General features: G+C 64.5%; 50 protein-coding genes (1 of these 50 running past the window's edge). 24 read left to right on the forward strand and 26 right to left on the reverse strand.

What is annotated here, in order from left to right; all coding sequences use genetic code 11:
• A partial coding sequence (locus LJE61_RS14120; protein WP_296918737.1) for an SPOR domain-containing protein occupies nucleotides 1-265 on the forward strand: 265 nt, incomplete at its 5' end.
• 73 nt (nucleotides 266-338) lie between these two features.
• Here the strand turns inward: LJE61_RS14120 and LJE61_RS14125 are convergent.
• Nucleotides 339-794 carry a SufE family protein gene (locus LJE61_RS14125; protein ID WP_296909884.1) on the reverse strand — a complete coding sequence of 152 codons (456 nt, stop codon included), beginning with the start codon at nucleotides 792-794 and terminating at the stop codon, nucleotides 339-341.
• A gap of 162 nt (nucleotides 795-956) precedes the next feature.
• On the opposite strand from LJE61_RS14125, the gene LJE61_RS14130 reads away from it, so the two are divergent.
• The 8 genes from LJE61_RS14130 (at nucleotide 957) to LJE61_RS14165 (ending at nucleotide 13,212) form a co-directional block, all read left to right on the forward strand.
• Entirely contained in the window at nucleotides 957-3,101 is a 2,145-nt protein-coding gene (locus LJE61_RS14130) for an HAD-IIB family hydrolase (RefSeq protein WP_296918739.1), read from the forward strand.
• Entirely contained in the window at nucleotides 3,098-3,949 is an 852-nt protein-coding gene (locus tag LJE61_RS14135; protein ID WP_296909888.1) for an HAD-IIB family hydrolase, read from the forward strand. Before LJE61_RS14130 ends, LJE61_RS14135 begins: the two co-directional genes overlap by 4 nt.
• Nucleotides 3,950-4,108: 159 nt before the next feature.
• Entirely contained in the window at nucleotides 4,109-5,041 is a 933-nt protein-coding gene (locus LJE61_RS14140) for a carbohydrate kinase family protein (RefSeq protein WP_296909890.1), read from the forward strand.
• 72 nt (nucleotides 5,042-5,113) lie between these two features.
• Complete coding sequence (locus LJE61_RS14145) at nucleotides 5,114-7,126, forward strand: amylosucrase (protein WP_296909891.1); 2,013 nt, start codon at nucleotides 5,114-5,116, stop codon at nucleotides 7,124-7,126.
• 145 nt (nucleotides 7,127-7,271) lie between these two features.
• On the forward strand, nucleotides 7,272-9,005 hold the full coding sequence (gene ilvB / locus LJE61_RS14150) for a biosynthetic-type acetolactate synthase large subunit (protein ID WP_296909892.1): 1,734 nt from the start codon (nucleotides 7,272-7,274) through the stop codon (nucleotides 9,003-9,005).
• 57 nt (nucleotides 9,006-9,062) lie between these two features.
• The gene (locus LJE61_RS14155; protein ID WP_296909894.1) at nucleotides 9,063-10,115 is read left to right on the forward strand and encodes a WD40 repeat domain-containing protein; all 1,053 of its coding nucleotides are present in this window, start codon (nucleotides 9,063-9,065) and stop codon (nucleotides 10,113-10,115) included.
• Nucleotides 10,116-10,477: 362 nt separating this feature from the next.
• Nucleotides 10,478-12,658, forward strand: coding sequence for a malate synthase G (locus LJE61_RS14160; RefSeq protein ID WP_296909896.1), 2,181 nt, complete (start codon nucleotides 10,478-10,480; stop codon nucleotides 12,656-12,658).
• Between the two features lie 212 nt (nucleotides 12,659-12,870).
• On the forward strand, nucleotides 12,871-13,212 hold the full coding sequence (locus tag LJE61_RS14165; RefSeq protein ID WP_296909898.1) for a TusE/DsrC/DsvC family sulfur relay protein: 342 nt from the start codon (nucleotides 12,871-12,873) through the stop codon (nucleotides 13,210-13,212).
• Nucleotides 13,213-13,363: 151 nt separating this feature from the next.
• Here the strand turns inward: LJE61_RS14165 and malQ are convergent, their stop codons facing one another.
• Entirely contained in the window at nucleotides 13,364-14,872 is a 1,509-nt protein-coding gene (gene malQ / locus LJE61_RS14170; protein WP_296909900.1) for a 4-alpha-glucanotransferase, read from the reverse strand.
• Between the two features lie 384 nt (nucleotides 14,873-15,256).
• Complete coding sequence (locus tag LJE61_RS14175; RefSeq protein ID WP_296909902.1) at nucleotides 15,257-15,856, reverse strand: fasciclin domain-containing protein; 600 nt, start codon at nucleotides 15,854-15,856, stop codon at nucleotides 15,257-15,259.
• Nucleotides 15,857-16,382: 526 nt separating this feature from the next.
• On the opposite strand from LJE61_RS14175, the gene LJE61_RS14180 reads away from it, so the two are divergent.
• A complete protein-coding gene (locus LJE61_RS14180) occupies nucleotides 16,383-16,532 on the forward strand; it encodes a hypothetical protein (RefSeq protein ID WP_296909903.1) in 150 nt (49 codons plus the stop codon).
• On the opposite strand, the gene LJE61_RS14185 is transcribed toward LJE61_RS14180, so the two are convergent.
• Nucleotides 16,517-17,416, reverse strand: a complete 900-nt coding sequence (locus tag LJE61_RS14185) for a glycosyltransferase (RefSeq protein ID WP_296909904.1) — start codon at nucleotides 17,414-17,416, stop codon at nucleotides 16,517-16,519. The genes LJE61_RS14180 and LJE61_RS14185 overlap by 16 nt on opposite strands.
• Nucleotides 17,413-18,840 carry a GH1 family beta-glucosidase gene (locus LJE61_RS14190; protein ID WP_296909905.1) on the reverse strand — a complete coding sequence of 476 codons (1,428 nt, stop codon included), beginning with the start codon at nucleotides 18,838-18,840 and terminating at the stop codon, nucleotides 17,413-17,415. Before LJE61_RS14190 ends, LJE61_RS14185 begins: the two co-directional genes overlap by 4 nt.
• 309 nt (nucleotides 18,841-19,149) lie before the next feature.
• Between LJE61_RS14190 and LJE61_RS14195 the strand changes: the two genes are divergently transcribed.
• On the forward strand, nucleotides 19,150-19,695 hold the full coding sequence (locus LJE61_RS14195; RefSeq protein WP_296909907.1) for a DUF1134 domain-containing protein: 546 nt from the start codon (nucleotides 19,150-19,152) through the stop codon (nucleotides 19,693-19,695).
• A 23-nt stretch (nucleotides 19,696-19,718) separates the two neighbouring features.
• Nucleotides 19,719-20,672, forward strand: a complete 954-nt coding sequence (locus LJE61_RS14200; RefSeq protein WP_296909909.1) for a metallophosphoesterase — start codon at nucleotides 19,719-19,721, stop codon at nucleotides 20,670-20,672.
• A gap of 48 nt (nucleotides 20,673-20,720) precedes the next feature.
• Here the strand turns inward: LJE61_RS14200 and LJE61_RS14205 are convergent, their stop codons facing one another.
• The 3 genes from LJE61_RS14205 to LJE61_RS14215 form a co-directional block, all read right to left on the reverse strand.
• A complete protein-coding gene (locus LJE61_RS14205; RefSeq protein ID WP_296909911.1) occupies nucleotides 20,721-21,236 on the reverse strand; it encodes a CDP-archaeol synthase in 516 nt (171 codons plus the stop codon).
• A gap of 57 nt (nucleotides 21,237-21,293) precedes the next feature.
• On the reverse strand, nucleotides 21,294-21,764 hold the full coding sequence (locus tag LJE61_RS14210) for an aminoacyl-tRNA deacylase (protein WP_296909913.1): 471 nt from the start codon (nucleotides 21,762-21,764) through the stop codon (nucleotides 21,294-21,296).
• 99 nt (nucleotides 21,765-21,863) lie between these two features.
• Entirely contained in the window at nucleotides 21,864-22,661 is a 798-nt protein-coding gene (locus LJE61_RS14215) for an inositol monophosphatase family protein (protein ID WP_296909914.1), read from the reverse strand.
• A 75-nt stretch (nucleotides 22,662-22,736) separates the two neighbouring features.
• Between LJE61_RS14215 and LJE61_RS14220 the strand changes: the two genes are divergently transcribed.
• From LJE61_RS14220 to iscR, 3 genes are all read left to right on the forward strand, one after another.
• Entirely contained in the window at nucleotides 22,737-23,504 is a 768-nt protein-coding gene (locus tag LJE61_RS14220; protein ID WP_296909915.1) for an RNA methyltransferase, read from the forward strand.
• Nucleotides 23,505-23,553: 49 nt separating this feature from the next.
• Nucleotides 23,554-24,366, forward strand: coding sequence for a serine O-acetyltransferase (gene cysE, locus LJE61_RS14225; protein ID WP_296909917.1), 813 nt, complete (start codon nucleotides 23,554-23,556; stop codon nucleotides 24,364-24,366).
• 62 nt (nucleotides 24,367-24,428) lie between these two features.
• Nucleotides 24,429-24,911 (forward strand): Fe-S cluster assembly transcriptional regulator IscR, encoded by a 483-nt coding sequence (iscR, locus tag LJE61_RS14230; RefSeq protein ID WP_296909919.1) that lies wholly within the window; start codon nucleotides 24,429-24,431, stop codon nucleotides 24,909-24,911.
• Nucleotides 24,912-25,109: 198 nt separating this feature from the next.
• On the opposite strand, the gene LJE61_RS14235 is transcribed toward iscR, so the two are convergent.
• Entirely contained in the window at nucleotides 25,110-25,538 is a 429-nt protein-coding gene (locus tag LJE61_RS14235) for a rhodanese-like domain-containing protein (RefSeq protein WP_296909920.1), read from the reverse strand.
• Nucleotides 25,539-25,719: 181 nt separating this feature from the next.
• On the opposite strand from LJE61_RS14235, the gene LJE61_RS14240 reads away from it, so the two are divergent.
• Entirely contained in the window at nucleotides 25,720-26,751 is a 1,032-nt protein-coding gene (locus LJE61_RS14240; RefSeq protein ID WP_519972627.1) for a lysophospholipid acyltransferase family protein, read from the forward strand.
• Nucleotides 26,752-27,121: 370 nt separating this feature from the next.
• On the opposite strand, the gene soxZ is transcribed toward LJE61_RS14240, so the two are convergent.
• The 5 genes from soxZ to LJE61_RS14265 form a co-directional block, all read right to left on the reverse strand.
• On the reverse strand, nucleotides 27,122-27,433 hold the full coding sequence (gene soxZ / locus LJE61_RS14245; protein WP_296909921.1) for a thiosulfate oxidation carrier complex protein SoxZ: 312 nt from the start codon (nucleotides 27,431-27,433) through the stop codon (nucleotides 27,122-27,124).
• A 57-nt stretch (nucleotides 27,434-27,490) separates the two neighbouring features.
• Nucleotides 27,491-27,964: a thiosulfate oxidation carrier protein SoxY gene (gene soxY / locus LJE61_RS14250; RefSeq protein ID WP_296909922.1), complete on the reverse strand. Its 474-nt coding sequence runs from the start codon at nucleotides 27,962-27,964 to the stop codon at nucleotides 27,491-27,493.
• A gap of 379 nt (nucleotides 27,965-28,343) precedes the next feature.
• Complete coding sequence (locus tag LJE61_RS14255; RefSeq protein WP_296909924.1) at nucleotides 28,344-29,852, reverse strand: M48 family metalloprotease; 1,509 nt, start codon at nucleotides 29,850-29,852, stop codon at nucleotides 28,344-28,346.
• A 42-nt stretch (nucleotides 29,853-29,894) separates the two neighbouring features.
• Nucleotides 29,895-31,193, reverse strand: a complete 1,299-nt coding sequence (locus tag LJE61_RS14260; protein ID WP_296909925.1) for a vWA domain-containing protein — start codon at nucleotides 31,191-31,193, stop codon at nucleotides 29,895-29,897.
• Entirely contained in the window at nucleotides 31,186-32,229 is a 1,044-nt protein-coding gene (locus LJE61_RS14265; protein WP_296909926.1) for an AAA family ATPase, read from the reverse strand. The genes LJE61_RS14260 and LJE61_RS14265 overlap by 8 nt, the downstream gene beginning before the upstream one ends.
• A 355-nt stretch (nucleotides 32,230-32,584) precedes the next feature.
• Between LJE61_RS14265 and LJE61_RS14270 the strand changes: the two genes are divergently transcribed.
• A complete protein-coding gene (locus LJE61_RS14270) occupies nucleotides 32,585-32,782 on the forward strand; it encodes an Alvin_2107 family globule sulfur oxidation protein (protein ID WP_296909928.1) in 198 nt (65 codons plus the stop codon).
• Nucleotides 32,783-32,983: 201 nt separating this feature from the next.
• Here the strand turns inward: LJE61_RS14270 and LJE61_RS14275 are convergent, their stop codons facing one another.
• Nucleotides 32,984-35,473 (reverse strand): ABC transporter permease, encoded by a 2,490-nt coding sequence (locus LJE61_RS14275; protein ID WP_296918741.1) that lies wholly within the window; start codon nucleotides 35,471-35,473, stop codon nucleotides 32,984-32,986.
• Nucleotides 35,470-36,159: an ABC transporter ATP-binding protein gene (locus LJE61_RS14280; protein ID WP_296909931.1), complete on the reverse strand. Its 690-nt coding sequence runs from the start codon at nucleotides 36,157-36,159 to the stop codon at nucleotides 35,470-35,472. The genes LJE61_RS14275 and LJE61_RS14280 overlap by 4 nt, the downstream gene beginning before the upstream one ends.
• Here LJE61_RS14280 and LJE61_RS14285 point away from each other — a divergent pair.
• Complete coding sequence (locus tag LJE61_RS14285; RefSeq protein ID WP_296909933.1) at nucleotides 36,158-36,808, forward strand: arylesterase; 651 nt, start codon at nucleotides 36,158-36,160, stop codon at nucleotides 36,806-36,808. The genes LJE61_RS14280 and LJE61_RS14285 overlap by 2 nt on opposite strands.
• 228 nt (nucleotides 36,809-37,036) lie before the next feature.
• Nucleotides 37,037-38,164, forward strand: a complete 1,128-nt coding sequence (locus tag LJE61_RS14290) for an NAD(P)/FAD-dependent oxidoreductase (RefSeq protein WP_296909935.1) — start codon at nucleotides 37,037-37,039, stop codon at nucleotides 38,162-38,164.
• Between the two features lie 143 nt (nucleotides 38,165-38,307).
• On the opposite strand, the gene secF is transcribed toward LJE61_RS14290, so the two are convergent.
• From secF to LJE61_RS14325, 7 genes are all read right to left on the reverse strand, one after another.
• Nucleotides 38,308-39,258: a protein translocase subunit SecF gene (gene secF / locus LJE61_RS14295; protein WP_296909937.1), complete on the reverse strand. Its 951-nt coding sequence runs from the start codon at nucleotides 39,256-39,258 to the stop codon at nucleotides 38,308-38,310.
• Between the two features lie 74 nt (nucleotides 39,259-39,332).
• Complete coding sequence (secD, locus tag LJE61_RS14300; protein WP_296909939.1) at nucleotides 39,333-41,189, reverse strand: protein translocase subunit SecD; 1,857 nt, start codon at nucleotides 41,187-41,189, stop codon at nucleotides 39,333-39,335.
• A gap of 135 nt (nucleotides 41,190-41,324) precedes the next feature.
• A complete protein-coding gene (yajC, locus tag LJE61_RS14305; RefSeq protein WP_296909940.1) occupies nucleotides 41,325-41,657 on the reverse strand; it encodes a preprotein translocase subunit YajC in 333 nt (110 codons plus the stop codon).
• 282 nt (nucleotides 41,658-41,939) lie between these two features.
• Complete coding sequence (gene tgt / locus LJE61_RS14310; RefSeq protein WP_296909941.1) at nucleotides 41,940-43,052, reverse strand: tRNA guanosine(34) transglycosylase Tgt; 1,113 nt, start codon at nucleotides 43,050-43,052, stop codon at nucleotides 41,940-41,942.
• Entirely contained in the window at nucleotides 43,042-43,773 is a 732-nt protein-coding gene (locus tag LJE61_RS14315) for an HAD family hydrolase (protein WP_296909943.1), read from the reverse strand. Before LJE61_RS14315 ends, tgt begins: the two co-directional genes overlap by 11 nt.
• Nucleotides 43,774-43,793: 20 nt before the next feature.
• Nucleotides 43,794-44,354 carry a peptide-methionine (S)-S-oxide reductase MsrA gene (gene msrA / locus LJE61_RS14320; RefSeq protein ID WP_296909945.1) on the reverse strand — a complete coding sequence of 187 codons (561 nt, stop codon included), beginning with the start codon at nucleotides 44,352-44,354 and terminating at the stop codon, nucleotides 43,794-43,796.
• 477 nt (nucleotides 44,355-44,831) lie between these two features.
• Nucleotides 44,832-45,038, reverse strand: a complete 207-nt coding sequence (locus LJE61_RS14325) for a DUF2934 domain-containing protein (protein WP_296909947.1) — start codon at nucleotides 45,036-45,038, stop codon at nucleotides 44,832-44,834.
• Nucleotides 45,039-45,303: 265 nt separating this feature from the next.
• Between LJE61_RS14325 and LJE61_RS14330 the strand changes: the two genes are divergently transcribed.
• Complete coding sequence (locus LJE61_RS14330) at nucleotides 45,304-45,855, forward strand: DUF2760 domain-containing protein (protein ID WP_296909948.1); 552 nt, start codon at nucleotides 45,304-45,306, stop codon at nucleotides 45,853-45,855.
• Nucleotides 45,852-47,699, forward strand: coding sequence for an Hsp70 family protein (locus LJE61_RS14335; protein WP_296909950.1), 1,848 nt, complete (start codon nucleotides 45,852-45,854; stop codon nucleotides 47,697-47,699). The genes LJE61_RS14330 and LJE61_RS14335 overlap by 4 nt, the downstream gene beginning before the upstream one ends.
• Nucleotides 47,700-47,740: 41 nt before the next feature.
• Here LJE61_RS14335 and mdoH read toward each other — a convergent pair whose 3' ends face one another.
• Genes mdoH through LJE61_RS14350 form a run of 3 tightly spaced genes read right to left on the reverse strand, consistent with a single transcriptional unit; the run spans nucleotide 47,741 to nucleotide 51,959 of the window.
• Entirely contained in the window at nucleotides 47,741-49,831 is a 2,091-nt protein-coding gene (mdoH, locus tag LJE61_RS14340) for a glucans biosynthesis glucosyltransferase MdoH (RefSeq protein WP_296909952.1), read from the reverse strand.
• On the reverse strand, nucleotides 49,828-50,409 hold the full coding sequence (locus tag LJE61_RS14345) for a hypothetical protein (protein ID WP_296909953.1): 582 nt from the start codon (nucleotides 50,407-50,409) through the stop codon (nucleotides 49,828-49,830). Before LJE61_RS14345 ends, mdoH begins: the two co-directional genes overlap by 4 nt.
• Nucleotides 50,394-51,959 carry an OpgD/OpgG family glucan biosynthesis protein gene (locus LJE61_RS14350; RefSeq protein ID WP_296909955.1) on the reverse strand — a complete coding sequence of 522 codons (1,566 nt, stop codon included), beginning with the start codon at nucleotides 51,957-51,959 and terminating at the stop codon, nucleotides 50,394-50,396. The genes LJE61_RS14345 and LJE61_RS14350 overlap by 16 nt, the downstream gene beginning before the upstream one ends.
• Before the next feature lie 914 nt (nucleotides 51,960-52,873).
• Between LJE61_RS14350 and LJE61_RS14355 the strand changes: the two genes are divergently transcribed.
• The 3 genes from LJE61_RS14355 to LJE61_RS14365 all read left to right on the forward strand — a co-directional run.
• Nucleotides 52,874-54,607, forward strand: coding sequence for an ABC transporter ATP-binding protein/permease (locus LJE61_RS14355; RefSeq protein WP_296918743.1), 1,734 nt, complete (start codon nucleotides 52,874-52,876; stop codon nucleotides 54,605-54,607).
• Nucleotides 54,608-55,061: 454 nt separating this feature from the next.
• Nucleotides 55,062-56,861, forward strand: coding sequence for a glycogen synthase (locus LJE61_RS14360; RefSeq protein ID WP_519973041.1), 1,800 nt, complete (start codon nucleotides 55,062-55,064; stop codon nucleotides 56,859-56,861).
• A 172-nt stretch (nucleotides 56,862-57,033) separates the two neighbouring features.
• Nucleotides 57,034-57,671: the start of an alpha-amylase family glycosyl hydrolase gene (locus LJE61_RS14365; RefSeq protein ID WP_296909960.1), read on the forward strand. 703 nt of this gene lie beyond the right edge of the window; 638 of the gene's 1,341 nt are visible here — the first part of the coding sequence; it begins with the start codon at nucleotides 57,034-57,036; its stop codon lies beyond the right edge, outside the window.

The raw sequence follows: 57,671 nt of genomic DNA on the forward strand, positions 1-57,671 counted from the left end.
TTACGCGCTGCAGCTCATCGGCTCCCACTCACGGGACGCCATGCTGGACTTCGCGCGCCGCGAGCCATTGCCGTCCGAAGTCTACTATCGCGAGGAGAGCTACCAGGGCCGCCCCTGGTTCGTCCTGATCCATAGCCTGCACGCCCGCCGCGATGACGCCGTGGCGGCGATCTCCAAGCTCCCGAGCGAGCTGGCGACCCTTGATCTGTGGATTCGGGACTTGCCTCCCGAGACGGAGCTCGGTGTCTTGAGCCGCGGGCGCTAGACATGTCCGGAGCGGCGAGAGCAGGCTTCCAATGCCGCCCAGTCCTTGGCGCCTTTGGGACACGAGCAGCGTCTCAGCCTGGTTCGGCCGTCCCCTCGCCACCGGCAGAACCTTCGGTTTGCAGATGAGCGGCGGCAAGCGCGCGCACCCGTGCAATCAGGGCATGCATCCCGGCACGGCGGCTGGGGCTCAATGCCGATTCGATCCCGAGGGGCGCGAAAAAGGCCTTGGCGTCCGTGGCGAGGATCTCGGCCGGCGTCTTGTCCCGAAAGGGTATGAGCAGCAGGGCGACCAGACCGCGCACCAGCGGCGTCTCGGCATCCGCCTCCAGCTCGAGACGCGGTGGCTGGTCATCGGTGAGATGGGCGGCAAGCCAGGCGCGGGTGTTACACCCCTTGACCCGATTGGCCTCGGTCTTTTGCCCGGCAGCCATCGCGGGCAGCGCGCATCCCAGGTCGCCGATGAGCTGATAACGGTCCTCCCAGTCGGGCAGCAACGCAAAGGCCTCGAGGATCTCGTCCTGGGTCATGATCGGGTTGGTCTCCGCTGACTCGGTCTAAAACAGATGGGAAGGTTCGAAGGCTGCCCTGAGCGTACCACGCGGTTGACGAGCGAATCGCGGCGTCGACCTTGACTTTCAAGCCCGCGGGTCCGGATTCGAAAGACTGGCCGCCTGCAACGAGTCAGACGTATGTACATCCTACTTCTCAGCATTCACGGCTTGATTCGCGGACACGACCTCGAGCTCGGCCGCGACGCGGACACGGGCGGCCAGACCAAGTATGTCGTCGATCTCGCGCGGGCGCTCGGCGAGCGGGATGACGTCTCCCAGGTCGACCTCGTCACACGCCGGGTGATCGATCCGGCGGTGAGCCCGGACTATGGCGAGCCGGTCGAGGGATTGAGCGGCAAGGTGCGCATCGTCAGGATCGATGCGGGACCGGAGGGCTATATCCCGAAGGAGCAACTCTGGGATCACCTCGACGGGTTCGTCGACAGCCTGGCCGCCTACCTGCATGATCAGGGTCGGTGGCCGAACCTCGTCCATAGCCACTACGCCGACGCCGGCTATGTCGGCGTCAGGCTCTCGAATCTGGCGGGCGTGCCTCTGGTCCACACCGGCCACTCACTCGGGCGGGACAAACGTCAGCGACTCATCGCGGCGGGGCTGGACGGCGAGCAGATCGACGCACGCTATAACATGGTGCGCCGGATCGACGCCGAGGAAACGGTGCTCGGCACCGCGGAGCTGGTGATCACCAGCACCCACAACGAGATCGACCAGCAGTACGCCCTCTACGACTACTATCGGCCGGAACGCATGGTCGTCATCCCGCCGGGGACCGACCTGGTCCAGTTTCACCCGCCCGCCGCTGACGAACCGCCCGTCCCCTTCCTCGAGGAAGTGGATCGCTTCCTGGACGACCCGGACAAGTCCCTCATCCTGGCGCTCTCACGCGCCGATCATCGCAAGAACATCGTCGCACTGGTCGAGGCATACGGGGAATCTCCGGAGCTCCAGTCTCTGGCCAATCTCCTGATCGTTGCCGGCAACCGGGACGACATCCGGGATCTCGACGAGGGTGCGCGCACCGTCCTGACGGATGTGCTGCTCACCATCGACGCCTACGACCTCTACGGGCGGGTCGCGGCGCCCAAGCATCATCGCGCCGACGACGTGCCCGACATCTATCGTCTGGCCGCCCAACGGGACGGAGTCTTCATCAACCCGGCCCTCACCGAGCCGTTTGGGCTGACACTCCTGGAGGCGGCCGCGAGTGGTCTTCCCCTGGTGGCGACGGAGAACGGCGGCCCGGTCGACATCATCGGCAACTGCCGCAACGGGCTGCTGGTCGACCCATTGGATCGGACGGCGATGGCCGCCGCACTGATTCGCATCCTGAGCGATCCCGATTACCGCTCGGAGCTGGTCCGCAACGGTCTGGCCGGGGTCCGCGACCGTTACTCCTGGCAAGCCCATGCCGAGACCTATCGTAAGCGGGTTGCGCCACTCACCAAGCGCACCGAGCCGATACCGGATACCCCGCCCGTGCGGCGGCGCCTGATCTATCGCGATCGGGCCCTCTTCACCGATCTGGATCAGAGTCTGCTCGGCGACGCCGAGGGAGTCCGGCTGTTCACCGAGATGGTGCGGGCCAACAAGCGCTGCTCAAACTTCGGTATTGCGACGGGCCGAAGGCTGGATTCGCTCCTGACCGAGCTCAAACGGCACGGCATCCCGGTGCCCGATGTCATGATCACGAGCCTCGGGACCGAGATCCATTACAGCGCCGCCTTGGTGGTCGACGACTTCTGGAGCGAGCACGTCGACCACCTCTGGAAACCGCATGCCGTGCGTCGCGCCCTCGAGGATGTGCCCGGGCTGGTCCCGCAGGGCAAATCCGAGCAGAGCCGATTCAAGATCGCCTATCATTACGATCCGGGGGTGGCGCCGCCAGTCGATGAGATCACCACCCTGCTGCGCACCCGTGAGCTGACCGTGAACGTCATCCACGCCTTCGGCCAGTTCCTCGACATCGTCCCGATCCGGGCCAGCAAGGGCCAGGCACTGCGCTATGTCGCGCACCGCTTCGGTATCCCGCTCGAGCACATCCTGGTGGCCGGCGGCTCGGGGGCAGACGAAGACATGATGCGGGGCAATACCCTGGCCGTCGTCGTCGCCAACCGCCACGGCGAGGAGCTTTCTCAGCTGGTGGAGATGGACAACATCTACTTCGCGCGCGAGGCCCATGCACTGGGGATCCTGGAGGCCGTCAAACATTACGACTTCTTCGGCGCCTGCGCCGTCCCCAATTCCGAACCCGATTCCGCATGAGCCGACCGCTGTTACTCTGTACCGATCTCGACCGGACCCTGATCCCGAACGGAGCAGAGCCGGAATCGCCTGACGCGCGCCCGCGCTTTCGGCGTTTCGTCGCCACGCCGGGCGTCACCCTCGTCTACGTGACGGGTCGCCACCAGGCTCTGGTGCAACAGGCCATCGCGCAGTATGACCTGCCCGAACCCCATGTCGTCATCGGGGACGTCGGGACCAGCATCTTCATGGTCACGCCTGAGGGGTGGAGCCGGCTCCCGGACTGGTCGGATGAGATCGGCCGCGACTGGGACGACGTCGGCCCGGGTCAGCTTGCCGGGCTGTTCGCAGACATCAGCGCGCTGCGTCTGCAGGAAGCCGAGAAACAGGCACCGTTCAAACTCAGCTATTACGCTCCCATCGGCACGGACGCAGGCGCGTTGAAGGCAGAGATGACGAGCCGCCTGACCGATCGCGGGGTGCGGGCCAGCCTGATCTGGAGTGTCGACGAGGCTGCGGGCGTCGGGCTGCTGGATGTGCTGCCGAGCGGCGCGACCAAGTATCACGCCGTGGACTTTCTCATGCGGCGTCTGGGTCACGACGAATCCACGACCGTGTTCGCCGGGGACAGCGGCAACGACCTCGAGGTGCTGGTCAGCGCGATCCCCTCCGTCCTGGTCGCCAATGGCCACCCCGAGGTGCGCGAGCAGGCGCTGCGAATGGCGCAGGCGAGCGGACAAGCGGCACGGCTCTACTGCGCGCGCGGCGGCTGGTCGGGGATGAACGGAAACTACAGCGCCGGTATCCTGGAGGGAGTGGCCCACTTCCGGCCCGACCTCGGCCCGTCACTGGACCCAGCGTCAGGTTAGACTCCGGCCGACTGAGCGGCAGCAGATCGCACGCCCTCCCTCTCGTGCCACGCGGGCCGCCGACCGACGCGATGTTTGGCGCCCCTGCGCAGGGGCAGACGCCTTCACGGCCCCAGGGCCCCACGACCGCCTGGCCCCGACGAGAAACGGAACCGACCCATGTTGAAACCGCCAACCAAGCAGCCTCGCGTCGATATCTTCGGAGAAGTCCTGTTCGACTGCTTTCCGGACGGTCGACGCGTGCTCGGCGGAGCCCCCTTCAATGTCGCCTGGCACCTGAGCGCCTTCGGCGCCTCACCGCGCCTGATCAGTGCCGTCGGAGACGACCCGGAGGGCGCACAGGTCCGCCGCGCGATGGCTGATTGGGGGATGGATACCAGCGGTCTTCAAACCGACCCGGATCACCCCACCGGGGAGGTCCGGGTCACGCTCGCCAGAGGGGAGCCGAGCTACGAGATCATCCCCGATCGCGCCTTCGACCACATCGGCCCCATCGACCCAGGTCCGCCGGGCGCCCTGCTCTATCATGGGACCCTCGCGCTGCGCCGACCGCTCTCGGCGGCGACCCTGCGGGAATTGAAGGCCGCAGGGCCCGGCATGCGCTTCCTCGATGTCAATCTGCGCGATCCCTGGTGGTCGCTGGACGAGACGCTTGCGCTGCTCCGGGGCGCCGACTGGGTCAAGCTCAACCGCAGCGAGCTCCTGCTCCTCGCGGGTACGCATGGGACCGACGCTGCGGGCCTCGCCGAGCAGGCGTCAGCCTTCCTCGCCGAGCATGCGCTCACCGGACTGGTCGTCACCCTCGGCGGGGACGGCGCCCTGGCGATCCGAGGCGATGAGGAGCCGGTCCGTGTCGCCCCCGGACCCGCACTCCCGGTCAAGGACACGGTCGGCGCGGGCGATGCCTTCGCGTCTGTCCTGATCCTCGGGCTGATCCATGGATGGCCGCTCGCCACCACCTTGGAACGTGCACAGGCCTTCGCCTCGCGCATCGTCGAGCAACAGGGCGCGACGGCACAGGATCCCGCGCTCTACCGCCCCTTTGTCGATCGATGGGGCATCGCCACCACACCGGACGTGAGCGGATCTTGAGCGGGTTTGGTCGCGCAAGCGCCTTAGTCGATGCCCCGCTGACCACGTCCTTGCCGAACCGATGGAGTTTCGATGTACGAACAGGTTTCGCATGCCCTGCTCAACGACATCCTGGACGAATTCAGCCGTGAGATCTACCGCGAGGATCTGCGGCATTTCTACACCCGACTGGGCGCCAACTTCTACGCCATCCACTCGCTCTTTTTCCATCTCTACGGTCATCGGGAGGACTTCAAGACCCAGATGATCCATCTCACGGAGCGCCTGGCGCGGGCCTATATCGAGCGCCCGGCCGAGCTCAAACAGCTCGACATGGCACGCGAGGAGGACCACAACTGGTTCCTGCACCAGCAATGGGTGGGCATGGCGCTCTACTCGGACGGCTTCGCAGGGAATCTGCAGGGGCTGCACGAGCGCCTGCCCTACCTGCAGGAGCTCGGCGTCAACATGGTCCACGTGATGCCGATCCTCAAATGCCCGAAAGGCGCGAGCGACGGCGGCTATGCGATCAGCGACTTCCGCGACATCGACCCGCGCGCCGGCAGCGTCGAAGACGTCTGCAACCTGGCCGACTCCATGCGGCGGCGCGGGATGCTGCTCACACTCGATGTGGTGGTCAACCACACCTCGGACGAGCACGAATGGGCGCAACGCGCCCGCGCCGGCGATCCCGAGTACCAGAGCTTCTATTACTGCTTCCCCAATCGCGACGTCCCCGACATGTTCGAGGCGACCATGCCCGAGATCTTCCCCGAGACCGCCCCCGGCAATTTCACCTGGGACGAGGCGATGGGCAGGTGGGTGATGACGGTCTTCAACCACTACCAATGGGACCTGAATTACGCCAATCCCTCGGTCTTCATCGAGATGGTCGACATCATCCTCTTCTGGGCCAATCAAGGGGCGGATATCGTGCGTCTGGACGCGGTCGCCTTTCTCTGGAAGAAGATCGGGACCAGTTGTCAGAACGAGCGCGAGGCGCACCTGATCCTGCAGTTGATGAAGGACTGCTGCCAGGTCACGGCTCCGGGCGTGCTCTTTATCGCCGAGGCGATCGTGGCCCCCTCCGAGATCATCAAGTATTTCGGCGAGGATGCGGTGATCGCCAAGGAGTGCGAGATCGCCTACAACGCGACCTTTATGGCATTGCTGTGGGATGCGGTGGCGACCAAGAACGCCAAGCTCCTGAATCAAGGGATCAAGAGCCTGCCGAACAAACTGGATCGCGCGACCTGGCTCAACTATCTGCGCTGTCACGACGACATCGGGCTCGGCTTCGATGACGCGGACATCCGCGCCTGCGACTACGATCCCTATGCCCACCGCCATTTCCTGGTCGACTGGTTCACCGGCGCCTATGAGGGCTCGCCGGCCCGCGGCCGCCCGTTCGGCGTCAATCTCAAGACCGGGGACGCCCGGATCGCGGGTGCCTTGGCCTCGCTTGCGGGGCTGGAGGCAGCCCTGGAGGCCGAGGACGAGCACGCGATCGGACAGGTCATCGACCTGATCCTCACCCTGCACGCCATGATCCTGTCATTCGGCGGCATCCCGCTGATCTGGTACGGCGACGAGATCGGCACGCTCAACGACAACTCGTTTCTCGAGGACAGCAACAAGGCAGGCGATACCCGCTGGATCCACCGGCCGCGCATCGACTGGTTGCGCGCCGAGCGCCGCAACGAGACCGGGACGGTGGAGCGGCGGCTCTTCGAGGGACTGAAGCACCTCATCGCGGTGCGCAAGGAAACGCCCGCCTTTGCCGACTTCAACAACCGCGAGCTGATCGACGTCGAGAACCCGCACCTCTTCGTCTTTCTGCGCACCCATCCAAGCCTCGCGGCCAACTCGGTCCTGGTCGCGGCCAACTTCGACGGCACGCCCCAGTATCTGGACCTCGACAACCTGGGGAGACGCGGCCTCTTTCGCTACGGCCAGATCACCGACCTGGCCTCGGGCGAGTCTCCGGCCATGTTCAACAACCGTGTCGTGATCCCGCCCTACCATTTTTGCTGGCTGTCGAACCAGCGACCGGGCGCGCTCTTCGACGACACCTTCGGCGCCAGCCCCTATCGCGGGCATCCGTGATCGCTGTCGGCAGCCGCGCGCCGGGTCAGCGCGGCTGATCCTCAAAGAACGGACAGCCCCGCCCAGCTGAGGTCGACCTGCCGTTTGGCCGACGAGAGGGTATCATTACCGGTCTGTCAGACGCAGAGTCCCGGTCCCTCGCCCCATGAGCCATCCCAGCCGATCCGGAGCCGCCATCTTCTTCGATGTCTTGTCCGACCTGGGGGTCGACTATGTCTTCGGCCATACCGGCGGCGCGGTGATTCCATTGCACGTCGAGCTCAACCGACGGATGCGCCGGCGCGTCCGGGCGCCGCGCTTCATCCTGTGTCGTCAGGAGGGCGGCGCCGGCCACGCCGCGGAGGGGTATGCGCGGGTCAGCGGTCGGGTCGGCGTGGCGCTTGCCACGTCCGGACCGGGGGCGACCAACCTCGCCACGCCCATCGCCGATGCCTACAAGGACTCGCTGCCGACGCTCTTCATCACGGGTCAGGTGCCGAGCGGCGCGATCGGGACCGACGCCTTCCAGGAGGTCGACACCGTCGGCCTGACCCGCCCCATCTCCAAGCACAACTATCTGGTCAAGGACGTCCGGGACTTGGAGTGGGTGCTGCGTGAGGCACACGCGCTGGCCACGCGCGGGCGCCCGGGGCCGGTGGTGGTCGACATCTGCAAGGACGTCCAGCTGGCCGAGACGGGCCAGCCGAACACGCCTCGGGCCCGCCATCGCGAGCCGATCGCCTTCGACCCGGCCAAGGCGGACGCCATCCTTGCCGCGCTCGCCGCCGCCGAGCGACCGGTTGTGAAGGCCGGCGGCGGGATTATCCACGCCAATGCGGCGCCGGCCCTGCGGGCCTTCGCCGAGCGCTTCGCCGTTCCGGTGACCACCACCTTCAATGCGCTCGGCACGCTTCCCTTCGAGCTTCCGCTGAATCTCGGCATGCCGGGCATGCACGGCACCATCCCGGCCAACTATGCATTGCGCGACGCGGATCTGATCCTGTCCCTGGGCGGGCGGTTCGACGACCGGGTCGCGGTCCGTGGGTTCGCCACTGGGAAGCGCATCGCGCACGTGGATATCGATCCGTCCGAGATCGACAAGACGATTCCGACCAACCTGCATCTGGTCGCCGAGCTGGGGGATTTTTTCGAGCACGCGTTGAGCCACGGCCGCGGGGCCGACCATCCGGACTGGCTCGCCCAGATCGCGCGCTGGCGCGAGCGGATGCCCAAGCCCTATGGACGCTCCGAGCACATCAAGCCCCAGGCGGTTGTGGAGGCGCTCTCGGAGCTGACCGAGGGTAACGCGACCCTGGTCACTGGCGTCGGCCAGCATCAGATGTGGGCGGCTCAGTATTATCGCTTCCAGCGGCCGCGGCAGTGGGTCAGCTCGGGCGGACTCGGGACCATGGGGTTCGGGCTGCCCGCCGCGATCGGCGCCTGGTTTGCCGACCCCGCCCACCCCCTGCTCCTGATCGACGGCGACGGCAGCTTCCAGATGAACATCCAGGAGCTCGGAACCCTGGTAGCCAATCGGATCCCGCTGAAGATCTTCGTCCTCAACAATAGCTTCCTGGGCATGGTCCGGCAGTGGGAGGACATGATGGACCAGGGCCACCACTACGAGACCTGCCTCGCCCGCAACGCGAGCTGCGATCCAGACTGCATCGACCTGGACCAGAGCTGTCGGCGTCAGATCCCAAATCTGACCGGCCTGAAGTATGTTTATCCGCGCCTCAGGACCCAACGCATCAAACATCCCGCGGACCTCCGCGAGGGGGTCGCCCGTGCCCTCGCCGAGCCCGGCCCGGTGTTGGTGGATGTTTGGATCGACAAGGCCGAGAACGTCATCCCCATGGTGCGCCCGGGTCACAGCCTCGCACAGATGATCGAATCCTGATCCCGCATCAGCCGACCCGCTGCAGATTCATCTCGCATCAGTCAGAAGGAGACCACGATGCCTGCTCAACACTGGCGCTCCGTGCCACGCACGGCCGCAACCGATACCATCTACGGACTGGCGCTCAGCCCGGACGGGCAGCGTCTGGCCACCGCGAGCTGGGACAGCCTGGTCAAGATCTGGGACGTCGCCGCGGGGCGCGCCGAGCACCAGCTCGCCGGTCATCAGGGGCGCGTCTACACGGTACGCTTCCACCCGGCCGGAAACCGGATCGCCTCCGGCGGAACGGATACCACCGTGCGTCTGTGGGACGTCAGCAGCGGTGCGGCACTCTGGAGTCAGAGCGGGCACAGCAGTCTGGTCTACAGCGTCGACTTCCAGCCCCAGGGGGGGCTGCTGGCCTCCGGGAGCGAGGACGGCACCATCTGCATCTGGCAGGTCGCCGACGGCATGCTGGTCCGGACCATCGAGGGACACCCCCAGTACGTCCAGGGTGTCGTCTTCTCCCCCGACGGCACACGGCTGGTCTCCGGAAGCCGGGACTGCACCATGGCAGTCTGGGACGTCGCCTCCGGCGAGGAGCTGACACGCATCGACGTCATCAACAACGGCATCAACAGTACCCAGTTCAGCCCGGACGGCAGCCGACTCCTGCTCAGCAACGTCGACGGCTCGGTCGGTCTCTGGGATCTGGAGAACGGCAATCAGATCAGGGAGATGGAGGGACACACCTACCCCGCCTGGAGTGCGATCTTCAGCCCCGACGGCAAGCGCATCGCCTCAGGCAGCGCGGACAAGACCATCGTCCTCTGGGACGCCGCAAGCGGCGCCGAGTTGGCGCGCCTGACCGGACACCAGAAGGATGTCTACTGCATCGCCTTCAGCCCCGACGGACGCTGGCTCTTTTCCGGCAGCGTCGATAGGCAGATCCGCGCCTGGAGCCTGGACGGCCAGGATCCGCGATGGGAGACGCTGAGCGCGGCCTGGGAGGCCGCGGAAGCGGAGGACACACGCGCCGCCGCCGAGGCGGCAATCGCTCACGCCGCGCAGACGCCTCAACAGGGACCTGCGCCGGGTCTTTTCGGGCGTCTGTTCGGCGGTAAGCGCTGAGACGGAGGGGTCGCGACCGGCGAATCGGGGGCCGGATAGCGGGTCGCCAGGTTGTCGCCAAAGAAGACGGGGGCTGCAAGCATTGGATCGACGAATCTTCTAACTTGACAGAATTCATCGGGGAACCCTTGCCCTGCTGCGGCGATGCGCACAAGGTAGGTCGAGGCAGGGCTTCCGGCGCTCACTGCCTCCTGCGACCGGCCACCAAGCCGCACGGTCTGCGGCCTGGATCATCCGCTGCCGCGGGCGATCGCGCGCTGGCGTATGAGGACTGGAGCCGGGGCAACAGCGCATACCTCGGATAGACCCAGACGCCCACTGAGACAGCCCTCGCCGAGCAAGGGCTGGGGAGACCCGAGACCATGACAGAACGCGTGGACGTGGGCGGACTGAAGGTCGCCCGACCCCTTTACGACCTGCTTCGCAACGAGGTCCTCCCAGGCACCGGGATCACAGCCGACGCCCTCTTGCAGGCCTTCGGCGAGATGGTGCGTGAGCTTGCACCGCGGCACCGTGAGCTGTTGGCAAAGCGCGACGAGATGCAGACCAGCATCGACGCGTGGCATCTCAAGCAGCGCGGACGCGCCCCCGACCTGGGGGCCTATCGTGCCTTCTTGTCGGACATCGGTTATTTGGTTACCGAAGGACCCGACTTCACCGTCACCACGGCGGATGTCGACGCGGAGATCGCCCACCTCGCCGGCCCGCAGCTCGTGGTCCCCGTGAGCAACGCCCGCTACGCCCTCAACGCCGCCAATGCCCGCTGGGGCAGTCTCTACGACGCACTCTACGGAACCGACGCCATCCCAGACAACGGCGGCTTAGAGCGCGGTACCGTCTACAACGCCAGACGCGGCGCCGAGGTCATCGCACGCGCTGCCGCCGTTCTCGATCAGGCCGCACCGCTCAACCGGGGGTCACACGGCGAATCCTGCGGCTATCGTATCGAGGACGGCCAACTGGTCGTCTGTCTGCACGACAACCGTCAGACCATGCTGAGCGAGCCAAGCCGGTTCGTCGGCTACCGCGGAACCCCGGATCAACCCGAGGCCATCCTGCTGGTCAACCACGGGCTGCACATCGAGATCCGCATCGATCGCGATCATCCGGTCGGTCGCGCCAGCCCGGCCGGTGTCGCCGACGTGGTGCTGGAATCGGCCGTCACCAGTATCCAGGATTGTGAGGACTCGGTCGCCGCCGTCGACACCGAGGACAAGGTCGCGGTCTATCGTAACTGGCTGGGTCTCATGAAGGGCGATCTGACCGCCCGTTTCCAGAAGGGCGGCAGGGTCGTCGAGCGCGCCTTGGAACCCGACCGGATCTACCGCACCCCGCGAGGCGGCACCCTCACCCTGCCCGGACGTGCGGTCATGCTGGTGCGCAACGTCGGCCACCTGATGTCGACGGATGCGGTGCTCGACGCCGCTGGCGAGGCGGTCCCGGAGGGGATGCTCGACGGCCTCATCACCGTCGCCTGCGCCCTGCACGACATCCATCCGAGCTATGGGGCCTTCCGCAACTCACGCGCCGGAAGCATTTACATCGTCAAGCCGAAGATGCATGGGCCCGACGAGGTCCGGCTCGCCGTCGACCTCTTCGCGCGTCTCGAGGATGCCCTCGGTCTCGCCCGCAACAGGCTCAAGATCGGCATCATGGACGAGGAGTGCCGCACGACCCTGAACCTCAAGGAATGCATCCGAGTGGCCCGCGAGCGGGTGATCTTCATCAACACCGGATTCCTGGACCGCACCGGTGACGAGATCCACACCGGCATGGAGGCCGGGGCGATGCTGCGTAAGGCGGACATGAAGACCGCGCCCTGGCTGCTCGCATACGAGGACTGGAACGTCGACGTCGGGCTCGCCTGCGGGCTGCCCGGACATGCCCAGATCGGCAAAGGCATGTGGACCATGCCCGACGAGATGCATGCGATGCTCGCCACCAAGGCCAACCATCCCAAGGCCGGTGCGAGCTGCGCCTGGGTCCCCTCTCCGACGGCGGCAACACTACACGCGCTGCACTACCATGAGGTCGACGTGGCCGCGGTTCAGGCCGAGATCGCTTCCGCCGGACCCCGTGCCAGTCGGGACGCCATCCTGCAGATCCCGCTGGACCCCCAATGCGCCTGGAGCCCGGCGGAGATCCAACGGGAGCTTGACAACAACTGCCAGGGGATCCTGGGCTATGTGGTCCGCTGGGTCGACCAAGGGGTCGGCTGCTCCAAGGTGCCTGATATCGGCAACGTGGGTCTAATGGAAGACCGAGCGACCCTGCGGATCTCCAGTCAACACGTGGCGAACTGGCTCCACCATGGCATTGTCTCCCCGGAGCAGGTGATGGAGACACTCCGGCGCATGGCCGCGGTTGTCGATGCGCAGAACGCCGGCGACCCCTTCTATCGCCCCATGGCCCCGGGGTTCGACGGGATCGCCTTCCAAGCTGCGGCTGACCTCGTCTTCAAGGGACGCGACGCGCCCAACGGCTACACCGAGCCCACGCTGCATGCAATGCGCAGGCGGGTCAAGGCCCTCCAGCAGACATGAAAGCGCCCGAATCTCATAATCTGCAACTCCGTTGACCTGGATTAGGTTGCATCCCCGGGATTTCGGTTCATCATTACCGGGAATTGCATTGACAATTGTCTATTCGGACCGAGGGCCGGTCCGACTGGAGACGCACACGGAACCGGAGCCAAAGGACAGGCGCGATGACCACCAAGCCGTATCAGACCACCTAGCGGGTGGAGGAGCGATGTATGTCCACCATGCAGATCGCCGGACGGAAGTTCGAGCTCAACAAGCAAGGCCATCTCGCCGATTTCGGTGACTGGGACCCCACGGTCGCCAAGGCGTTGGCCGAAGATGAAGGCATCAATCTGACCGAGTGCCACTGGGCGGTCATCAACTTCCTGCGCGAATACTACGCGACCCATGAGATCCCGCCTTCCCCGCGTGTCGTGATCAAGACGATCGGGGGTCATGTCTCCCCGCATGTCCCTTGTACCCGGAAGCACCTGGAGGGACTGTTCCCGAACGGCGGCTGCAAACAGGCCTGCCGTTTGGCGGGACTGCCGAGATACTACTGCCATTCCTGTTGACCCGGGCGTCGGGTGGATGGCGCTCGACCGACAGGCCTCGCTCTCCATGGCAACCCGGCCCCGCGGGGCCGGGCTCGGAGCCTTCGTGAGGCACTGTCGACCGTCGCAAAGGCGCGCGCTTGCTGCTGAACGCCCGGTGCCCGCGCTGCGATCAGATCGGAACAGGTAACCGCCCATAGAGCCGACTGAGCACCCGCAGGCGATCGGCCGCGGCATCCGTGAGCATGTCATCACGATAACGCCAGACCCAATTGCCCTCGGACGTTCCCGGCCGGTTCATGCATGCCTCCGGCCCCAGCCCCAAGACATCCTGCATCGGAAACAGCGCGAGCGCCGCGACCGACGCGAGCGCGCCACGAATGAAATCCCAGTGCACCTCGGTGCCGTCGCTGTTGAGATAGAGCCGGGCGTTGTGCTGGGTCGCAGGGTCGCGCAGCGACCACCAGCCGAGCAGCGTGTTGTTGTCATGGGTGCCCGTATAGACGACCAGGCGCCGACGATGATTGTGGGGCAGAAAAGAGGAGCGGCCAAACCCGCCCGCGGTGTCCTCGAATCCGAATTGCAGGACCGCCATTCCGGGAAGCTTAAGCTGGTCGCGCAGGGTCTCGACGTCCTGGGTGATGACGCCCAAGTCTTCGGCGATCAGCGGCAGGTCATCGCCGAGCGCCGCGCGCAAGGCGTCGAAGAGCGCCATCCCCGGCCCCGGCACCCAACGACCGTTGATGGCGGTCTCCTCGTGGGCTGGGATCTCCCAGTAGCCGGCGAATCCCCGGAAGTGGTCGATCCGCACGTAATCCACCAGCTCCAGCACCCTGCGCAGACGCTGCACCCAGAAACGGTAGCCGTCTGCCGCCAAACTCGGCCAATCATAGAGTGGATTGCCCCAGCGCTGCCCGGTGGCGCTGAAATAGTCCGGGGGGACACCGGCGACGACTGTCGGATGACCCGCTTCATCGAGCTGGAACCACTCCCGATGCGTCCACACCTCACTCGAATCGTGGGCGACGAAGATCGGCATATCACCGATCAGACGGACGCCGTGGCTGTTGGCATAGGCACGGAGGGCGGACCATTGCTTGAAGAAGAGATACTGGATCAGGTGCTGGGCCTCCAGCTCACCTGCGTGCGCCGCGCCCCAACGCGCCAGTGTATCCGGATCCCGTCGCGCATACTCGGCGCGCCATTCGGTCCAGGGGCGATAGCCATGGTGAACCTTGAGCGCATGATAGAGGGCGAAGTCATCCAGCCAGTCCGCATGCGTCTCGCGGAACCGCGCATAGTCCTCGCGATCGGCGTCGCCTGCACGCTCATGAAACGCCTTCACCGCCCGCGACAGAAGCCTGCGCTTCCAAGGAAGCACGGCACCGAAATCCACATCGTCGTTCGAAAATCTCGATGAGCTCAGATCATCCGGATCGATCCATCCGTCCTGGAGCAGGAGCTCGGGACTGATCAGCAGAGGATTTCCGGCGAAGGCAGAGGTGCACTGATACGGTGATTCGCCATATCCGGTCGGACCGAGCGGCAGCATCTGCCACAACCCCTGCCCCGCTGCCGCGAGAAAATCCACGAAACGACGGGCAGAAGGCCCGAGATCGCCGATGCCGAACCGGCCGGGCAGCGATGTCGGGTGAAGCAGAATGCCGCTGGTGCGGTGCATGCCTGGACTCCAGTTCGGGTCGGGGGCCTAAACCCGGAAGTCTACCCAAAGCGGATCCGAAAAGCCGCGCCGGCTCGGAAAAAATCGCGGACCAATACCTTCCCCCGCCCGCTTCCTGCTCCAGGCGTCTACCTCCGGATCGGTGAGCTGCGCGATGCACCTCACAGAGCAACCGATCCTTGCCGGTCCGGAGCGCGTGTTGGTCAGACCATCAACGATGGTTGGGATACGGTCTTTGCAAGCTCGAAGGCTGTGGCGCTTGCCCAGGGGCACAGGTATGCGAGCAAGGGAGAAGACAGCGCACGGCACGGACGAGACCGCGCCGACACACCTGTGGGCCTTCACCCGCCGGGCGCCGCACCGCAGGCGCCCGGCGTAAAGGCCTTACAGCATCAACCGATCGATGACATGAACGATGCCGTTATTGGCCACGATCGACTGGGTCACGGTCGCATCAGCAACCTTCAGGTGGCCCTCCACACCGACCTGGAGCGGATGACCGGCGAGGGTGGTGGCCGTGCGCCCCTGCATCATGTCGGTCGCACTGAGACGACCGGGGACGACATGCGCCGCAATCACGTCCCGCAGTGCAGCCGGATCGGTCATGAGGGCATCCAAACGCTCTTGCGGCAGACGGGCGAACGCATCGTTGCTGGGGGCGAAGACCGTATACGGACCGTCGCCCCGAAGCATTGCCTCGGCACCTGCAACCTTGATCGCCGACTGCAGCTGACTGAAGATCGCCGCTCCGCCAGTGATGTCGGCGAGGCTCTTGTCGACGCCGTAGCCGGGTGTGCGGGTACTGTCGTAACCGGCGAACGGATCGGACGGCTTGGCGTTGACGAGGCCGGCACGCGCGCGCTCCATCGTCTCTTCGCCCGCGTACCTGCTTCCGAAAGACAAGGCCGTGAGTGGACCGAGGGTGATCGCCAGACCGAGGGCGATGGTCAGAGGGCTCATGCCGGGTGCTCTCTCGTTGCTCATCTTCAGGTTCCTCCGAGTCAAGACAGAATGGACAAGGGCCGATATCATGGCCGAGCGATTGCCGGTTGCCTCATGCCGAGGCATTTTCCGACCTGCGCACTCAGGAATTTGGGCAGTCCGGCAGGACTCAAGCAAACCACTGTGCGAAACAGGGTCATTCGACTCATGAAGCGGTTCTCGTTCCCCCGCCAAGATTCCCGCGGGCCGCTGGGACCGAGATCGAGAGGGCGAAAGGGCGCGACCTGCAGCGTCGACTCGACACCCTGCAAGCGGTGCTGACGACGCATTGAACCGGGATCGATCAGACGCAACCTGGACGGTCGCGGAGAGAGCAAGGCGCCTCCGATGTCGGGACGGGGGCAGACCCGGTGCAGTCTGAGCGCACCGGCGCGAACGGAACGACCGGGTCTCGGGCCTGCGCGGAAACCGAAACTGCGCGTCAGGGGTATCGGCGTGACAGGCTGTGCGATGCCGTCACACTGATGCGTGAACGATGAATAGATCTCAAACAAGAGAGGGGTAACTGATGTCCAGCGGGGCAATCAAGGGTCTAGAGGTGCTGCTCATTGCCGGCGTCGTTGTCTGGTTCGCCTACTCGCAGCTGAGCGCGCTGAATCGAGCGAAACAGACCAGCGACAAGGAGGAGGAGACCGCGGAGGGTCAACGCGAGAGGTAGCTCTGCACGGCGTCCTTCAGGGTGTTGAACGTGCGCCTGAGCTCGGCCAGAGTCGCCGTCAGCTCGGGGGAGTCCTGCATGTCGTGCGAAACTCGGCGAATCGTCTCGGCATGCTGACGTTTCCACGCCGCGATCCGATCGCTTAGACGCTTCAGCGCCTCGTCCGCCCCCACGTCCCGGTTCGACTCGCCATAGCCGAACTGGTAGTCGACGATGTCCTCGGTGATCTCGCCTTTGAAAAGGCGGTACAACTCCACTTGGATGCACTTGGCGCTGTAGCTGAACCGCCCATCCTTCTCCAGGCGTCGCACACTCATGCGAATGGACGTCGATTGAAGCAGGTGCAGCGGAGCATAGCGGGCAGCCCGCTTGACGAAATCGTGATCCTCCGCGAGACGAAGCTGCTCGTCGAACCCGCCGACGCGATCGAACAGCGTGTGATCGACGAAGATGGCAAATCCGCCGGCATGCGGATCACTCTTCAGGCTCAGCCTGACATAGAGATTGGCGAGCTCGAAGAGCAGCTGATCCAGAGGACGATCCGAGTCCGGCTCGAACGAACAGGTCGCGAGCCGGATCCCTTCCGCCGTCATTTCCCCGAGCGCCTTCGCGAGAAAGTCTGGAGGCGGCATCACATCGGCATCGAGGAAGAACAGCCACTCACCGCGCGCCAGCGCAGCACCCCTGTTGCGTCCGACCGCGGGCATCCCACCGTCGGTCAGGACCACGCCGCGTGACTTGCAGATCTCGCGGGTGCCATCGCTGGAGCCGGCATCGGCCACCACGACCTCGAAATCACGGAAGGTCTGTCGATCAAGCCGGTCCAGCAGCCCGGGCAAGAGCTTCGACTCGTTCAAGGCGGGAATGATGACGCTTGCCTTCATGTCGCCGGACCCCTCAGATGGTGCTCTTCGATGAGATCCAGCGACTCATCGAGCGTCGTGGCCAACAGTGATCGATACATGGCCTCGGAGAGCTCGAAACCGTCGCTCCGGCAGACCGACGCGTACCAGTGCGCACTCAGCTTGGGTGTACGCCTCAGGCTTCGGTAGTCGACATGAATCAAGCCAAAACGTTTGGACAGACCCAGTGCCCACTCGAAATTGTCCAACAGACTCCAGACGAAATAGCCGTGCACATCGCTGCCTGCGTCCAACGCCTTGCGCAACATCACGAGATACGCTGCCAGATAGTCACGCCGTTGCTGGTCGCGAACACGGCCGTCTGCTTCCACCCGGTCGGCAAAGGCGGCACCGTTCTCGGTGATATAAACCGTCGGATTGTCGTAACGCTCCCGCAACCAGGTCAGGGTATCGAAGAAGCTGCGCGGATAGATCTCCCAGTCCATGTCGGTGTGCAGGGCGGCGGGATCGGAACTCCGTGCTAGGCGAAAACCCAGCCAGGGCAGCCAGCTTCGCTCGATGATGATGTGTGAATAGTGGTTGACGCCGACAAAATCGACCGGTTGCCCAATGAGATCCAGGTCGCCAGACTGCAGTGTCCAGTTGAAGACCGAGAGGAGGCGCTGGACTGGTCGGGGATACCGCCCTTTCAGGATGGGGTCGGCGAAAAGCCGGTTTACCAGGGCATCGATGCGCTCAGCCCGGCGTTGGTCGGATCGGGTCCGGGGAATGACCGGAAACAGGTTGAGCGCAGGTCCCACCTTGGCGTTGGGCACGAGGGCGCGGAGACGTTCGAGTGCGGCACCATGCGCAAGGAGGAGATGGTGGGCGACCCGAAAGGCCCCCAACGGCCGATGCTGGCCGGGCGCATGGTCGCCGGACACGTAGCCGGCCACCGTAACCGTGAGCGGCTCATTGATCGTAACCCAATGGCTCACCCGGTCGCCGAGGCGTCGCGCCACGACCTCGGCGTAGTCGGCAAAGCGCCAGACGGTGTCGCGCGCATCCCAGCCGCCGCGTTGCTGCTCGAACCAGGGCAGGTCCCAATGGTACAGGGTGACGAACGGCCGGATGCCACGCTCGAGCAGCCCGTCGACCAGGCGGCTGTAGAAATCGAGACCGTCCGGATTCACGCCCCGGTCGGGGGCGGAAATCACCCGTGGCCAGGATACCGAGAATCGATAAGCGCCAAGCCCGAGATCGGCCATCAACGCCAGGTCTTCCGGGTAGCGCCGATAATGATCGCAGGCAACCCGGGCATCGCTGCCGTCGCGTATCCGCCCGGGGCGGGCAGTGAAGCGATCCCAGATCGACTCAGCCTTACCGTCCGCACTCGGCGACCCCTCGATCTGGAAGGCCGCGGTCGCCGCACCCCAGATCAGATGCTCGGGAAACTCGATTCGCATGATCACTCAACTCGGTGATATCGGCTCACCCGCCCGCCGTGGCGCGCGCGATTCGCGCCCGGGCGAAACCTCGGCCCGCGGGTTTCCCCGGGCAACGCCGATGCGGGCCGTACGAGGCTTAGATCAGGGGACAACCGACGGGGTTCATGGTAGCTTGAGCCCTCGTCGAGCGAGGAGGCCCGGGCATCTTCGCCCGGATGACAACCGTAGCCGAGGCGCCCGTCGAGTCGATGGGCCGGTGAGCTCGCTGCCGTGCGGCGCCCCTTCATGCGGCCAGCTCGGCGTCGCCCTGAGCCAGGAGAATCCGCAATGCGAAGACTCGTGAAAACCGTGGCACTGCTATTCTGGATCGTCACGCCGGCCACCGCTGATGATACGTTCAGCGAGCAGGAAATCGTCGCAAGGGTCGAGGGATTCTTCGGCCAGGGGGCCGAGCAGATCGCGCTGGTCGTCCAGAAGATATTCAAGGACCAGGGCGAGCCGAACGCCTATATCGCCGGCGAAGAGGTTGCAGGCGCACTCGCCGTCGGGCTGCGCTATGGCCGCGGCACCCTGAACCTGAAATATGAACCGGAACGACCCGTCTACTGGCAGGGTCCTTCGATCGGTTTCGACATCGGCTTCAATGCATCGAAGGTCTTCATCCTCGTCTATCGGCTACCCGCTGCCGAGGCACTCTATCAGCGCTTCCCCGGGGTCGAGGGTAGCCTCTATTTCGTGGGCGGCGTCGGCGCGAACTACCTCCAGTCGGGTGATGTGGTCCTGGCGCCGATCCGCTTCGGGGCGGGTTGGCGCCAAGGCGTGAGCGCCGGCTACATGGACTTCACGGACAGGGCACACATCAACCCCTTCTGAGGCACCCAAACACATCCCCAAGCATGGACCCCTTCGAAGAACCCGCTGACCTCGCGGACCTGACCGCACGCATCGGCCGTATTCATCTGCGCCAGCGGCTGGGGCTGGAAGGAGACCATGAGGTCTTCGTGCTGCGCCGCCCGGGCGCGCATTTTTTCTACCCGGAGAATTGGTACTCTGTCCACGGTGTGATTCGCGCCTGTCTGCGTCTGAGCGGGCTCTACAATCGCGCCCAACGCAATGCCCGAAGCATCCGGGTCAGGCATCACCCAGTCGTCATCCCGGATTTGCCCTCTGCCTTCAACGGCTATCGCATCCTGCACCTCAGCGACCTGCATGTCGACATGGAGAGGCGAAATACCCACGCCATCAGCGAGCAGGTGCGCGAGCTGAAATACGACCTATGCGTGCTCACCGGAGACTATCGTGCCCGCACCTTCGGGCCCATTGATCAGGTGCTGGCGGGGATGGCGACCATCCGTCTCCAGCTGCAGGAGCCCATCTACGGCGTCCTGGGCAACCATGACACGCTGCGCCTGGTGCCCGGCCTGGAGAAATTGGGTATCCGGCTGCTGTTGAACGAGGCCATCGTCATCGAGCGTGCCGGCCAGTCGCTCCACCTGGCAGGCGTCGACGACGCACACTACTACCAGGTTCACAATATCGAACGCGCCTCCACCGCGATCCCGGACGATGCCGTCTCCATCCTCCTCTCCCACACCCCGGAGATCTATCGACTGGCCGCGCACGCGGGCTTCAACCTGATGCTCAGCGGCCATACCCATGGCGGGCAGATCTGCCTGCCCGGCGGCATCCCGATCGTCTGGGACGCCCGCTGCCCCCGTGCCATGGCAGCAGGCCCGTGGAGATACGCGGACCTGATCGGCTACACCTCGGTCGGCGCGGGGACTTCCGTGGTCAACGCGCGGCTCAACTGCCCGCCCGAGATCACCGTCCACGAGCTGCGTACGGGCTGACACCACAAGAGGCCAGCCGAGACCGCGCCCCGGCGGGGGTGAGCAACACTAAGGTTGGCGCCATTTACGGACCGATCGACGCGAAGCCAGGCACGCCGCGGAGCGCACCCTCCCGGCAAGCGGCGTCAAGACAAGATCGATCAGCACAAACCCAAGAACGACGATCGCCGCCTGGCCGGCCGACAGCTCGATACTCGTTTGCACGGCGAGCACCGGCATGAGGGCCTCGGGGAGCTGATCCAGGAACATCACGTTGTCGCTGGGTTGGCGGCCGATGCGCCGCTTCAGAAAGCTCGCGGTCATATCCCCAAGCATCGCGGCGATCGCCGCGACCAGTCCAACCAGCCATGGGAGACCCAGTACGGACGCAAGCAGCGGCGTGGTGAGGACAGCCGCACCGAGCCCACGCCAGGTCTTGGATGCCCCAAGCAGGGGACGACCGTCGAGAAAACACCGCGCGCCATCCAGGGGCCAGTCGAAGCGATGGCCAAAGACCAGACGCGCCAATACCGGAGCGGCGTTGGCCCAGACCACCAGCAACAGCATCTGCAGGGTCGACGTCATCCCGGCACTGTGGGGTGTCGAGGGATCGACCGACGGTTGATGCTGCCGCCCCGCCCCTTAAACGTGCTGACCGACGTCGACTGGCTCGGCACCCTCTAGCAAGATCGCAAATTGCGCACCGTCCACCCTGACCAGATTCTCGTGGTCCCCGCATTCAAAGTAGACCTCCGGCAACCCCAGAAGGCTCCGATCCACGACTGTCCGGAGCTCATAGGCCGCGCCGATCGGCGGCACCGCGCCCGGCTCGCAGTCCGGGAAGAGCTCGGCCAGCTCGTCCTCCGTCGCAAGCCCCGCGGGCTCACCAAGATACGTATGGACTCGCCCGAGATGCACATGATAGTCGGAGGGTACGACCACCAGCAGGGAGTGTCCCCCGTGACTCAACACGACCCCTTTCGCCAAACGGTCGCCCGGAACATGTGCCGCCTGCGCGGTATCCATGCTCGATCCGGTGTGCGGATGACGCACCAGGGAATATTCCACGCATTGTTCCTTGAGATAGGACTCGAGCCGACTTGAGATGGACATGATGACCTCCGCGCGGTTTGCCCATAACCAAGTCTAGACCCTGTGGCGATGGATCTACAGGGGTAAGCCCCAAGCCCACCCGAACACCCGCAGAGCGCTTCAGGCCTTCAGTTGGGCGTTCAGATGGGGCCGGAGAAGATCGAGCATCGCGCGGTGCACCTTGAGATTTCCGGCGACCAGATTACCGGTCTCGAGATAACGCTTACCGCCTCCCAAGTCGGACACGGTGCCGCCGGCCTCCATGATCAAGAGGGCGCCCGCCGCACAGTCCCACTGCGACAGACCGAGCTCCCAGAAGCCATCGGTGCGCCCGGCGGCGACGTACGCGAGATCCAGCGCCGCCGATCCCGGACGGCGTAGCCCGGCGGTGGCGAGGGTCATATCCTTGAACATGCCCAGGTAGGTGTCGATGTGGCGCAGATTCCGGAAAGGGAAACCGGTACCGATTAAGGCCCCGTCGAGCGACGGGCGCTTGCCGACACGCACCTTGCGATCGTTCAGTTGCGCGCCCTGGCCACGCGCGGCGCTGAACAGCTCCTCACGCAACGGATCGTAGACCACGCCGCATTCGAGCTGCCCCTTGTATCGGAGAGCGATCGAAACGGAAAACTGGGGAAAGCCGTGCAGGTAATTGGTGGTCCCGTCCAATGGGTCAATGACCCATTGGTAGTCGCCCCGGCCTTGTGCGCCGCTCTCCTCGGCAAGGATCGCATGATCGGGAAACCGCGCCCGCAGCTCTTGGATGATGAGCGCCTCGGCATGGCGGTCGATCTCGCTGACGAAATCGTTGCGGCTCTTGGACTCGACCCTGAGGGTGTCGACGCGATCCACATAGCGCAAGAGCAGCTTGCCAGCGCTGCGTGCGGCGCGAATCGCGATGTTGAGACTCGGATGCATAGCGCGAACGATACCCGATGCGCACCACCGATCAAAGATTGACAATCTAATGATTTTCTGAAGAACTTGCATGGCATGACAGAGCAGCCGACAGCCGCGCTCGCGCGCATTCGCTTCGTCCTGGTCGAGCCCAGCCTCAGCGGGAACGTGGGTGCCGCAGCCCGCGCGATGAAGACCATGGGACTCTCTCGCCTGGAGTTGGTCGCGCCGAGGCAAGCCCCGGATGCCGATGCCCTGGCCCGTGCCTGCGGTGCGGACGATCTGCTGCAGCGCGCCGGGATACATGTCGATCTCGCCGGGGCGATCGTGGGCTGCCGCCTCGTGATCGGCGCGAGTGCACGCCTCCGGACCCTCGATTGGCCAGTCCTGGAGCCGCCAGACTGCGCACGGCGACTGCTCATGGAGGCAGCCGAAGGGGATGTCGCCTTGCTGTTGGGGCGAGAGAGCTCAGGGCTGACCAATGCCGAGCTGTCGCGCTGCCAGTATCTGGCCCACATTCCGACCGAGCCGGGCTTCAGCTCACTCAACCTGGCCGCCGCCGCCCAGGTCTTTGCGTACGAGATTCGGCGCTGCTGGCGCGAGGACCGGCGTGAACAGCCGGCCGAGCCAGGCAGGACTGTCGCCACAGCGGACGAGCTCGAGGGCCTGCATCGGCACCTGGAGGAGACCCTCCGGGAGATCGGCTTCGGTGACCCGGATCACTCGAAGAAGCTTCTGTTGCGTCTGCGCCGACTCCTTAATCGCGCGCGACCCGATCAGGTCGAGATCAACATCCTGCGGGGCATCCTCAGTGCGGCACAGGGACGCAAGGCAGACAGGCGGCGGGCGAATCCGGCAGAATGACAGGGCGCCTGCACCCAGTGCCCAGTCCAGAATCAAAGGGAATGCCGACATGCTCAATCGATTGAGGGAAGACATCGCCAGTGTGTTCGAGCGCGACCCGGCGGCGCGCACCGGCTTCGAGGTCTTCACCACCTATCCGGGCCTGCACGCGGTGTTGATGCATCGGCTCGCGCATCGCCTCTGGAAGCAGGATCTCAAATGGCTGGCGCGCCTCTTGTCGAACGTGGCGCGACTCTTCACCGGGATCGAGATCCATCCGGGCGCGGTCATCGGCCGGCGCTTCTTCATCGATCATGGGATGGGGGTCGTCATTGGCGAGACGGCGGTCATCGGCGACGATTGCACGCTTTATCATGGCGTCACGCTGGGCGGCACCACCTGGCAGAAAGGCAAGAGGCATCCCACGCTCGGGCGCGACGTGGTGGTCGGGGCGGGGGCCAAGGTCCTGGGTCCACTCGAGATCGGCGACGGCGTTCGGATCGGCTCGAACGCCGTCGTCGTGAAATCCGTCCCGGCCGGAGCGACGGTGGTGGGGGTTCCGGGTCGCATCATCGAGCCGGCGAAGGACGAGGCGACCCGTCGGCGGGCCGACACCGCCAAACGCATCGGCTTCGATGCCTACGGGGCGACCCGCGACGCGCCCGACCCCATCGCCAACGCCATCAACCGGATGTTGGATCACATCCACCACATGGATCAGCGCATGGAGCTCATGTCGCGCGCACTTGAGACCCACGGCATCATGCATCACTTCGAGCACGATCCCACACTCGACAAGGTCGAGATCCCGCCCGCAGCCGCGCCGGACGAAGCGGGAGGCGACGACCCCGGTCTCATTTCTCGCAGATCTGATACGGATTAATTGAACGCCTTGGTTGGATAACGTATGATCGGGCGATTTATCGACAAAGGAGCCGGTTGGACGTGAGACTGACAACGAAAGGCCGCTATGCGGTGACGGCAATGCTCGATCTCGCCATCCATCAAGGGCAAGGACCGATCGCTCTGGCGGACATTGCCCAACGCCAGGGGATCTCGCTCTCATACCTCGAGCAACTCTTCGCGAAACTGAGGCGTCGCGCACTCGTGACCAGTGTCCGCGGCCCGGGTGGCGGATACAACCTCGCACGTCAGGCCTCGGACATCCATATCGCCGAGGTGATCTCCGCAGTGGACGAAAATGTCGATACGACCCGCTGCGGTGGTGCGCATAATTGCCAGAACAATGGTCCCTGCCTGACCCATGACCTGTGGCACGACCTCAGCGATCGGATCTACGACTATCTGAATCGAATCAGTCTGCAACAACTGGTTGATCGCCGCCATGATGCCCACGCTCGACCCGGTACGGCCTGCACCGCGGTCGACGTCAAGCTCGGCGTTCAGCGCATCGTCGCCAACGCCTGAAGGCGCGCGCCGCAAAGCCGAAGCGCAGCCCGAGAGATCCTCTGCCAGCTTGATCTGTTGAGCACCTGTCGAGGCGACTCGGAGGATCGACGAGCGGCGCCGGCGCGGAAGCCCTGAAAGCCGGCCGTCACCCCGCCCGAACGGGCTGGCGCAGGCAGCCCCTGAAAGGACGCAGGGACGCGCGGAATCGACCGCGCGTCAGCACTGCTCCCAGGGCAAGCCGCGGAAGCGCCAGCCACCCAGCGTGCTGCGGTGATGATGGTCGTCGAGATCGCCCTCGAAACCCTCGTCGACGTGATAGACGGCCGTGAGGCCGTCGCGGGTGAGGGCCTTGCCGGCCTCGAGCGAGCGCTTGCCGCTGCGGCAAATCAGGATCACGGGCGCACATGGCCCACCCGGATCGCAGACCGCGCCACCGAGTAAGAGCTTGCGGATCTCGGTGACGAAATGGGGATTGATGACCCAGTCCGGCTCGTCAATCCATGGAACATGCACCGCACCTTTGGGGTGGCCCACGAACAAAAACTCCATCGAGGAGCGGATGTCCACCAGAACGGCCTGGGGATGCTCTTCGAGCATCTCGAATGCCTCTTGCGGTGTCAGGGATTTCGGTAGGTCGTCGTTCACGCGGACATTCCTCTTTTGGTGGTGACTGTTTCAATGGTCGCCCCCAGACAGGCGTCTCTGGTGGTCGACCCGGACGCGCAGTCTAGCAAAACTCCCGGAACTGTCCTCCGGATGCGAGGCCGCGGACGGGTTCCCGCCCGAGAGATGCCGGCCGGTCGTCATGATCACAAGGAGTTTGGCTTTGGGCCTCGACCGCGACTCACAACCCGTTGCACATCCACTCGGCGTGCGGGTGAAAGACGCCATGGCACGTGGGTTGGCGCGTGTCATCGGGCGGTTGCCGCTAGGGCTGCTCCACCGTCTGGGGTCCGGCCTGGGGCTGCTCATTGCGTATTGGCCCAATCGACAGCGGCACAACGCGCTGATCAACATCGCACTCTGCCTCCCGGATCTGGATCGACCGGCTCAGAAAGAGATGCGCAAACGCAACCTGCGAGAATTTGGTAAGACCTATTTCGAGATTGCCTACCTCTGGCTGCGTCCGGCCGAACAGGTCTTGTCGCTGGTCCGCGAGGTGCGGGGGGGCGAGCTGCTCAAGCGCCGTAACGGCCAGGGCCTCATCGTCTTGTCGCCGCATCTCGGTGCCTGGGAGCTCGCCGGTCTCTACCTTGCCGCCCAGGGCCCGACCGCGATCTTTTACAAGCCGCAGAAATATCTCGACGACCTCATCCGCGCCGCTCGCGCGCGCAGCGGGGCCGCGCTCGCGCCGATCACCGCGCGGGGAATACGACTGCTGGTTCAGGCACTGGAGCGGGGCAGCTACGTCGGCATCCTCCCGGACCAGGAACCGAAGGCCGACAAGGGCGCGGTATTTGCGCCCCTGTTTGGGATACCGGCCTTCACCATGCTCCTGGTCAATCGGCTTGCCCGCAGGACCGGCGCGCCGGTGATCTTCATGTTCGCGGAACGATTAGCCGGGGCCGATGGCTTCCGAATGCACTGCATTCAGGCACCCGAGGGGATCGCGAGCAAGGACGATGTCGAGGCGGCAACCGCATTGAACCGGGGGATCGAGCGCTGCGTCTCGGTCTGCCCCGAGCAATATGTCTGGCCTTACAAACGTTTTCGACGCCGTCCGGCAGGGGCGCCCAAGGTGTACAGCGGACCAATCGGGGACCGACATGCGCTTGCCCAGGTCTCGCGCATAAGGCAGTCGATTCAGGGTCCAGACTCAGCTGCTTGGGCGACACGGCGCGGCAAGCAGACGCTCTAGGAGCCTGTCGGGCTTAGGATGAATCGGCTACGGAAGCGGGAGAATGGTCCACGTCGCCCCGCTTGTTCGTCACATCGCCCCCACTCTGCGCCTCAAAACCGGAACGCAATGGCCTCGCTCTTCATGCTGATTCTTGGCCAGGATGGCCAATCGATTTCCCATTTCCTTAGGCCATCGCCTGCTGACGAGGAGGGACCTTGTGTGCGGCGCGGGACGGCGCATCGCCGGGTTCTGCCCGCTTGCTTGTGATCTCAGTCTCAATTCGCAGAGCGTCCATGCCAGTTGCCTGTCGCCGGGTGCCGAACCCGCGAACAGCTGCCTCACGCAGCATCCCGCACATCCCTGTGCTCGATCAGGCCGGCTCGCAGAATCAACTGATGTTCTCGACCGCGCTCTCGGTCTCCCCTTTGTTGTCCGTCCAAGTGATCTCGATCGGATCCCCGACCTCTCCGCCGGTAAACTTGAACGCCAGATAGGGGTTCTTCGATACGCCACCACTCCAGTTGGCGGTCATCACGACCTGGTCTTTGGCCTTGCAGACGACTTCCTGTATGAAGTGTGCGGGAACCAGCTCGCCGGTCTTTTCGTCCTTACGGAGCCCGGTTTCCATGGGATGATTCATCAAGCACTTGACCTCGGTCTGGCCGTCTTTGAGCTTGGCGCGGATTTTGATATCTGACATCGCTGGTTGCCTCAAGTTTAGTGTCTATGCCTCGTCCTGCGGTGGTGGTCGCAACGCTCAGCCGCCGCAGCCGCCGATCGTGACCTTCACCTCCTTGGCACCGCTATAGAGCTTGTCGCCGGCCTGCACCACCGCGACCACGTCCGCGGTCTTGGCCATCTTGATCCGGGTGGAAACGAACGGAACGGCCGAGTCACCGAGGTCGAACGAGGCGATGAGGGGCGTCTGGTTAGCAGAGGCAATGATGGCGATCGATTTGACGTCTTCCATGTCCGTCTCGACGGTGACCGGCACGACGGCCCCGTTCTCAGCGATGTCCGGTGCTTTGATCTTGATGTCGTCGCTGGTCTCGGTGACATCCGAGCCCAACAGGTTCTTGAGGGCCTCCGGAAGGTCCTTCGCCTGAAATGCCGCCTGATTCCAGTTAGCAAGGACCAGGCTAGGGGAAAGCAGCCCGGCGCCGACCGCGACACCGATGGTCCCGGCGGCAAGTGAACCCTTGAGCAGGATTCGACGTTTTGGATCGATCATGGATCATCTCCTATGGAGCATGGTTGGGTTGACTGGGATGCGACGGCCATCACCGTCTTCAAGAACGTCCTTCGCAAGGTGCCGGACGAAAGCCTTATTGGCCGGGGAAACATCACACGAGCACCGTGCGTCTCCCACAGGCAAGGCCGGCCTTGAGTACCGCTGATCGGTCAGGATTCGGACTCGGTCGCAAAGACACGCGGTGCTCCCAGACAAACCCGACCCGCGGAGGTTTAGGCGGTAAGCGCCGCCAAACCATCGTAGTCATCCGAACCCTCTTCACGGGGCTTGCAAAAGCTGCAGTCCGGCTCATCCGATGCTGAACCGACGTTTCAACGCGACCAATGGTACCGTACTCCCCAAAAACTTGGAACGCGCTTCAATTCGGGTCAGTGGCCGCCGCACGCAGCGGATCGCCGCCCCGCCGCTTCTCTTCACGCGCCTCTTCGCGCAGGGCATCGAGGCGGACCTGAATCTGCGCAGCGTCGTGGTAAGGGACACCCCTGCGACGCAAGGCCAGCTCAAGATGCCGGATGGCCGGCTCGAGATCCCCCTCCGTATAGAGCTTCTCGGCCCGGAACCGATCGACATTTGCCTGATCGCCAGCCTTGATGGCGGCCTCCACGATCAGCTCGTACAGCATGGCATTGCCCGGACGGACCCTGGCGATGGTCTTGAGCTCGTCGACGGCGCGCGCGGGCTGCCCGACCTTCATGAGCGCCCCGGCATAGGCAATCCTCAGCGGCCATTGACTGGGAAACAGACTCACCGCCTGCTTGAGATGCGAGAGCGCGTCCGCGCTGTTGCCGAGCTCAAGGTCGAGATTGGCATCCAAGACGATCAGCTCGGCTTGGCTGGGGTGAGCCGCCAGCAGTCGATCGCTCTCGCGCTTGGCGTCGGCGAACCGGCGCGCGTGCTCTAGGGCCAAGGCATAGCCATAGCGCTCGGCAACCTCGCTGCGATACCGGCCCTCACGGAGTGTTTGCTGGAAGTGCGCGACCGATTGCTCGGCCCTTTGGTACGACCGCTCGCGCAGCTTGGCGCGCGTCAGCAGGAAGCGCAAGCTATCCGGACGCTGCCGGGCCCCGAATCTCTCCGCGCGCCCGAGCGAATCGGCGATGCGGTCGGCGGTCACAGGATGGGTTCGAAGAAAGTCCGGCGCGTTATTTTCGTAGATACGCGTCGCCTTCGAGAGGCGCTCGAAGAAACCCGCCATCGCATAGGGATCATGACCCGCCCCGACCAGTGTCTGGATCCCGACGCGATCCGCTTCTTTCTCATTCTCGCGGGTGAAGTTGATGCGCCGCTGGATCGCCGCGGCCTGGACGCCCGCGATCGCCGCCGCGCCGGCATCTGCAGAAACCTGGGCGCCGAGGATGGCCGCGGCCACCAGCAAAGCGGTAGTCGGGAGACTGAGCTTGCGCTGATCCTCAAAGGAGCGCAGGAGGTGGCGCTGGGTCACGTGCGCGATCTCATGCGCCATGACGGCAGCGAGCTCGCTCTCGGTCTCGGCCGCAAGGAGCAGACCGGAATACACCCCGATATAGCCGCCGGGTCCGGCAAATGCGTTGATGACGGGCTGATCGATCAGGAAGAAGTGAAAGCTTCCACCAGCGGTCCGGTCGGTCGCAACGAGCTCGTCGCCCAGCGACTCAACATAGCTCGTCGCGAGCGGATCGTCCATCACAGGCAAGGCGTTGCGCACGCTGCGCATGAAGGCCTTGCCCAGCCGCGCCTCAGCGGCCAGCGTCAGCATGCTGTCGGATGAGTTTCCCATGTCGGGAAGGCTGAATGCATCCGCGCGCACGCCGGCGGGTACAACGAGCAAGAGCGCCAGCAACCCGTGCAGCAGCCGCCGAGAACGAGCGATCAACGTCCTGATCATCATGGGTTCGTCAGACGCGATGCGAGAGCGGGAGTTCCGTTCCTCTCAGTTCAGTTGGATCCGCTGACCCCAGGGCACACTCCCGCGGCCCTTGACCAACCAGATGACCGGATACGGCGGCTCCACCGCGGGGAAATCGCCCTGTGCATCGGTGAAATAGACCATCAGATCGGGCTGAACGCCTTCTCGGGCAACCCACTGGAACACCGGCCGGAAGCTGGTCCCGCCCCCTCCCCCGATCTCGCGCGGAAGCGTCAACTGCTCCCACGGCTCGAAGCGGAAGGGCGCTCCCTCACACAGAGCGGCATCACAGGGCAAGAGGGTGACGCGGGCGCGCACCTGGCCCTTGAGCGCGTCGACCTCACTGACGAACTCCTCCATCTCGGCATCCTTGATCGAACCCGAAGTATCAACCGCGACGAGGATATCCATCTGGTGGCTGCGCAGACTCGGCAGGATGAAATCCCCCTGGCGCCTTGATGGGCGGGCGTAGCTGTAGTCGTCGCGCGCGGTGGCGGTCATGTAACGTGCGAGGAGCATTCGCCAGGGCAACTGGGGCTGCAGCAGATGGTCGATCATCCGCGCCAGCTCACCGCCGAGCTTGCCGGCCTGCTGCGCCTGCTGGGCGGCGCCGGCGAGTCGCTGCTGCCATTGCACCGCGAGGGTTTCCTGCTCGTGCGGGGTCAGGGGCTGAGGCTCGCCGGCGGGGCCGCCCGACCCGTCGGACTCGCTCGAACGGGCGGAGCGATCGCCCCCGGCGTCTTCAGCAGCCTCACCGGGCCGGGATTGGCTCGGTGGATGGGGCTGCTCGAGATCCTTCTCCGTCATCCCGGAGCGGCTGCCGCCCTCTTGGCTCTCCTGATCGTAGGCATGCTTGTCGAGCGTCTCAGACAGGTCATCGTCCTCGATGAGCGGATAGATCTCCTCCGCGGTCATGCCCTTGTAGGGCGGCATCACGAGCGCGTTGGGAGGGGCCTCGAGCCCGTCATCGATCAGCAGGGGGTTGATGGCGTAGTCGCAGGCGAGATCCCACTTGCGCTTGACCCGATGCTGGCGCCGCGCGAAATGCGACAGGGCGCAGTGCAGGGCTTCGTGCGCGAGCATGAACTGGGTCTGAGCGAGGCTCAGGCCCCCGATATACTCGGGGTTGAAATAGAACGCACGTGCATCGGTCGCGGTGGTCGGGCACCAATCGGGATCGGAGGCATGCATCGGCAGACGCAGGACCAGGGCACCGAGAAACGGCTTGTCCAGGATCAGCCGCGTGCGCGCTGCAGCGAGCTTGGTTTCGATGGCCCGCAGATCCGAATCCGATCCCAGAGCCCTCCGGCCTCCGTCACTCATAGAGCATCACGTCCGCGACGACCTGCGCCCAGTCGGCGAAGGCCGGGACCTCGAAGAGGCTGTTGCCGACCGCCCGGTGCAGGTCGGATACCAGCATGACCCCCATCTCGCGCTCCGGAAAACGCCCCGCATAGGCCAGGATGTGACCTATCACCCGCTCCCTGTCGGCGCGTCCCTGGGCCCGGATGGCTCGTCCCACCAGAGCCGCGGCGACCGCGTACTGCAGATCGATCTCACGCGGAACCGGGACCGTCTCTCCGGCGAGGATGGCGTCCAGGTCTGGCATCTGGTCCAGGCTGTTGACGAACGCCGTTACCTCGATCCCAGCGGCTGGCCCGACACACCCCTGCAGGGTGCCCTGCAACAATTCCGGTAGGTCCTCGAATTTCTTGAGACAGCGATGGGCAAACTCCCAGGAGCGCGGCGACGGGAAGGCGACCGGATTGTGAGCCGGGTCGAAGTCGAACAGAAGCTCAGGACGAAAGCGCAGGAAGGCGATCACCCGCTCGTCGATGCCCTGCGCATAGGCCCAGGCGACCCAGTCGTCAAGATGGGTCTCGACCTCAAAATGCGAAAAGCGATTGGCGAGCGGCGCGGGCATGCTGTAGGTCACGCCCCGGTCGCCTTGGCGATTGCCCGCCGCGAAGATCGCCCAACGCTCCGGCACCCGGTAGTCGCCGAGACGGCGGTCCAGGATCAATTGGTACGCCGCCGCCGACACTGAAGGAGGCGCCGAGGTGATCTCGTCGAGGAAGAGGATGCCGGCTGGCCCATGGCGTTCCGCATCGGGGAGGATCGCGGGGATCGCCCACTCGACCCGGTCTCCTGCTCGGAAGGGGATCCCGCGCAGGTCACTCGGCTCCATCTGTGACAGGCGGATGTCGAGCATGGGCACGCCGTGACGCTCGGCGATCTGAGCGACCATCTGAGACTTCCCCACACCCGGGGGCCCCCAGAGCATGACTGGGGTGTGGTGACCTTCCGCGGTACTCGAGAACTCGCGCTCCAATACGCGGAGCAACTGGGACGGGCGCATGGTGATTCGTCTTCCTCTCAAGGCCGGGCGGCAGGGCCGCGCGATTCAGCCAACAACAGGGGGAAAGTGGGTTTTCGCGCCACACTTCACAAGACGGTCGCCGGACCAGGAGCCGCTCTCGAATCTGGCTGAAGCCGCGATGATCTTGTCACACATAAGAAAAACGCTGTATTCTTATTGCCCTTCTCGTCCCCACGATCCGGCCCGACGCGCGGGCAAGGCTCTACACGAGACTGGAGAGGACCCCCCGGGGATCCGGGTCGCTGCGCCCGGAGCCATCCACACCAACGAGACACTCGAAGGCCAGGCTCGCCTGATCTGAGCCTTCGCTAACGAACGAGTCCGGAGACCAGACATGAATCAGTTCTACTATGATGCCGTGACCAAGATGGAGCAACTCGGGGTCGACGACGAGTATATCCAAGGCTGGCAGTGCGGCTTCCTGCAGAACCCGAAACGCGAGGAGCAGCGGATCACGGAGGCCTACGAAGCCGGCTTCAGCGACGGGGAAGAGAAGAACACGGACAACTTCGAGGACTGGGTCAAGGCCTGAGTCTGATTCGACGTGTCGACACGGGCGGGGTGACCCGCCTTTTTTGTGTCCAACCGATCGGGGCACCCGCCGCCCATGAGCGGCGCACGCCCCGGGGCCGTTCGCTCCCCACCAAAGGATCGATTCGCTGACCCGTCCGATGCGGCTTGACGGTGCTGGAGGGGACGGGGTTCGAGCGGGACGGGAGGCCTTCGGCGACGCCTACGCTGCCCTCGCCAAGGTCTGCAGAGGCGGGCGAATGAGGAGCGGATAGGTCGCCAGCGTTCCAGCGACACCGATCAGGAGCCCGGAGCCGAAGACCCCGACTCCCCATACAGCGGGGTTGAAGCTGAATTCCAGTGCGAACAGCTGCTCGGCCAGAAGCCAGCCAGTCAGCTCCGCGAAGATGGAGGCCAACAGTCCGGCCAAGACACCGGCAGCGGTGAACTCGACCGCCAGGCTGAGCAGGAGTGTCCGCCGCCCCGCCCCCAGCGTACGCAGGATGCCATGCTCGAGTCGGCGTTCCTGGAGGCTGGCCTGGATCCCGGCGTACATGACGAGAATCCCGGCTGCAAGGGTGAACAGAAAGACGTACTCCACGGCGAGCACGCCGCGCTCGACGACCTGCCGCACCTGGCTGAGTAAGGCATCCACATCGAGCAGGGTGACGCTCGGGAATTGCCTCACCAGATCCGGAATCATGGCCTCGCGGTCCTCGGGCAGAAAGAAGCTGGTGATGTAGGTCGCTGGCTCCGAGCCGAGGAGCGCCGGGGACGCGATCACGAAGAAGTTGACGTTGAAGCTGTCCCATTGGACCTGGCGCAGACTGGTGACCGGGGCGCTCAGCTCGCGCCCGGATACCAGGAATGCGATCTGGTCGCCCAATGAGATGCCGAGCGTCTCGGCAACGCCCTGCTCGAGCGAGAACTGGGGCGATGCCCCGGCCTCGCCCCACCAGTCACCGGTGAGGATCCGGTTGTCGGACTGAAGCACGACACCATGACTGAGGTTGAATTCGCGCGAGGCGAGCTGCTCGGCCCGCGGATTCGCATAATCCGACGGGACCACAGCGTGGTCATTGATCCGCACTAGCCGGCCGCGGACCATCGGATAGATCCCGGCCTCGTCGATACCCGATGCACTCAGGAATTCGCGCAGTGGCTCGACGTCTTGCGGCTGGATGTTGATCAGAAAGTGATTCGGAGCGCCTTCGGGTAGGCTCTCCTGCCAGGTCCGCAGCAGATCGACGCGCACGACCGCGAGCACCAGCAACGCCAGGATGCCGAGCCCCAACCCGGAGATCTGCAAGACCGCCCCGGCGGGACGTCGCGCCAGCGCGGCCAGCCCCAGCCGCCAGACGCCGCGGGCGCGCCCGGCGAGTCCACCAGCCACATGCACGAGAAACAGGACGGCGACGACCAGGCTCGCGACCGCACCCAACACACCGGCCAGGAGCTTCCAGGCAAGCTGCAGGTCGCCGGCCTGCCAGACGATCAAGAGGGCCAGTGCCGCTGCGGCACCCACCACCGTCAAGATCGCCGACCCCCGCGGCGCACCGAGATCGCGACGCAGGGCGCGCAGGGGTGAGACCTGGGCCAGCTGGAACAAGGGCGGGAGCGCAAAGCCAAGGAGCGCGACCAGGCCTGTGGCGACGCCGACCAAGACGGGCGACAGTGAAGCTGCCGGCAGATCCGTCGCGAACCAGTCGGACAGCATCGCCATGAGTCCGAGCTGCCCGCCCCATCCCAGGAAACAGCCGATCAGGCTGGCGGCGAGTCCGAACAGGAGCAACCTGAGCATGAAGACACGCATGAGCAGATGGTGGGGGGCACCGAGACAACGCATGACGGCGACGGCGTCGGTCTGGCGCTCGACGAAACGATGACTGGCGAGTGCGATGGCCGCGCCCGCGACCAGCAAGGTGACGAGTGTCGCCAAATGAAGGAAACGCGAGGCCCGCTCGACCGCCGTCTCGAATTCGGGGCGGGCGCTGCTGCCGTCGATCAGTCGGACACCGGCCGGCAGATTGGCGAGGACCCGCTTCTTGAAGCGCTCCACGGCGGCCGCCTCGCCCGACACCAACAGCCGATGCTCGGCACGGCTCGCCTCGGTGATCAGCCCGGTTGCCTCCAGATCCGCTCGATTGATCAAGACCCGTGGCGCCAGAGCGACGAAGGCGCCGCCGCGATCCGGCTCGTAGCTCAGGATGGCCCCCATCGCAAGCTGAGACTTCCCGAGAGCCACGGGATCCCCGAGATCGGCCCCGAGCAGCCGAAGGAGGCGCGCCTCGACCCAGACCGCACCTGGGGACGGTCCCGACCCAACCTCTCGGTCCGGCTGGTCGAATCCATCGCGAATCTTGAGATGGCCGCGCATCGGGTAGCCCGCGTCCACCGCCTTGACCTGGACGAGCTGGGGACCCTGCTCGCCCACGACGACACTCCGAAACTCGATAGTCCCTGCAGTGGCCAGCGCTTCTTGGCCGGCCTGCGCGACATATTCGGTGGGCAGCGGCGTGGAGGACTCGAGGGCAAGGTCCGACGCGATCAGCTCGCCGCCTTGCCGGGCCATGGCGGTTTCCACGCGATCGGTGAAGAAGCCGACGGCCGTGATGGCGGCGACCGTCAGGATCAGGGCCGAGGCGAGCAGATAGAACTCGCCGCTGCGCCAGTCTTGGCTCAGCAAGCGCAGTGTGATCCGCCAGGTCTTCATGGCCCTGGCTCGAGCCGGCCGGCCTGCATGTGGAGGCGGCGATCGCAGCGCTCAGCGAGGCGCGGGTCATGGGTGACCAAGACGAGCGCGGCGCCGGCGTCGGCGCGCAGGTCCAGGAGCAGATCGATAATGTGCTCGCCGGTCATCTGGTCCAGGTTCCCGGTCGGCTCGTCAGCAAACAAGACCTCCGGGCGAGGTGCATAAGCGCGGGCGATGGCGACGCGTTGTTGCTCACCACCGGAGAGCTGGCGCGGGTAATGTCCAGAACGCGGGATCAGGCCGACCCGCTCCAACGCCTCGTCTGCGCGGCGCGCGGCGTGACGCACGCCGGTCAGCTCGAGCGGGAGCAACACGTTTTCGCGCGCGGTCAAGGTCGGCAACAGTTGGAAGCTCTGGAAGACGAAGCCGACGCGTCCGCTGCGCAGCGCGGCACGTCCATCCTCGTCGAGGTCACCCAGACGCTGGCCGCACAACCAGACCTCACCTGCGCTCGCGCTGTCGAGACCGGCCAGCAGACCCAGCAGGGTCGACTTGCCCGAACCCGAGGCACCGAGGATGGCGACGGCCTCTCCGGCCCGGATCTCCAGGTCGAGCCGCTCGAGGATGGTCAAGCCGCCGGCCGGGCCGTTAACATGCTTGCCCAACCCGACCGCTTTCGACACGGTTTCCACCCTCTGTGCCGACATGATCCGACTTCTCCTGCTGACCTTTCTGTTCCTCTCCGAAGGGGCGATCGGCACGACGCCGACAGCCCTGCCTACGACCCCGACCATCCTGGTGCTCGGAGACAGCCTCAGTGCGAGTTATGGCCTGGATCGCGAGCTTGGCTGGGTCTCACTCCTCGAGGAGCGGCTGCGCCAGCGTGGCATGCCGTACCGGGTGATCAACGCGAGCGTCTCGGGGGAGACGACCGCCGGGGGACTGACACGCCTGGATTCGCTGCTGAGTCAGCATCAGCCTGAGGTGCTCTTAATTGAGCTGGGCGCCAATGACGGCCTTCGCGGACTGTCATTCGACATCATGCGAGGCAATCTGATCGCACTCATCCGGCGCAGCCAGGCTGCCGACAGCCGCATCCTGCTCATCGCCGTGCCCCTCCCGCCCAATTACGGTGAGGCTTACACGGTGGGCTTTCAAGCCGTGTTTCGCGACGTTGCCGAGGCCGAGAAGGTCGCATTCGTCCCGGATCTCCTCGCGGGCATTGCCGAGGACCGCACCCTCATGCAAGCCGACGGACTCCACCCGACTGCCGAGGCGCAGCCGCGGATCCTGGGGAATGTCTGGCCGGTCCTGGAGCGATTGTTGCCGCCAAGCGCTGGCGGCACACAGCAATAGACGCGGGCGAGGCGAAACTGTACCGGGGTGACGGGGTCAACACCGGAGCTGCTTTGATGTCCTGCCCAGGGTGGGTCGAGGATGGCAGGGTTCAGGTTGGCGGCCGAGCGCCGGCCGCCGGCGAGGCGGGAACCAGCGTGCAGCCACCGCCGGCCTCACCTCGGCCTCTCAAACCCCCTACAATTCGCGGCAACCAAAACCCCGTCCCGAAGGTCACTGGAGTCACCCATGCACCGAATCACCATCGTCGGGTCCGGCTTTGCCGGACTAACGGCCGTTCAGAGTATCCGGCGCGGCGATCAAGACGCCGAGATCACGCTTGTCAGCCCAAAGGCCGAGTTCGTCTATTATCCGGGCCTCATCTGGATCCCGAGCGGGATTCGTCGGGGTGAGGACCTGCGCGTGGCGCTTCGCCCGTTCTTCGAGCGGATGCGCATCCATCATCTGGAGGCAGAGGCTACCGGGCTGAGCGCGGACGGACGAACCCTCGAGACCGGCATCGGACCGGTCCAGAACGACGGACTCCTGATCGGCAGCGGCGGTCGCTTTCTAAAGAAGCTCCCGGGCATCGAGCACGCGATCACGCCCTGTGAGGGGATCGCCGCCGCCGAGGCCATCCGTGATCGCGTGAGGGCGATGGAGGGGGGCACGATCGCCATGGGATTCGCCGGCAACCCCAACGAACCCAGCTCGATGCGAGGTGGGCCCATCTTCGAGTTCCTGTTCGGTATGGACAGCCAGCTGCGCCGGGAGCGGCGGCGCGAGCGATTCCGTCTCATCTTCTTCACACCCGCCGAGCGCCCGGGCAATCGGCTGGGGCCGAAAGCGGTCGACAGCCTTCTCGTCGAGATGGAGCGCCGCGGCATCGAGACCCACCTGGGCCACAAGCTCAAATCGTTCTCAGAGTCAAAGATCGTCACCGAAGGTGGCGAATTCGACGCCGATTTGATCCTCTTCATGCCCGGGATGACCGGGAATGCCTGGTTCGACAACACCGACCTCCCGCGCTCGCCGGGTGGACTCCTGCAGGCCGACGCACACTGTCGTGTCGTGGGATATGAGCGCGTCTATGTCGCGGGCGACTCGGGCAGCTTCCCCGGTCCGGACTGGATGCCCAAGCAGGCCCACATGGCCGACCTGCAGGCGCGGGCGGCCGCGCAGAACCTGCTCGCCGAGCTTCGGGGTCAGGCGCCGACCAAGACCTTCAAGGTCGAGCTCATCTGTATCGTCGATGCAAACGACACCGGAATGCTGGTGATGCGCACCGAAAAGCATAACCTCGTTCTCCCCGCGATGCGGCCGTTCCATTGGCTGAAACGCGGGTTCGAATGGTTGTACCTGCGCCGATATCGTTGAGGCATCGCTGAATCACTCGGCGACTCCCGCGGGGACAGCCCCCGCTCTATTGCAGGCAGGTCAAACAGGCCGCCCTTCGAGAGTCGCGCCGCTCCTACAGTGACTTGGATAAGGTGTCAGGCGCGGGCCTTGCCCGCATTTCCTCAAGGCAGGGTCCCGCCGGTCTCGACACCTTCCTTTGGCGTCGGGAGCAGATCCGCGCGGCTCACGCCAAGGAGGATCACAGCAGCGGTGGCGACAAAGATCGTCGAATAGGTTCCGACCAACACGCCGATGATCAAGGCGAGCGAGAATCCGCTGATCGCCTCACCGCCGAAGATGTAGAGCGCCAGGAGAACCAGCAGGGTCGTCCCGGAGGTGACGATGGTCCGGGAGAGCGTCTGGTTGATCGAGACATTGGTGATGTCGATCACCGTGCCCTTGCGCATCTTACGGAAGTTCTCGCGGATCCGGTCGAAGATGACGATGGTGTCGTTCAGTGAGTAGCCAATCACCGCCAGGACCGCCGCCAGGACAGTGAGATCGAACGGGATCTGGAAGAGCGCGAAGATGCCCACCGTGAAAATCACATCATGGATGAGGGCCACGACGGCACCGACCGCGAAACGCCACTCGAAGCGCACGGCGACATAGACGAGGATGCCGATGAGGGCGAACAAGACCGCGAGTCCGCCCTGCTCGCGCAGTTGCTCGCCGACCTGCGGTCCGACGAACTCGACCCGCCGCAGCTCGACCCGGCCCTCAGCCGCCTGGCTGAGCGCCTGAAAGACCTGCTCGCTGACTTGCGCACTCGCCTCCTCCCCTTGCTCGGGGGACAGACGAATCAGGACGTCGGTGCGCGCGCCGAAGTGCTGCACCGTCGCGCCGGTGAAGCCCTTGGCCTCAAGCGCGGCGCGTACGTCGCTCAATTCGGCCGGATCCTGATAACCGACTTCCAGCACAGTGCCCCCGGTGAAGTCCAGACCGAAGTTGAAGCCGCGCAGCAACATCGCGAGGATACAGAGCGTCAGCACGACCCCGGACAGAACCACCGCAGGGCGGCGAATGCCCATGAAGTCGACATTCAGCTCGTTAATGACGCTCAGGTCTCTCATCGATTCGCCCTTGATTGAAGTCGCCACCTGGGTTGGCTGGTACTCGCACGTCCGTTCACACTGGAGGACGCGGGTTAAATCGCCAGTTTTTTCACACGCCGGCCCCCGTAGATCAGATTGATCAGTGCGCGCGAGCCCAGGATGGCGGTAAACATCGAGGTCAGGATCCCGATGAAGAGGGTAACCGCAAATCCCTTGATCGGCCCGGTTCCGAAGCTGAACAGGACGACAGCGGCGATGAGGGTCGTCACGTTGGCATCCACGATGGTCGACAGGGCCTTGTCAAACCCCGCGTGGATGCTTGCCTGCGGTGAGTTGCCGTTGCGGATCTCCTCGCGTATTCGCTCGTAGATCAGGACATTGGCATCCACCGCCATGCCGACGGTCAACACGATCCCCGCGATTCCCGGCAGGGTCAAGGTCGCCTGCAACAGCGAGAGGATCGCGACGATCATCACCAGGTTGACCACGAGAACGACGTTCGCGACCAGACCGAAGACCCGGTAATACAGCGCCATGAAGACCAGAACCAGGGCGAGGCCCATCATGACCGAACGAAACCCCTGGTCGATATTGTCCTGGCCCAGACTGGGGCCGATGGTGCGCTCCTCGACGATCTGGATTGGCGCCGCCAGGGCGCCCGAGCGGAGGAGCAAGGCGAGGTTATGGGCCTCGTTGCTGCTGTCCAGACCAGTGGTCTGAAAACGGCGCCCGAATGGCTCGCGGATGGTCGCTACACTGATGACCTCCTCAACCTTCCGGGTTCGTTTGACGGCTTCTCCGTCGACCACCTCCGTGGTGGTCTGGTTTTCGATGAACACGACGGCCATCGGCTTCCCGACATTCTCGGTGGTGATGGCACGCATCCGCCGGGCACCCTGGCCGTCCAGATTGACGAAGACAGCCGGACTGCCGGTTTGGCTGTCGAAACCGGCCGAGGCGTCGGTAATCTGATCGCCGGTCACGATCACACGCCGATTCAGGAGGATCGGGCGACCGTCGCGCTCGCGATACAGCCGGCTCCCCACCGGCACGCGGCCTTCCAGGGCATCGGCGACGCTGTTCTCGGTATCGACCAAGCGATATTCGAGTGTGGCGGTTGCCCCCAGGATCTCTTTCAGGCGCCCGGGATCCTGGGCACCCGGCAGCTGGACGACGATCCGACGGTCGCCCTGTCGGGCGATGCTGGGCTCGGCCACGCCCAATGCATTGACACGATTGCGCAAGGTCGTGATGTTCTGCTCCAGCGCGAAGCTGCGGATCTGCTCCTGCTGCGGCGGCGGCAGGGCGGCGGCGATCAGGAGGTCGCCTCCCTCTTCGAGGCTCTGGATATCCAGATCGCGAAACTCTCTGCTCAGGGCGCGTTCAGCGGCATCACGGGCCGCGGCATCGTTCAGCTTGATCAGGATGCGCGAGCCGTCCCGCACCACGGTGAGATAACGGATCTTCCGGTCCCGCAGCTGGGTGCGGATATCACCGACATAGCGCTCGAGGGCCTGATCGAGTGCGGCCTCCATGTCCACATCGATCACCACATAGATACCGCCGCGCAGATCGAGCCCCATCGACATGGGATTGAGGCCAAGCGCCCGCACCCAGTTGGGGAGATCAGCAGACAGCGTGAGTGCGGTCCGATAACGCTCCGACAAGGCACGCTCGATTGCTTCCTGTCCTCGCAGCTGATCACCGGAAGTCGGGAAACGTGCCAGCAGCTTCCCGCCTTCGCGGGTCTCCACGCGCTTGAAGGGCACCCCGGCGTTCTCCAGAACCGCCCGGACCTCGCCGACACTGGCCTCCGTGATCTCGGAGCCACGCGCGGGGGTGATCTCGATGGAAGGGTCCTGCGAAGAAAGGTTGGGCACCGCCAACAGCAGGGAGCCCAGGACGACTCCGATGATCAGCAGGTTCTTCCACAGGGGGTATTGGTTCATTGCAATTCCAGTCGCAACAACGGGCGTGATCCGGGAGGATCCGGATGACTGGCCGGCGCCGAGAAGGCCACGCGGCAGCGAGGACCGGGCCCCGCTCAAGACGCCGCCGGATCGCGGACGAGCGCAAGCGACGCCTTAGAGGTCTTTCAGGGTCCCTTTGGGCATGACCGACTCCACGGCGGCGCGCCGAATCTTCACGGCGACCCCGTCGGCGATCTCCAGCAGGGCGAAATTGTCGCCCAGGTCGGCGATGCGCCCGCCGATGCCCCCGACCGTTACCACCTCGTCACCCTTGGCCAAGGATTCCACCATCTTGCGGTGCTCCTTCTGACGTTTGGCCTGCGGGCGGATCAGCAAGAAGTAGAAGACCACCGCAAACAGGACCAGCGGGAGTAAGGCCAATAAGGGATCACCGCCGGCTGCGGCAGCCTCGCCTTGGGCGAGTGCATCGGGAATCAGGAAGCTCATTGTCGATTGCCTTTGGTCTGAGGATCGCGCGACCGCGACCCAGCGGTCAAAATGAAGACGGAGCCGAAAGGGCGCAATGGCCCGACTGAAAACTCGGCGCCGAATTATGGCATAGCATGGGTCAAGTTGCAGCGTCGCCAGGCGGGAGCGCGCGCGAAAGCCCTCCGCAACCGGCCCGCCGCTCGCCATCGCCTGGGGCTGGCCTCAACGCCGACCACAGCGCGCGGAAGGCGGCCCGGGACCCAACCGAAGCAACGAGGCGCATGGCCGCTGCCGGCAACCCTATTGGGGAGAGGCGTTGAGTCGCCTGAGGCGGTTGAAATCGCTCACGAACTCGGCGTAGCCGCCGCCGGCGATCGACGCACGCAAGCCGCGCATCAGGCTCTGGTAGTAGTGGAGGTTGTGGATCGTCTGCAGGCGTGCACCCAGGATCTCCCTGCACTTATCAAGGTGGTGCAGGTATGCGCGGCTATAATGGCGACAGGTATAGCAACCACACAGGGGGTCCAGCGGACCCTCGGCACGGCGATGCGCCGCGTTACGGATCTTCACGGTGCCCTGATGCGTGAAGAGATAGCCGTTTCGCGCATGGCGCGTCGGCATGACACAGTCGAACATGTCGATACCCCGGCCCACTGCGGCCACGATATCTTCCGGTGTGCCGACTCCCATCAGGTAACGCGGGCGATCCCTCGGTAGCTTGTCGGCGAGAAAGTCAAGGATCCGCAGACGCTCGGCCGCGGGCTCACCGACCGAAAGCCCGCCGATCGCATACCCGTCGAAGCCGATCGACAGGAGTCCGTCCAGTGAGTCAGCGCGCGGCCCTTCATGCATGCCGCCTTGGACGATGCCAAACAAGGCCGAGGTATGGTCGGCATGTGCCACCCGCGACCGCACCGCCCAGCGCAACGACAGCTCCATGGACTCCCGCGCCTGGGCCTCATCGCACGGATAGGGTGTGCATTCGTCGAAAACCATCACGATGTCCGATCCCAGCTCGCGCTGGACTTGTATCGAGATCTCGGGACTCAGAAAGACCGGCCTGCCATCGACCGGCGAGCGAAAGTGCACCCCCTCCTCGGTGATCTTGCGCAGCTCGCCCAGGCTGAACACCTGGAAGCCCCCCGAGTCGGTCAGGATCGGTCGCTCCCAATGCATAAAACCGTGCAGATCGCTACAACAGCGGACGACTTCTGTGCCGGGTCGCAGCATGAGATGGAAGGTATTCCCCAGAACGATCTCAGCACCCAGCTCGACCAGCTCTTCGGGTGTCATGGCCTTGACCGTCCCATAGGTGCCGACCGGCATAAAGGCAGGGGTCTCGACCGTCCCGCGCGCGAAGGTGAGGCGGCCGCGCCGGGCGAATCCATCACTCGCCAGCAGATCAAACCGCATCGATGCCGGCCGCCACAGGCATGTCGGGATCAACATCGAGCCAGGCCAGGACCTGGTGAAAATCTGTCACCATGAGTGTCGGCGGCGCCAGCTCGTCCGGCCAGGTCCGTCCGTAGCGGTTCACCCAGACCGCCGTCAGGCCCGCAGAACGCGCAGCCTCGACGTCTCTCCAAGGATCGTCCCCGAGGTGCAGACACTCGCCTGGCGCGCAGCCGGCATGCGCGAGCGCTCCGAGAAAGAGCGCGGGATCGGGTTTCGCGGCGCCGACATCGGCGGCCGTGAGACTCCGTTCGAACAGACCACGCAGAGGCGTCGCCTCGGGGTTTGCGGTCCCGTTGGTGAGTGAGACCAATCGGTAGCGTGTCGATAAGTGGTGGAGCGCTGGGCCGACGTCAGCAAAAGGCTCGACTCGATTGCGATGGTGGTCGAACCACGCCATGCCTTCCTCGGCCAGGGCGGCAGCGTAGTCGAACGACTCCAGCAATGCGACCAACGAGCGGCGGCGGATCTGCCCCAGGTCATGCGCAATCTCGGGCATCGCGTCCATCAGGCTCCGGCGGTGGCGTCGCAGGCTCGCTAGATCGTGGGCATTGGCCAGCCGTGGCGCACGCCGGCGAAGCCACGCGTGCAAGGCCTCTTCGGCGGCCTCGATCACGGGCGCGCAGGGCCAGACCGTATCGTCGAGATCCAGTGTGATGAGACGGAAGCCGGGGTCGGGCATAGACGACGGTCGCGCGCCGCTCACATGGCGTGGGTGGGCGGCGCTGACTCGGCCAAGAGGGCGGCGTGGCTTGAGCGAAGCTTGGCGAGCTTGGGTGAGATCACGACCTGACAGTAAGCCTGCTCGGGGTTCCGGCGATAGTAGCCTTGATGGTACGCCTCGGCCGCAAAGAAGGCTGGCAACGGTTCGACCTGAGTCACGACCGGCCGCGACCAGACACCTTCCGCCTGCAGCCGGGCAATGACCCGCCGCGCGACCTCGCGCTGGGCCTCCGAGTGGGAATAGACCACCGACCGATACTGGGTGCCGACATCGGCTCCCTGACGGTTCGGGGTCGTTGGATCGTGGATGGTGAAAAAGACGTCGAGCAGGGTCTCGAAGTCGATCCGCTCGTTGTCGAAGGTCACCTGCACGACCTCGGCATGGCCGCTCTTGCCCGAGCAGACCTGCTCGTAGGTGGGCTGTCCGCTCGCCCCCCCTGCATACCCGGACACAACAGACCGCACGCCCTGAAGGCCCTGGAACACCGCCTCGAGGCACCAGAAGCACCCACCGCCAAGCGTCGCCGTTTCGATTGCCATCGGTTGCTCTCCCATCCGGTTGATGAAGCGCGATCTCACCGTCGCCGAAGACACCGAGCCGCAACGGTCGCCTCAGCGCACCGGCCCCCCTCCATGCCAGGAGGTTGGGGCGCCATCGATTTCGCAACAGCTCGGGACGGACCTTGAAAAAGGGGTTGACAAGCGAAGCAGCACATAAGAAACTGTTGATGTACTGAAGCTACCGGCTTCGGTGCACTCCTCCATCCTCCTTTGGTGGTAACTTCGAAGCGCGACGCCCGTCGCGCTTTTTTTTGCCTCCGTCTCGGACAGGACCCGGGTCGTAACATGGCAGACCGTCGTCGTGCCGGGTCGGGAAGGGATGCACTCCGATTTCAGGCGCTGAAGCGGCTGACAATGAAGGAAGCGGGAGACCCTGCCTTCCGGTTCCGCGCTGAGTTTCCGCCAGCATGGCCGATACGTCAGCGTCTCCCGAGCGCCGCGTGCGGGCTTGGGGAATCAGATGTGCTGCGACCAAGGCGAGGATTCAGTGCTCAGCTTAAGCGCATTGCGGATCCCCTCGACCACGTCGGCCGGGGATGGAGGGAACAGATGGTCTCGGATCATTCGGTCGATGACCCGCTCGGCACGCAGCCAGTCCTCATCCGCCCCGCCGGGAGCGAAACCCCGCCGCTCGGCGAGATAATAGGCTGCAATCGCGATCATCTCGTGACGCTGCTCAGCGGTTGGAGCCATCGGGGCCGGTGGGCGAGGTCTGTTCATCGGCCGGGACACCTCTATCTGACCTGTTTCTGGCGTTTGCTCGAGTGCTGATTATGCCATCGGGGGCCTCTGGAAGGCGCGTTGCGTTTCCCCTCCACAATCGCAGGTCGAGCGGCGGCGAGCAGCGCGGTAACATGCACATCGCAGGCTGGCCCGAGCGGGCGAGACCTCGGCAATCAGTTATCTCGACAGTCAAGAGGATGCTTTCATGGGCTCAGCAGCGCCTTCCTTTTTTCGGAGGGCATTCATCGCCTTTACGAGTTTTCGGCGTGCCTTGAAGGATCCGGGCTTCGCCCAGGCCGTCTCCGCGCTCGCCAAGGCAGAGGCGGGTCGTCCCCAGGCGCGACCGGCCGGCCCCGCGACTGTGCCTTTGGCGGCGGCTCAACCGGACTCTGCTCTCCTGCTGCTTGGTCTGCTGCAAAAGGAAGGGCGCTTGCTGGATTTTCTGAAGGAGGATATCAAGACCTATTCAGACCAAGAGGTCGGCGCGGCGGCGCGGATCGTGCACCAAGGTTGTCAGCAGGTCTTGAACGCGCATCTCAAGATCGCCCCGGTGCGCGACGAGCCTGAGGGCAGTCGCGTGACCCTGGAGCCGGGTTTCGATGCATCGGCGATGCGTCCGACAGGCAACGTTGTCGGGGACCCGCCGTTCGTGGGTGCGCTGGTGCACCGTGGCTGGCGCGTCGTCGAAATGGACCTGCCGCGAGTCACCGGCGGGCATGATTTGCGCATCCTGGCAGCGGCAGAGGTGGAGCTGTGAGCGAAAAACATTATGCCGTCGGCCTCGACCTGGGAACCACGCATTGCGCCCTGGCCTTCGTGGATTCCGACAAGAGCGAGGGCGAAGACATCCTGCAGGGTCTCGTCGCGATTCCACAGCTCACCGCACCTGGGTCTGTGGAGGCGCGCCCGCTGTTGCCCTCCTGTCTCTATCTCCCCCACCCGGACGAATTCAAGGCCACGGATTTGGGACTGCCCTGGGAGACGGAACCCGACCGGATCTGCGGCGAGTTGGCGCGCAATCAAGGGACGACAACGCCAATCCGTCTGGTCTCCAGCGCCAAGAGCTGGCTCTGCCATCCGGATGTCGACCGCAAGGCGGCGATTCTGCCGGCTGGCGCGGCGGATGAGATCCCGCAGATCTCGCCGTTCGATGCGACGGTGCACTACCTCGCGCATCTTCGCAACGCCTGGAACGGGCAGTTTCCTTATGATCCGTTGAGTCGCCAGGAGGTCACGGTCACCGTTCCGGCCTCCTTCGACCCGGCCGCACGCGAGCTCACCGCCGAGGCCGCGCGCGCCATCGGTATCGCGCACCTGGTTCTCCTCGAAGAGCCCCAGGCGGCCCTCTACAGCTGGGTCAACGCAAGCAGCGGCGACTGGCGTCAGCAGGTGCGGGTCGGCGACGTCATCCTCGTGGTGGACGTGGGCGGGGGAACCACCGACCTGTCTCTGATCGCGGTTACCGAGCAGAACGGCGCTCTGGAGCTGACGCGGGTCGCCGTCGGCGAGCACATCCTCCTCGGCGGCGACAACATGGATCTCACACTGGCACACCTGTTGAAGCAGAAACTGGGAAGAACGGGTGTCGAGCTCGACCGCTGGCAGTTGCAGGCCCTCACGCATGGTTGCCGAATCGCCAAAGAGTCCCTGCTCGCCGACACCGACCTCGACCGCATCCCGGTGGTGGTGCCCAGCCGCGGCTCGCGCCTGATCGGCGGCAGTATCCGCACCGAGCTGACCCGCGAAGAGGTGCAGTCGACCTTGATCGAGGGGTTTTTCCCAGCGGTCGATTCAAGCAGTCGGCCAGCCAATCGACCTCGCGGTGCGCTCACCAAGGTCGGTCTGCCATATGCGCAGGACCCCGCCGTCACACGCCACCTCGCCGCGTTCCTGGGCCGTCAGACCGGGGCAACGGAAGACCTCGCCGGGTTCGTTGCACCGGCAGCGGGAGCGAGCTTTCTCCATCCGACCGCCGTCCTTTTCAACGGCGGCGTCTTCAAGGCGGAGCAACTGCAGGCGCGAGTCGTCGAGGTGCTCAACCAATGGTTGGCCGCCGAGGACGCACCGCCGGCACGCCTGCTGAAAGCTCAAGATCTCGACCTGGCCGTCGCCCGCGGGGCTGCTTTCTACGCCCATGTACGTCGACATGGAGGGGTACGGATCCGCGGCGGCACGTCCCACTCGTACTATGTCGGGGTGGAAAGCGCAGCCCCCGCCATCCCGGGCATGGAGCCCGAAATCCAAGCACTCTGTCTGGTGCCTTTCGGGCTGGAAGAGGGCTCGGAGCCGGTCGCTGCGCCCCAGGAGTTCGGCCTCGTGGTCGGCGAGCCAGTGCGTTTCCGTTTCTTCGGATCCAGTGTTCGCCGAGAAGACCAGGTCGGAGAGCTGCTCGAAGAGTGGCCCGAAGATGAGCTGGACGAGCTTGACGAGATCCAGACCACGCTGCCCGCCAAAGACCATAAGAAGGGCGAGGTGGTTGCCGTCCGACTACAGGCCACGGTCACCGAGGTCGGGACCTTGGAGCTCACGGCCATCCCGGTCGGCGCTCCCGGCCAGCACTGGAATATCGCCTTCAATACGCGTGGCCGAAGCGGTGAATAAGTCAGGGACGGGCGCTCGCAAGGCCACCTCGACCCGCCCTCTCAAGTCGCGCGGGCGGGGAGTGGAGCGAGGGAGATGGGGGCCGGCTGAGTCGCCCAGAGAAGCAGGTGAAGCTCCTCGAGCCCGTCGCGATGAGACAAGAGCTCCCGCTTCTCAGATGGCGTCAAGCTCTGCGGACCCTCGTCCTGGAGCTGGAAGATCAAGCCCTCCAGATAGTGCCGACGCCGGCGATTGGGGACCTCCTCCGGCAAGAGTGAGACATGCAGCGCATAGGCGCAGGGATCGATGACGGCGCGGTACCAGAGATCTCCTGCCATCTCGCCGGAGCAGAGTGGGCCAGCGACGGCTCCCAGGTTTTCGGACAGGAGCTGCAACACGCGTGGCGGCATGGATTCCTCCGGGGTGAGAAAGAGCCCGGCCGCACGGGCCCGCTGGCCCGGCCAGACCCGGCTGGTCGCCATCGAGACCGGGATTGCGAGCAGCATCCCTGCCAGCACCGGCGTAAACCACCAAAAAAACGCCGGGACATAGAAATAGGTCAGCACCCCGGTGGCGACACCCAATAGGGTCTGGTCGCCATGGGCCGCAAGCGCCTCGGCGAATCCGGTCTGGTGGTCACCGCGTTGTTGCGGCGGCCAGCCAACGATCCGGCGCAGCAGGATCGCGCCGACAAACTTGCTCTGAAAGAGCATGAGGACCGGCGCGTAGAGGACCGAGAGCAGGCTCTCGATCAGGACGCTGAGCGTTGCCCGCGGCAATCCGCCGTAGGCCGCCCTCAACCTCGGCCGGACCCCGAGCAGCACCAAAGCAAAGAGCTTCGGCAGAAAGAGCATGGCGAGGGTGACCCAAAGCACCGTGGTCATCTCGACCACGTAGGACACCGGCCAGATGGGTAGCAGATAATCCCCGAAGAAATAAACTGGTGCGTCCAGGCTGTCCAGATATGCCTGAACACCGGTGAGCAGCAGAAACAACAGCCACAGCGGGGATGCCATGTACGACATCACCCCCATCGCGAGGTGAACCCGGTTCAAAGGTTTGAACCCCTCGGCAAAGACCAGCCGCACATGCTGGAGGTTCCCCTGACACCACCGTCGGTCGCGTTTGGCATAATCGATCAGGGTCGGCGGTATCTCCTCGTAGCTGCCGCCCAGGTCGTATGCAAGCCAGACCTTCCAGCCGGCGCGACGCAGAAGCGCCGCCTCGACGAAGTCATGGCTGAGGATCTCCCCACCAAAAGGCTCCCGCCCGGGCAACTCCGGCAATCCACAATGAGCCGCAAAAGCCTCGACCCGGATGATCGCATTGTGGCCCCAGTAGTTGCTTGTGTCGCCCTGCCAGTAGCTCAACCCGGCAACGAAGATGCGCCCGTAGAGGCTGCTTGCGAACTGGAGTACACGGGCAAAGAGAGACACCCGATTGACAGGGACCGGTGGAACCTGAAGCAAGGCCACATCCGGGTGCTGTTCCATGCGGGCCACCATCTCGAGGACGGTGGAGCCGGACATCAGGCTGTCGGCATCGAGAACGATCATGTAGCGGTAACGACCGCCCCATCGGCGACAGAAATCGGCGAGGTTCCCACTCTTACGACTGGTGTTTTCGACCCGGTTGCGATAGAAGACGCGCGCTGGGTGGCCAAGCTCCACAGCCCATTTTCGCCATTGCATCTCCTCCTCGACCCAGATGTCGGGGTCTCGCGTATCACTGAGCACGAAGATCTCGAACCCAGCGGCCCGCCCGGTCTCCTGCAACGACTGCTCGATCGCGCGCAGACCCGCGAAGACGCGTGCGGGATCCTCGTTGTACACAGGCATCACAAGGGCTGTCTTGAAACCCATGGGAGGGTCCTTGGGACGGCTGGCGTGGACGTCGTCACTCGCGGGTTGCCCGTGGTCCTGACGCAGGAGCAGGATGAAACCGATTGCGGCCGTCCAGAAGGACGCACTGATCCAGAGAATCAGAACCGCGTAGAGCAGCAGCAGTATGAATTCCAGCGGTGTGGTCCCACCCTCCTGGAACACGCCGCTCAACAAACTCATGGCGCCGAGCGTCGTGAGGAGCACTAGACCGAAGTAGATGACTCGACGGTACCCAGGGTCGGGATGACGGACCGAGGATGTTCGTGTCATGACGTCCGTCCCGGATCGGCAGGCTGATGGGGGCGCTCCGCTGGTTTCCCCCGAAGGACCTTCGCGATCGATCGAACGAGGCGGTGACAACACGGCCCAATCCGCTGGGGCACCATCGACAAGGGTGCCGGCTCGGGTGCCGGTGAGAGACTCGCCGCGATGATGCGCTCGCCCAGTGGCTCGTCGACGCGCCCCGACCAGACGGCCACCCAGCCCTCGACCACGCCACCCAGTACCGCGGCTCGCGCCATCCGTTGTTGTGGCTCGGGAACACCCGGCCCGAGCTGAGCCGCGATCCAAGCGTCGAGCAGTGCTGCGGTCGCCTCGATCCCTGTCTCGGTTGCGTCCGCCACAAGGTGTGTCGACACCCGTCGAACGAATCGACTGCGGATCGCTTCGATGAGGCGGGCATGGTCTCGGTGGTCGCGGACCCCAAGTGCTCGCAGATAGTGCGCTACCCGGGGCATCGCCTGCTCCCAATCCTGCAGCGATGCACCGACCGGCGGGCCCGCCGATGAATCAACCTCGACGCCGAGATCCGACAGATCGGCGCCATTGCCAATCACTGGGGGACCCACTCGAAGCTCCAAGTCTCGGTGAGCACGTCATTACCTTGATACAGGAAACCACGCAGCTCGGCCGATCGACCCCGCTCAGGATTGAGCTCGACGAACAGCCGCCACCCCCCCGTCTCTGGATTATGTTGCACGACTGGTGGTGAGAGGTCACCGGTCGAAGCGGTCACGGTCGCCATCAAGGGCGAATCGGGCGGCAAGCTTGCCAGCGTCTCGCCGACGAAATCGACCACAAACTTGCGCCGGCTTGAATCCAGGACGTCCGTGCCGCCGCCACCGATGCGGGTCGCCAGGGTTCGTCCGCCGGTCAGGCGCGCCTCGGGATTGGCAGAAAACCGCAGGCGATATGCAAACTCCATCTCGTCACCGGCCCCGACGCGGCGCTCGGGGGTCCAGTAGGCGACGATGTTGTCGTACTTCTCTGCCGTGCTCGGGATCTCCACCAACTCCACGACGCCCTTGCCCCAATCTCCGAGGGGCTCGACCTGCGCGCTCGGGCGGTTGTGATAGTGGGCCTCAAGGTCCTGGTAGTGGGCGAAGTCCCGGTCGCGCTGCAGGAGACCGAACAGACGTGGATTCTCGACCTGGAAGTTGCTGATGCGCAGTCCAAGCGGATTGACCAGCGGCCTCCAGATCCGCTCGCCCGTCCCGCTCTCGATAATGAGCCCATCCGAATCATGGACCTCGGGGCGAAAATCATCCATGTACCGCTCGGTCAGCTCGCCGTGCAGAAACATGCTGGTCAAGGGGGCGATGCCGAATTTCTCGACGGATTCTCGAAAATAGAGGTGGGCCTTGACGTCCATGGTCGTGTCGGGCCCAGGCTTGATCACGAAGACATATGCCCCGGCGACCCTGGGACTGTCCAACAGCGCATAAAGCGTGATCTCGACGGCATCCTCATGCGGTCTTTCGAGCCAGAACTCGCGAAACACGGGGAACTCTTCGCGTGTCGCCAACCCGGTATCGATCGCCAGACCACGTGCCGTGATCCCGTAGTTGAGATGTTGCGCCACGGCGCGGAAGTAGCTGGCGCCGAGGAAAACCGCGACCTCATCGAACAGATCGTCGCGATTGATCGGGAACAGCAAACGCAGACCGGCGAAACCAAGGTCGTGGGGGATGTCTCCGGAGACCGGGTTCTCGCCATAGTCGAACATCTGGGTCGAGAACTCGACCGGAGTCACCGCGCCTTGATCGATGACGTTGATGCTCACCCGGTCCTGGAACATGAAGCCACGGTGGAAGAACTGGACCTGAAAAGGCAGTCCGTCCTCGCGCCATAGTGAGTGACCGCGGTTGAACCGGATATCGCGGAAACCGTCGTAATCCAGGGACGCAAACACCTCCGGGAGCTGGGGCGCGTCCCTCTGGTAAGGCGCCTCGGCGAGCTCGGCGGCGCGCCGGACCACGCTTGCGAATGTGAAGACCCCCGGCACACCTTCGTCGTCCGGCGCTGCGGATGGCTGGCAAAAACCTTCGGCGCCAAGGGCCATCGCCAGGGCAACGAAGAGGCCGGCCGAGATTCGTTTGGGATCTCTTAAGTGGTTCATGTTCGAGAGTGCCAGGTTCTTCAGTCTTTTGGGTAACGAGCCGAAAACGGCAACAATTTCCAGCCTCCTGGCAGGCTCCATCCCGCTTGAAGGTCGAGCTGCCAGGCCTCTGGAGGGGGCGTCCGCCGGAGCCGGGCATTGGGGTGTCCAAGTCGCGGTCCGTGCCCCTGGATGCGGGCTCGCCGCCTGCGCACGGACCAGCCGGCCCGCGGTAAGCACCGCGAAGGTGAGAACAACGCTGGCCTGCGACGCGGCGGCTATCCCGAGCAGGATGCCTGCTATACCATCTCCATCGCTGCCAGGCCGGCAAATTTGCCGGGACATGTTAAGGTAATGCCGGTCCGGCGTGAAGTCCCCTGCACCGCTTGCCAAGCCCCGATCCAGCTCAGGAGAGCGCGCTCAGGGGCATGCAATACGCCGCGCCAGGCTCGTATTGGCTCCTCGGCTCGCCTGCCTCCCGACGGGTTCCGTCGCCGGGCAGCAGGAGGGCCCACCGAGTCCCTTTGGCGCTGCCGAAGGCGGTGCAAGCACTAAGTGGGAGTGTCGAGCTGAACGGACGCGGCGACAGGCTCCCCCGACGGACATGCGCGGGTACACGACCGGCAAAGGGGGGCGACGCCGTCAGCGGCCGCCGAAAACAATCAGGTTGCACGGCGGTCACGGCGCGTGGCAGCCGCGAAGCAACCAACCCCACAATCCGCGCGGGATGAGACGTGCGATCGCGCGCGGCCGATTTTGCCGTGAGGCTATACTCACGCGCGGCCAGCGTCATCCGCGATGTTGAGCCAGGGCTGTCGGGGCCGTCGTCGCGCACCCCGCCGGCACTCGATTTCCCTGATCACGACGGACCCTGCCCCACCATGAATGCGCTGCGCTCCCCCATCAGCCGCACAAGCTGGATGCGATTTGTCGAGATGATCGGAGCCCTCGCGGGCTCCGAGGTCGGCGGCAAGGCGAAGTGGCTCTTTGCGCTGCTGATCTTGCTCCTGTTCGGCATCAACGGCCTGAACGTCTTGAACAGTTACGTCGGGCGGGACTTCATGACCTCCATCGAGAACCGCGACATGGGCAGGTTCGGTTACTTCGCGCTGCTCTACGTCGGCGTCTTCGCAATCTCGACACTGGTGGCGGTCTACTACCGTTACGTCGAGGAACGCCTCGGGCTGCTATGGCGCAACTATCTGACGAGACGCGCCGTCATGCGCTATCTCGATGATCGAGTCTACTTCCGTCTTCACGACGCCGGGGATCTCGCCAACCCTGATCAGCGGATCAGCGAGGACATCCGCTACATGACCGCGACGACGCTGTCCTTCGTGCTCATGCTGCTCAATGCAAGCTTCACGGTGATTGCCTTCTCTGGCGTCATGTGGACCATCAGCCCGCTCCTGTTCGTCGTGGCCGTCTCCTATGCAGCACTCGGATCCTTAATGACCGTGCTCCTCGGGCGACCCTTGATCGGTTTGAATTATGACCAGCTCGACAAGGAGGCCAATTTCCGCAGCCGCCTAATCCATGTCAGCGACAATGCCGACTCCATTGCGCTCCTGCGACGTGAGGCCGGTCTCGAGTCGCAGCTTCTCAAACGCCTAGCGGATCTCATAGCAAATTTTCAACACATTATTCACGTCAATCGCAGACTGGGATTCTTCACGACCGGCTACAACTACCTCATTCAGATCATCCCCGTCCTCATCGTCGCGCCGCTGTTCATTCAGGGAAAGGCGGACTTCGGGGTCATCAGCCAATCCGCGATCGCCTTTGCCCACCTCCTCGGGGCCTTTTCCCTCATCATCACACAGTTTCAGTCTATCTCGACCTACACGGCCGTGATTGCCCGCCTGGCAAGCCTGCGCGAGGCGATGGAGGCGGGCCCGGTCTCACAGAAGCCGGCGATCGTGACGCGCATCGACTCAGAGCGCGTGGCGTTTCAGGGCGTCACCCTTCGATCACCTCGCAGCGGGCGCGAGCTGATCAAGGATCTGTCGGTGTCGATCCCGCGCGGGACATGCCTACTTGTCCTCGTTCCCAACGAATCGGCCAAGACAGCCTTGTTTCGCGCGACCGCCGGCCTCTGGGACGCCGGAGACGGCTGTATCACGCGCCCGGGCGACTCGGCGATCATGTTCCTGCCAGAGCGTCCTTACCTGCCACCGGGGAGCCTGCGTCAACTCGTGACGCCAAGCGGTGCCAACGGGTCTTATACGGATGAGCAGATCGTCGCGACCTTGAAGGCGTTGAGCCTCGAGCCCGCATTGATCCGGGCTGGCGGGCTGGACAAAGAACGCAACTGGAAGGAGCTCCTGTCGCTCGGTGAGCAGCAACTCGTGGCATTTGCACGGGTGCTGATGGCCGCACCCGCGTTTGTCGTGCTCGACCATCCGACTCGGGCACTGAGCGAATGCCAGCTCGACGAGCTGTTTCAGATGTTGCGTGACAGCGGGATGACCTATATCACGCTCGGCGATGAGGAAGATGATCCGTCTGCCTATGACCACGTCCTGGTCGTCGCCGAGGATGGCACCTGGACATGGCGGGGGACCGGCCCCTCAGAGTCGGATGAGCTCGGCGGGCAACACGCCGAAGACGGCACCGCCGCCCGATCCGGGCCTGGAGGCAGCGACCCGCGGACATCAAGCGAAGGCTGAAGGACAAACGCGCCCGGGTCTCCGGCCAGGCCCTCGATCAAGCCGGCAACGCCGGCGCGGGGATGACTCACGAGGCCTGCCCCTCTCGGCTGCATTCACGGACCGCGGCCCCCCGTCCACCCGAATGCGGCGCGGACTGCGAGCGACGAGGGCGGGCGCATCTGGTCTTGGGGACTGGGGTACACTAGCGGGCAGCCGCTGAATTGAGCGCGGCACGAACATCGCTGCAGGAAAACGAGTAATGGCGAAGAAGCCAACTGGATCAAGAAAGGACGTCGCACGAGGCCGTTCCGGCGCCAAGCGGGCCGGATCTGCGCCGCCTGCGAGCAGCCGCAGCCGAAAATCGCAGGCTCGGGAGCCATCGGTCTCAACCGCGATCGTCCTGCCTCAGGCCGGCGGGGCAGATGGGGCGCCGGCGCCGGATCAATCCGGCGAGCGAGTCACGGCCGCCCCTCTGCCGCCCGCTGACCCGCGCCGCCCGGCAGCCCGGAGCTCGGCTTCTCAGGCGGCCCTGAAGGCGGAGCGGGTTCGATCGGGATTCGAGCAGGACACCGGGCTCCCAGGGGTCGAGACTGCCGAGCCGGGGATACCGCCGGATTCGGCGCCGCTATCGGCTGGGTGGACGCCGCCGTTGACGGAGGCGATCCCGCAATCTGCCGAGTCCGACGCGTCGGCCACGCTGCGCTCAGCCCGGTCACGACTGGGGTCGGAAGAGCCTCCCGAGGCCGAAGCATCGCCAACACCCGAGCCCCTGCCCCCTCCTGCAGCCTTCCGCCCGAACCTGTTTGTCGTTCACATCACGCCCGAGCTGGCTGCCGTGGCAAAGGTCGGCGGACTCGCCGACGTGGTCTTCGGGCTGAGTCGCGAGCTGGCGATTCGGGGCAATCATGTCGAGATCATCCTGCCCAAGTACTCCACCCTGCGCTACGATCAGGTCTTCGAGATGCAAGAGGTCTATCGCGACCTCTGGGTCCCCTGGTATGACGGCGCAATCCACTGCACGGTATTCTTCGGCTTCGTACACGGGCGCAAATGTTTCTTTATCGAGCCGCATTCACAGGACGATTTCTTCAACCGTAGCAGTATCTACGGCTTTCGCGATGACGTTCTGCGCTACGCCTTTTTCTCGCGGGCTGCCATGGAATTCCTCTGGAAGGCGGGCAAGCACCCGGACGTTATCCATGTCCATGACTGGCAGACCGCCTTGGTGCCGGTCTTCCTCTACGAGCTCTACCAGCCGCTTGGGATGACGCATCCGCGGGTGTGTCTGACGATCCACAACTTCGCTCACCAAGGGGTGACGGGCATCGACGTGCTGCATGCCACCGGGCTGCGCCGGCCGGAACGGTTCTTCGAACAGAGCCGGATGGCAGACAATCACCACCCAAGAGCTCTGAATTTGCTTAAGGCGGGAATCGTCTACTCCAACTTCGTCACAACCGTCTCACCCCGTTATGCGTTTGAGACGAAAGACCAGGGCCAAGGCTTCGGACTGGAGCCGACGCTCCATGTCCATCATCTGAAGTATGGCGGAGTGGTCAACGGCATCGACTACGATGTCTGGAATCCCGAGATCGACCATCATATCCCGGTTCGCTACGGGGTGGAAAACATCGACGGAAAATACGAAAACAAGCGTGCTCTCCGCCACCGCCTGATGCTGGCAGACAATGAGAAACCGATCGTCGCCTTCATCGGTCGGCTGGACCCACAAAAAGGTCTGGAGCTCGTGCGCCATGCGATCTTCTATACCCTTGAGCAAGGCGCTCAATTCGTCTTGCTCGGATCGAGCCCAAACGATCAGATCAATGCCGATTTCTGGGGTCTCAAGACGATGCTCAACGACAGCCCCGACTGCCATCTGGAGATCGGCTTCGACGAAGAGCTGTCACACCTCATTTATGCTGGCGCCGATCTCATGCTCGTCCCAAGCCGTTTCGAGCCTTGCGGGCTGACCCAGCTGATTGCTCTGCGCTACGGCACCATCCCGGTCGTCCGTGAGGTCGGCGGACTGGCAGACACAGTTTTCGACAAAGACCACTCGCATCGTCCGCTGCATGAGCGCAACGGCTACGTCTTCCGGGATTTCGATAACGCCGGCCTGGAGTCGGCCCTGGGACGCGCCATCGCCTGTTATCGGTATCATCCTGATCACTTTCGCGAGTTAATGAAGAACGCGATGCGCTGCGACTATTCTTGGAACGTGCCTGGTCAGGATTACCTGAACATCTACGACTACATCCGCGAGGGCTAAGGCATCTCCGACTCGAGGTCCGATTGGGGCATCGACCGGCCCGGAACGCGAGCGATCCGGGGCGCATGGCTCGCAACCATGTGAATGGAAGGGCTGACACGGCGCCCCGCCATGGGGGCTCGCGGCTGTCGTGATGAGCGTGCCGGGTCGCGTTGAGGAGAGCACGGGATTGATGAAGATCTATAACCTGTTCCCGCGACTCGTTGGACATTTCGAGAATTGGACCCCGCATCTGGGACGGGCGGCCAAAATGGGCTTTGATTGGGTCTACGTCAATCCCATCCAGAGGCTTGGTCGATCCCGATCCCTTTATTCGATCGCCGATCATTTCGCGATCAACGAGACCTTCGTGGCTCCGAATTCCGCCCGCCCGCCCGAGGAGCAGGTCCGGGCGATGATCGCCGAGGCGGAACGTCGGGGGCTCTCCATGATGATCGACCTCGTGATTAATCATTGCGCCAAGGACTCGAGGCTGGTGCTGGAGTATCCCGACTGGTTCGTGCGCGAAGGCGACGATGTCGCGAGCGCCTTCTGTGTCGAAGCTGACGGGAACAAGGTCGTCTGGCATGACCTGGCTCAGTTCGATCACCGCCACTCGGTCGATCGCTCGGGGCTGCTGGCGTATTGCATTCAGGTTGTCGACTACCTGGTCGACTTGGGCTTTCGCGGCTTCCGCTGCGATGCGGCGTACCAGATACCGAACGCAGTTTGGGAATCCTTAATCACGCACACACGTCAGATCTGTCCAGAGGTCGTCTTCATCGCGGAAACGCTCGGCTGCTCTCCGGAGCAGACGCGCGATACAGCATC

The organism is Thiocapsa sp. (assembly GCF_022340925.1).
Lineage (GTDB): Bacteria > Pseudomonadota > Gammaproteobacteria > Chromatiales > Chromatiaceae > Thiocapsa.

Coding starts and splice junctions, on each gene's coding strand:
- LJE61_RS14125 (WP_296909884.1), bottom strand. CDS start 794: ATGACCCAGGACGAGATCCTCGAGGCCTTTGCGTTGCTGCCCGACTGG.
- LJE61_RS14130 (WP_296918739.1), top strand. CDS start 957: ATGTACATCCTACTTCTCAGCATTCACGGCTTGATTCGCGGACACGAC.
- LJE61_RS14135 (WP_296909888.1), top strand. CDS start 3,098: ATGAGCCGACCGCTGTTACTCTGTACCGATCTCGACCGGACCCTGATC.
- LJE61_RS14140 (WP_296909890.1), top strand. CDS start 4,109: ATGTTGAAACCGCCAACCAAGCAGCCTCGCGTCGATATCTTCGGAGAA.
- LJE61_RS14145 (WP_296909891.1), top strand. CDS start 5,114: ATGTACGAACAGGTTTCGCATGCCCTGCTCAACGACATCCTGGACGAA.
- ilvB (WP_296909892.1), top strand. CDS start 7,272: ATGAGCCATCCCAGCCGATCCGGAGCCGCCATCTTCTTCGATGTCTTG.
- LJE61_RS14155 (WP_296909894.1), top strand. CDS start 9,063: ATGCCTGCTCAACACTGGCGCTCCGTGCCACGCACGGCCGCAACCGAT.
- LJE61_RS14160 (WP_296909896.1), top strand. CDS start 10,478: ATGACAGAACGCGTGGACGTGGGCGGACTGAAGGTCGCCCGACCCCTT.
- LJE61_RS14165 (WP_296909898.1), top strand. CDS start 12,871: ATGTCCACCATGCAGATCGCCGGACGGAAGTTCGAGCTCAACAAGCAA.
- malQ (WP_296909900.1), bottom strand. CDS start 14,872: ATGCACCGCACCAGCGGCATTCTGCTTCACCCGACATCGCTGCCCGGC.
- LJE61_RS14175 (WP_296909902.1), bottom strand. CDS start 15,856: ATGAGCAACGAGAGAGCACCCGGCATGAGCCCTCTGACCATCGCCCTC.
- LJE61_RS14180 (WP_296909903.1), top strand. CDS start 16,383: ATGTCCAGCGGGGCAATCAAGGGTCTAGAGGTGCTGCTCATTGCCGGC.
- LJE61_RS14185 (WP_296909904.1), bottom strand. CDS start 17,416: ATGAAGGCAAGCGTCATCATTCCCGCCTTGAACGAGTCGAAGCTCTTG.
- LJE61_RS14190 (WP_296909905.1), bottom strand. CDS start 18,840: ATGCGAATCGAGTTTCCCGAGCATCTGATCTGGGGTGCGGCGACCGCG.
- LJE61_RS14195 (WP_296909907.1), top strand. CDS start 19,150: ATGCGAAGACTCGTGAAAACCGTGGCACTGCTATTCTGGATCGTCACG.
- LJE61_RS14200 (WP_296909909.1), top strand. CDS start 19,719: ATGGACCCCTTCGAAGAACCCGCTGACCTCGCGGACCTGACCGCACGC.
- LJE61_RS14205 (WP_296909911.1), bottom strand. CDS start 21,236: ATGACGTCGACCCTGCAGATGCTGTTGCTGGTGGTCTGGGCCAACGCC.
- LJE61_RS14210 (WP_296909913.1), bottom strand. CDS start 21,764: ATGTCCATCTCAAGTCGGCTCGAGTCCTATCTCAAGGAACAATGCGTG.
- LJE61_RS14215 (WP_296909914.1), bottom strand. CDS start 22,661: ATGCATCCGAGTCTCAACATCGCGATTCGCGCCGCACGCAGCGCTGGC.
- LJE61_RS14220 (WP_296909915.1), top strand. CDS start 22,737: ATGACAGAGCAGCCGACAGCCGCGCTCGCGCGCATTCGCTTCGTCCTG.
- cysE (WP_296909917.1), top strand. CDS start 23,554: ATGCTCAATCGATTGAGGGAAGACATCGCCAGTGTGTTCGAGCGCGAC.
- soxZ (WP_296909921.1), bottom strand. CDS start 27,433: ATGTCAGATATCAAAATCCGCGCCAAGCTCAAAGACGGCCAGACCGAG.
- soxY (WP_296909922.1), bottom strand. CDS start 27,964: ATGATCGATCCAAAACGTCGAATCCTGCTCAAGGGTTCACTTGCCGCC.
- LJE61_RS14255 (WP_296909924.1), bottom strand. CDS start 29,852: ATGATGATCAGGACGTTGATCGCTCGTTCTCGGCGGCTGCTGCACGGG.
- LJE61_RS14260 (WP_296909925.1), bottom strand. CDS start 31,193: ATGAGTGACGGAGGCCGGAGGGCTCTGGGATCGGATTCGGATCTGCGG.
- LJE61_RS14265 (WP_296909926.1), bottom strand. CDS start 32,229: ATGCGCCCGTCCCAGTTGCTCCGCGTATTGGAGCGCGAGTTCTCGAGT.
- LJE61_RS14270 (WP_296909928.1), top strand. CDS start 32,585: ATGAATCAGTTCTACTATGATGCCGTGACCAAGATGGAGCAACTCGGG.
- LJE61_RS14275 (WP_296918741.1), bottom strand. CDS start 35,473: ATGAAGACCTGGCGGATCACACTGCGCTTGCTGAGCCAAGACTGGCGC.
- LJE61_RS14285 (WP_296909933.1), top strand. CDS start 36,158: ATGATCCGACTTCTCCTGCTGACCTTTCTGTTCCTCTCCGAAGGGGCG.
- LJE61_RS14280 (WP_296909931.1), bottom strand. CDS start 36,159: ATGTCGGCACAGAGGGTGGAAACCGTGTCGAAAGCGGTCGGGTTGGGC.
- LJE61_RS14290 (WP_296909935.1), top strand. CDS start 37,037: ATGCACCGAATCACCATCGTCGGGTCCGGCTTTGCCGGACTAACGGCC.
- secF (WP_296909937.1), bottom strand. CDS start 39,258: ATGAGAGACCTGAGCGTCATTAACGAGCTGAATGTCGACTTCATGGGC.
- secD (WP_296909939.1), bottom strand. CDS start 41,189: ATGAACCAATACCCCCTGTGGAAGAACCTGCTGATCATCGGAGTCGTC.
- yajC (WP_296909940.1), bottom strand. CDS start 41,657: ATGAGCTTCCTGATTCCCGATGCACTCGCCCAAGGCGAGGCTGCCGCA.
- tgt (WP_296909941.1), bottom strand. CDS start 43,052: ATGCGGTTTGATCTGCTGGCGAGTGATGGATTCGCCCGGCGCGGCCGC.
- LJE61_RS14315 (WP_296909943.1), bottom strand. CDS start 43,773: ATGCCCGACCCCGGCTTCCGTCTCATCACACTGGATCTCGACGATACG.
- msrA (WP_296909945.1), bottom strand. CDS start 44,354: ATGGCAATCGAAACGGCGACGCTTGGCGGTGGGTGCTTCTGGTGCCTC.
- LJE61_RS14325 (WP_296909947.1), bottom strand. CDS start 45,038: ATGATCGCGATTGCAGCCTATTATCTCGCCGAGCGGCGGGGTTTCGCT.
- LJE61_RS14330 (WP_296909948.1), top strand. CDS start 45,304: ATGGGCTCAGCAGCGCCTTCCTTTTTTCGGAGGGCATTCATCGCCTTT.
- mdoH (WP_296909952.1), bottom strand. CDS start 49,831: ATGACACGAACATCCTCGGTCCGTCATCCCGACCCTGGGTACCGTCGA.
- LJE61_RS14350 (WP_296909955.1), bottom strand. CDS start 51,959: ATGAACCACTTAAGAGATCCCAAACGAATCTCGGCCGGCCTCTTCGTT.
- LJE61_RS14355 (WP_296918743.1), top strand. CDS start 52,874: ATGATCGGAGCCCTCGCGGGCTCCGAGGTCGGCGGCAAGGCGAAGTGG.